The organism is Sporosarcina sp. resist (genome assembly GCF_014302295.1).
Classification (GTDB): Bacteria; Bacillota; Bacilli; order Bacillales_A; family Planococcaceae; genus Sporosarcina; species Sporosarcina psychrophila.
Window position 1 is genome coordinate 3,660,677 of the sequence record NZ_CP060287.1, and the last position, 57,671, is coordinate 3,718,347.

Here is a 57,671-nt window from a genome sequence, read left to right on the forward strand (position 1 = left end):
AGTACACTATATCGAAAAAGGCATCCCATTACACTATCCCTGTTTCTAAAGGATGTGTAAGGATGCCTTTTCTGGTCCGACAATCAGAATCATGCGAAGCCATTAAGTATCTCCAGCTCACGGTGAATTTCCATAAGCCTATGCTTGCTTTTCATTTTTTGCTTTGCATCATCTTCTTGCACAGCATCGAAAAGTGTTGCAAGTTCATAATCGAGTTCTAGGTTAAGTAGCTTCACATATTCTTTCTCTACATCGGCTTTGCGAATAACATGGACGACTTGTTTCATAGTTGACACCCCTTTTTCAGTATATAGTCCAAATTTTCCGTTAGTTATACTTAAAATATGCTACGACCAGAGTTCGCTCTAGTTATAAGCCTTGTTACTAAAGATTGTTCCCCTTTTTCTGTTATGATAAACGTGTAAATGTAATTGGGGGTAATGAAAATGGTTGGTCTTTTTTGGGAAAAAGATGATTTTGATGTATTTTCAATTGAAGGGCTAGAAAAGCGGATGGAAGCATTGCAAAATCGAATCCAACCCAAGTTTGGAACTCTAGGTATGCATTTTGCGGACCGCCTTTCAGCACATGGGACTGATGAGTTTTTTCCACATGTCGCAAAACACGCAAGACGGACAGTAAATCCACCAAATGACAGTTGGGTCGCCTTCGCACCTGCTAAACGGGGCTACAAAGCATTGCCTCACTTTCAGATTGGCTTATGGGGGTCACATTTATTCATTATTTTAGCGGTAATTTATGAGAATTCAGATAAAAAAGGGATTGCCGAGCGTCTAGATAGCAATTTGGATGTTTTAACTAGCCTCCCTGGTACTTATATCGTTTCTGGTGATCATATGAAACCCGAAGCCACAACTATCGAACAAGCGGGAGACGTTGGACTCGAACAACTTTTAGAGCGGTTACAAACTGTCAAAAAAGCGGAGTTCCTTGTCGGTCGGCATTTACCAAGTGAAGACGCCGTTAAACTTTCCACCGAAGAATTCATGGCATTTGCAGAAGAGACTTTTGACCAACTGCTACCTGTTTATGATGTAGTCATTAATAAACACTAAAAGCGTAAGCGCCTTGGTAGACCCAACAAGCGCTGGAAGGCCTTAAGAGAAAGGCGCTCTTTGCCTTTAACTTTAAGGCCTGATGCGACAGGGGAAGGCAGCTTAGGATCGCGACATCCTGTCGCAACAAGGAGGGATGCAGTTTCAATCCCTCCCCACTGCATGACCCACGTCGTGTGGGGCTAGGCGCTGGAGTCTAGATACTGCTCCAGGTGAAAACCTTATACTTCTTAGCTTTAGATAAAAGGAATGCTCCCGCTTAACGCGAGGGCATTCCTTTTATTATTTCTTCACCACTTGTATCTTTCGCCATTTGAACAACACGGTAACAGACGTAACCGCTCGCTTCCTCAAATTCCTTGCACAATGTTTTTTCTTCCGCCATGGAAGGAACCACTTTTTTGAATCCCCGATATGCCTCCATCAGTTTTTCTCCTGCAATTCCTGATTCATATGCTTTTTCAACCGCCTCATAAAATGCCGCTACTGCGATAATTTCTGTGGTCGACCAATCATGCCTAATTGGATAATTATAATCCATGCTAATTCGCTCCCTTTACTCTCTTTAGTTCCATCTTTTACGAATTGTTTCCGCCTCATTCACCATACGCTCAACTAATTCTGCAACGGATGGTACATCGTTAATAAGCCCAGCAACCTGACCCGCCCATCCATAACCATTATTGGCATCTCCATCATGAATAAAACGGCGATTCGCTTCGCCACTGATTAAATCTTTCATCGCTTCATAATCAGCATTTTTAGCTTCCATGTCAATTATTCTCTTCGTCCAACTTCCCGCTAATGCTCGAGCGGGTGCTCCTAGTGTTCTTTTAATAACAGTCGTATCGGTTTCACTACTTGCAAGAAGTAGATTGATATAAGCTTGAGATGCATGGACACACTCTCTCGTCGCAATGAATCTTGTTCCCATCTCAATCCCCTCGGCGCCTAATGCCTGAGCGGCCATCCAACCGCGACCATCCCCGATACCACCGGATGCAATAACTGGGATTGAAACAGCATCGACAACTTGTGGAACAAGTACCATCGTTCCGATATCGTCACGCCCAAGATGTCCCCCACCTTCTTGTCCAACAACCATAACTGCATCAGCTCCGAGTGATTCCGCTTTCTGAGCCTGCCTTTTTGCAGCAACTAGCACAAGCTTTTTAACGTTGGTATTTTGAAGTTGGGCAAAAAATGGCGCGGGATTCCCACCCGTTACCGACATTACTGTAACGCCTTCCTCCAGTGCAGCTTCCACCATATGGGCATATGGACGTCCATGTTGTCCAATCGCAAAGTTCACGCCGAACGGTTTATCAGTCAGCGTTTTAACTTTTTTAATTTCAACGCGCAGTGCATCTGCTGAATCCAAACTCATTGCCGTAATTTGTCCAAGTCCACCTGCTTCCGAGACGGCAGCAGCAAGTTGGGCATAAGCCAAGTAAGCGAGTCCCCCTTGAATGATTGGATAATTGATATCGAGCAGTTCCGTTATTTTTGTTTTCCATTCCATTTGAATGCCTCCCCCGTTACTCCACTGACACTCTTCTTCATCCCCATCTACTAAACCTGCAAACAAAAGGCAGAAAAAGCTAGGTCACACGGATCCACATACCTGTTTCATAGTCCGATTCAAACTAAAAAAAACCATCTACGAGGATATCTTGCTACCTCATAGACGGTCTTAATCACTGACTCTAGAAAATTATTTCGTAATCATATGAATTGGTTTACCCAAAGCGACTTCAGCCGCTTCCATTGAAATTTCACTCAATGTTGGGTGAGCATGAATTGTCATTGCAACATCTTCAAGTGTCATTCCTGCTTCGATTGCAAGAGCAAGTTCAGCGATCATATCTGATGCACTTTCACCCACAATTTGCGCTCCAAGTAGAAGCCCGTCTTCTTTACGTGATACAAGTTTGACGAAACCTTCAGAAGCATCAAGTGCAAGTGCACGTCCATTAGCTGCAAACGGGAATTTCCCTACTACTGTTTCATAACCTTCTTCTTTTGCCTGTTGCTCGTTCAAGCCAACAGCTGCAAGTTCAGGATCAGTGAAACAAACGGCAGGAATCGCCAAGTAGTCAACTTCAGACTTCTCGCCTGAAATTGCTTCTGCTGCAATTTTAGCTTCATAAGAAGCTTTGTGTGCAAGCTGAAGACCTGGAACGATATCACCGATTGCATAGATATTTGGAATGCTTGTACGGCATTGTTTGTCGACTTCGATAAGACCACGCTCAAGGAACTTGATGCCCATCTCTTCTAATCCGATTTCATCCGTATTTGGACGACGACCTACAGTAACAAGTACGTAATCAGCTTCGACTTTCTTCTCTTCTCCGCCTACTTCGTATGTAACTGTAACGCCAGTAGCTGTCTCTTCAACGCCTTTTGCAGACGCTTTAACAACAACTTCGACGCCTTTTTTCTTCAAGCCTTTTTTAACGATTTGTGTCATTTGTTTTTCAAAACCTGCAAGAATGTCATTGCCGCCTTCAATAATCGTTACTTCAGATCCAAGATTTGCATATGAAGATCCTAGCTCAGTACCGATATAACCGCCACCGATAACGACAAGTTTACCCGGTAATTCTGTAAGACTCAAAGCACCTGTTGAATTGATGACGCGTTTCGTAAATTTGAATGTCGGGATTTCAATCGGACGTGAACCCGTTGCAATGATTGCATTTTTGAATTTATATGTTTGCGCAGAACTTTCGTCCATCACACGTACTGTGTTGCTATCGACGAAATAAGCTTCACCTTGAACATAATCAACCTTGTTGCCTTTAAGAAGTCCTGCAACTCCGCCAGTCAACTTGCTGACTACGCTATCTTTGAACGCTTGCGCTTTAGTGAAATCTAGTTTCACTTCTGTTGCTGTAATTCCCATTGAATCGGAATTTTTTGCATTGGCATAACGATGTCCAACAGCAATTAGCGCTTTAGAAGGAATACATCCTACGTTCAAGCACACGCCACCAATATCGCCTTTTTCAACAACGATTACTTTTTGGCCCAATTGTGCCGCACGGATTGCTGCGACATATCCTCCCGGTCCAGAACCTACGACAAGTGTATCTACTTCGATTGGAAAGTCTCCTACTACCATTGTTTACGCCTCCATTAATAAAAGTTCCGGATTTGCGAGCAATCTCTTAAGGTGATTCAGCGCGTGTTGTGCAGTAGCGCCGTCGATCATCCGGTGATCGAATACCAATGACAATGCTAACATAGGTGCCGCTACAATTTCACCATTTTTCACAACTGGCTTTTCTGCGATACGACCAATTCCAAGAATTGCAACCTCAGGATGATTAATGATAGGTGTAAACCATTGTCCTCCTGCAGACCCAATATTCGTGATGGAACAAGAAGCACCCTTCATTTCAGCAGGTGATAATTTACCATCGCGTGCTTTTACGGCAAGGCTATTGATTTCATCAGAAATTGCGAAGATTGATTTACGGTCTGCATGCTTGATAACCGGAACAAGAAGTCCGCGGTCAGTGTCCGCAGCGATACCAATATTGTAATAATGCTTCTGAACAATTTCTTGTGTAGCATCATCGAGTGAGCTATTGAACGCTGGGAATTCACGCAATGTCGAAACAAGTGCTTTTACGACATAAGGCAAATACGTCAGTTTGATATCTTTTTCTGCAGCAATGTCTTTGAACTTTTTGCGATGTGCAACGAGTTCAGTAACATCCACTTCGTCAAGCAACGTAACATGCGGAGCAGTGTGTTTTGAATTGACCATCGCTTTTGCAATTGCTTTTCGGATTCCAGACATTTTTTCGCGTGTTTCAGGGAAATCGCCTTCAAGATGAACTGGAGCCGGAGCCGAAGTTTCTTGTGCAACGCTTTCAGCTTGACCATCTTGATCCGCCACTGCTGGAGTTGCCGCTTGTGTTTGTCCACCATTTTTGAATGACTCGATATCTTCTTTCAAGATGCGGCCGTTTTTGCCTGATCCTGCAACTTGCTGAATTTCGACACCTTGCTCACGCGCAAATTTACGCACGGAAGGCATTGCAATAATGCGGCGATTCGGATCGACGTCTGTTTGTGCTTGCACACTTGCAGTCGGGGCAGCTACTGTTGTAGTTGCTTCTTCCTTAGGCGCCTCTTCTTTTTCAATCGGTTGACTCGCTTCAGCTGTTGCTTGAACTTGTGCTTCAGTTTCTGCGTTGTCATCCTCTTCAGATTTCACATTTTCATAACCAGGTGCATCGAAGCGAATCAATACATCCCCTACGACTGAAACTGTTCCTTCGGAAACGAGTATTTCTTCAACAGTACCCGTAACCGGTGATGGAATTTCCACAACTGCTTTATCGTTTTGGATTTCAAGAAGTATGTCATCTTCATTGATCTTATCGCCTTTAGCGACGAACCATTTTACGACTTCACCTTCATGGATTCCTTCTCCGATATCTGGTAAACGGAATTCAAATGCCACGTGATTCACCCTTTCTTAATTGATACCTTTTTAGAACGTCAATACTTTTTTAGCTGTTTCAATAATATCTTTCGCATTCGGAAGCCAAGCATTTTCACCTTGCGCAAATGGATAAATAGTATCCGGTGCAGTTACGCGAAGAACAGGTGCTTCAAGGCTTAGAATTGCGCGTTCTGTAATTTCAGCTACGATATTCGCAGCGATTCCTGCTTGTTTCTGCGCTTCTTGTACAACGATTGCACGGTTTGTTTTTTCAACAGATGCAATGATTGTTTCGATATCCATTGGTTGAATTGTACGCAAGTCGATAACTTCTACAGAGAAGCCTTCTTTTTCAAGTTCTTCAGCCGCTTTCAAGCTTTCGTGAACCATTGCGCCGTACGTGATAATTGAAAGGTCTTTCCCTTCACGTTTCACATCCGCTTTCCCAAGTGGAATCGTGTACTCTTCTTCAGGAACTTCTTGTCTGAATGAACGGTACAGTTTCATATGTTCAAGGAAGATGACCGGATTGTCGTCGCGGATTGCAGAAATCAGTAACCCTTTCGCGTCATATGGAGTTGAAGGGATAACTACTTTCAAACCAGGCTGTGAAGCTACGAGACCTTCAAGGCTATCAGCGTGCATCTCAGGTGTTGCTACGCCGCCTCCGAATGGTGAGCGGATTGTAACAGGTGCATTAAAACGACCTGCACTACGGAAACTCATGCGCGCAAGTTGACCACTAACTGAGTCAATTACTTCATAAAGGAAACCAAAGAACTGAATTTCCATAACTGGACGGTAGCCTGTGAATGCCAACCCGATTGCTAGTCCACCAATACCAGATTCTGCAAGCGGTGTATCGAATACACGCACTTCGCCAAATTCTTTTTGCAAGCCTTCAGTTGCACGGAAGACTCCTCCGTTATTTCCAACGTCTTCACCGAAGACGAGGACGTTTTCATCATTTTTCAGCTCCGTACGTAGAGCATCAGTTATTGCTTGAATCATCGTCATTTGTGCCATCGGTTACTTCGACTCCTTCTCTGTGTAAATGGCTAGCTGTTCCTGCAAGTTGTATGGCAGGTCGCCTTTGTACATGATGTTGATAAAATCGCTTACTTTTTGTTTAGGAGCTGCATCAGCTATTTTGATTGCTTCTTTAATTTCTTCTTTAGCGCGTTCAATTACTACGTTTTCTTGTTCTTCATTCCAGATACCTTTTGCTTCTAGGTATGTACGGAAACGGATTAACGGATCGCGTTTTTCCCACTCGCTGTCTGTTTCTGAAGTACGGTAACGCGTAGGATCGTCTCCTGCCATAGTATGTGGCCCGTAGCGGTAGCAAAGCGCCTCGATTAGTGTTGGTCCATCGCCATTGATTGCGCGCTCGCGTGCGTCACGTGTAACCGCATACACCGCAAGAGGGTCCATACCGTCAACAAGAACACTTGGTATACCTGCTGCAATACCTTTTTGTGCAAGCGTTTTTGCAGCTGTTTGCATGTCACGTGGAGTCGAAATAGCAAATTGGTTATTCTGAATGATGAAGATTGCTGGAGAACGATATGCTCCTGCAAAGTTAATCCCTTCATAGAAGTCACCCTGCGATGTACCACCGTCACCTGTGTATGTCATAGCAACTGCTTTCGTTCCGCGTTTTTGGAAGCCAAGTGCAATGCCTGCTGCTTGAATATATTGTGCACCGATAATGATTTGTGGCGGGAATACGTTGACGCCTTCTGGAATATTACCACCTTGGAAATGGCCGCGTGACCATAAAAATGCCGTTGATAACGGTAATCCGTGGAATAACATTTGTGGAACGTCACGATAACCTGGAAGGATGAAATCCTCTTTCTCAAGTGCAAATTGTGAAGCAAGTTGTGAAGCTTCCTGCCCCGCTGTCGGTGCATAGAATCCTAGACGTCCTTGACGGTTCAACGAAATTGAACGTTGATCCAAAATACGTGTATATACCATACGAGTCATTAACTCAATGAGTTCTTCATCGGATAAATTCGGATCTGCATCCTTATTAACGATTTCGCCTTCTTCGTTCAAGATCTGGAACATTTCAAACTTTTCTTCAATCGCGTGAAGTGTTTCCACCGGATCGAACTGCTTGTCTTTTTTGGCAGCCATTTCGGCAACTCTCCTTTATAACTGTATTATGAACCATTAGTGTATTGATTGGTACAATCTATTCCCTTCACAGTATATCTAATCAGAACTGAATGGTCAAACATAGTAATCGCATGTACCTTTGCAGATAATAGCTATTAGAATTGATTGTCATTACCAAACTGTATTAGCACAATAAGACGTCTGTATTATAATAGAATACCATTTTCCCGCACTTTATATTTATAGAAAAAAGCATAGAATTAACTCTACTGCCTCACTACTGCTTATTCTTCTTTCTGTAAATTAGAGAAAGTGTCGTCCTTTAACACATTCACTTTGACCGTCGCATCATTAAAAGAGATAACTGCTGTATGGACTAACTCATTCTGTTCATTCACTTCGCCGACTTTATCCTTAAGTTCCTTTAGTTCAACTTCCTCAGCAACAAGCATTCCGTATAACTCCTCTTGAAGACTGGTAAGTTTTTTATATTCAACAACAAAGGCTGAATGGAGCTCATATCGGTTAGTTACAGCTTCTTTCAGTTCTTCTATACTTTTTTCAACAGTTCCATCTGTTTGTTCAATGATTGCATCGAGTTCGTCCACGGATTTGCTTGCTTTACTTATGGACTTTTCTTCTCCTTCTATATGAGTAAGTCGTTGTCCCAGCAATTCTTCAAGCTCAGCTACCTTTATTTTCAGCTCACCTAACTGTTGTTGCGTCAACTCCATCGTCTGATTGAATAATTCCTGTTCCGATTTTTCAAGCTCCGTCAATTCAGCTTGCGCATCCTTATATGCTTGTTCGGCATTATTCATCTTTGTTATAGTAGCTGACAGTTGCGTTTTAATCGTCGAGTCAGAACTACACCCTGAGAGCACCAAAGTTACCGCTAATATGTATCCAATGATAGATTTCTTCAAAATTGCCGACCTCCAATTTCCCTCTACACTATAACGTTTTATATTTCACTATTCAACTTCGCGTTCAATTTCTTCCACCCCTATTCACATTCGTTTATACTATTGAATAGAGTAAAACCGAAAGGAAGATTGCACGATGATTTTAATGGAACATATTGTTAGGGAAGGACACCCTGCTCTCCGCAAACGAGCCGAAGAATTAAGTTTCCCATTGTCCGATGTTGACCGGAAACTTTGCGAGGATTTGATGGGGTACGTTATAAATAGTCAAGATTCCGAACTGAGTGAAAAGTTCGACCTCCGCCCTGGAATCGGCCTAGCCGCACCACAATTGGATAAATCGAAAAGAATATTTGCACTCCATATTACAGATGATGTTCAACAAGCAATTAGTTTTATTGCTGTTAATCCAAAAATCGTCAGTCACTCTATCGAAAAAACCTATCTTCCTTCAGGTGAAGGCTGCCTGTCAGTAGATCGCGATGTAGAAGGATATGTACCTCGTTATGCACGGATTACAATTAAAGCCTATGATCCCGATGGCCATGAATTCAAAAAAAGATTGAAAGGACTTGCCGCTATTGCTTTTCAACACGAACTTGATCACTTGAATGGTGTCATGTTCTATGACCATATTGATAAAGAAGTACCTTTTAAGGATATTCCCGGTGCCACCCCACTTGTTCGCGATTGAAATGTTTTCTGTGTAAACAGAGCGAAGGCGCCTAACAGGGGAGTTGAACGGATTCTTTATATCCTACATGCTCCTAGAGTTTGTTCAGTTTGCAGTATGGTGCCAAGTGTGTGGTACCATCTACTGCCACAATTTGAAGGGCAGTAGCTGATACAACCCCCTCCCCCCCATGTTACTGGTGATTACTTGGATCTTTCGACTAAGCTTTTAAATAACGGATGGATCTTTCGGCTATGCCGAAAATCCCGCTTGACACAATGTTCTGAATATAGTATAATGATTTTGAGGAGTGATGTCGCCATGTACAAACGCCTAAAACGAAAATGGTTGAAACGGCTAAATGGCATACTCGGAAAAAAAACTATCGCTTAATTATGTTAAGTCCGCCATCAAATTGGTGGGCTTTTCTTTATTTTAAAGAGGTGTCATGCTAATATAAAGAGAATCAGTTCAAACGAACGTAAAAAGGAGAGCAAACGATGATTTATAAAATCTATTATCAAGATAACTTGCTTCAAATACCAGTCCGTGAAAATACGAAAAGCATGTACATCGAGGCGGACTCGGAAAGGTCAGTCCGTGCGAAGTTGAAAGATCGTGCTTTTAACATCGAATTTATCCAACTTCTTGAAGGTGTTCATCTTGAATACGAACAGGCTGCACCCTATTTCGAGCTTGAAGAGGTTTAAGTATGAAATCTATCAAAAACAATGAAACTGCCGTTTTCGCTTTAGGCGGACTAGGTGAAATCGGTAAAAACACATATGGTGTACAATTTCAAGACGAAATTATTCTAATTGATGCTGGTATTAAGTTCCCTGATGACGCATTACTCGGTATCGACTATGTCATTCCAGATTACACATACCTTGAACGTAATGTGGACAAGATTAAAGGCCTATTCATTACACATGGCCATGAGGATCATATTGGTGGTATTCCTTATCTTCTTCGTAAAATTAACGTGCCAGTATATGGCGGAAAACTTGCACTTGGACTTTTGCGTAACAAACTAGAAGAGCATGGTCTGTTACGGACTACGAAGTTGATCCCTTTTGGTGAAGATGACGTTTTCAAGTTCCGTAAGACAGCGGTATCATTTTTCCGGACCACACATAGTATTCCAGATGCATTCGGTGTTGTAGTTAAAACACCTTCCGGTAATATTGTTCACACGGGTGACTTCAAATTCGACTTCACACCAGTTGGAGAACCAGCAAACTTGACGAAGATGGCGAAAATCGGTAGCGAAGGCGTACTTTGTCTGTTATCAGATAGTACAAATGCTGAAATCCCTAACTTCACAATGTCTGAACGAAAAGTCGGCGACAGCTTGAATGAGATTTTCAGAAAAGTTGAAGGCCGTATTATATTTGCGACATTCGCATCAAATATTCATAGACTGCAACAAGTAATTGAGTCTGCCCAGGTATTGGGTCGTAAAATTGCGGTATTTGGCCGCAGTATGGACAATGCCATTACAATCGGTCGAGAACTTGGTTACATCGATGCACCGAAAGAATTATTTGTCGATACCCAATCATTGAATAAGCTGCCGGCCAACAAAGTATTAATTCTTTGTACAGGTAGTCAAGGTGAACCGATGGCTGCACTTTCTCGTATTGCAAACGGAACGCATAGACAAGTTCAAATCCATCCTGGCGATACGGTAATTTTCTCGTCTTCACCGATTCCAGGCAATACACTTAGCATCAATAAAGCTATTAATGCACTATTCCGTGCAGGTGCTGATGTGCTCCATGGTTCTTTAAATAATATCCATACTTCCGGTCACGGTTCGCAGGAAGAACAAAAATTGATGATTAGATTGATCAAACCAAAATTCTTCATGCCGATTCACGGTGAGTATAGAATGTTGAAAATCCATACTGATCTTGCTGTCTCTTGTGATGTTCCTCGAGAGAACACATTCATCATGGGGAATGGCGATGTACTCGCTCTTACACAAGATGAAGCGCACCTTGCTGGTCGGATTCCTTCTGGTGATGTCTATATTGACGGAAGCGGAATCGGGGATATCGGCAGCGTCGTTCTGCGTGATCGCAGAATTTTGTCTGAAGATGGTCTTGTAATTGTTGTAGCAACTGTAGATCTAAAACGCAATCGTGTCGTTTCAGGACCAGATATCATTTCTCGTGGATTCGTTTATATGCGTGAATCTGGTGCAATGATTCACGAAGCACAACAGATGTTATCCAAACAGATGCAGCGCAAGCTTGCAAGCTCGCCCTCAGATTTCGATGCACTGAAAAGTGAAATCATTGATGTTCTCGGACCGTATTTATACGATAAAACGAAACGTAAACCAATGGTGCTTCCTGTTATCATGGAAGTTTAACAAAGCTAAAAACCGTAAACGCCTATAAGCGTTTACGGTTTTTTTATTCATTAACACATCTGTTGATAAACCTAATAGTAACTAGTGAATAACATGATTACCTACTAGGCGCTACGTGTATAGTTGCATTTTCCGATTGCTTTGGATTGAATGACTTCTAAACAATTAACGGGATGTCTGACTGTGTAGGGATGCGACTTTGTCGCATCCCTACACAGTCTTTTCGGTAATCGTATGGTGGTCCTTCATTCGTCGCGCTCCAAATGGATAAGTACACGTATTGCTGAAGCTTTCTGGGACGAAAGAATAGCTTGTGCTTCTTAGCTGGATAAAAGCCGCCAAAGATGCAATTTTGGCGGCTGATACTTTCTATAAAGGTTCACATGATTACATGCATACTCTTTGCTACAAGTAAGTAAGGAACGCATTGTACAATGTAATAGAGTGCCCGAAATTGCATCTTCGGGCACTGACACTCTCCATAGAATATAATCTATTCTTTTCTTCCAAACGACTGCATTTTTTACTTGAACATTGTAGGTACGCGACAGGCAACTATTCCCAATAGTATTACTGAAAAGAGTGTGGTAGAAGTGACGAAGTCACTTCTACCACACTCGGACCCCTCAGTAAATCTATCATGAATAGTTAGTCGAAAGCGGGCCGAAAATAGTGCAGTGAAAATGAAGGTCTTCAAGCCCTACTCACCAGTATTTCATGCAAGTAAATGATTAATCAACAGACGTGATTCATTAATGCAGTGCTTTCTTTTCAAACTTATGGATTTCCTCATCCGATCCAATGACAATCAGGATATCTTCAAGTCGGATTTTTTCAATTGCTTGAGGAGATACAAGTATATGCTTACCTCGTTTGATGGCAACAATATTGACACCATATTTGGCCCTAATGTCCAAATCTATTAATGTTGATCCAACGAGTTTATCATTCGCCTTTATTTCCGCAATGGAATACTCATCTGACAGTTCAAGATAATCGAGTATATTATTCGATACCATATTGTTCGCAATTCTAATCCCCATATCGCGTTCAGGGTGTACTACCTGGTCTGCCCCAATTTTACGCAACACTTTTTCATGGGAATCATTTTGAGCTTTCACTGTTATTTTTTTCACACCAATTTCCTTCAACATAAGTGTTGTCAAAATACTTGCTTGGATATTTTCTCCAATTGCAACAACTACATGTTCGAAGTTGCGGATGCCTATTGACCTGAGAACAGACTCATCAGTCGTATCGGCCGCTACCGCTTGTGTAGCAATGTGAGCATACTCATCCACTCTTTCTGATGAAATATCGATAGCCATAACATCAGCATCGAGCTCAATTAGTTCTCTTACAATACTCCCACCAAAACGACCCAAGCCAATTACCGCAAATTCCTTTTTCATAGAGCACCCTCCCCTATCCACTTACTGGATTCGATTAGTGTATCACACTGAATTAGTACGCTCAAATATCCATCTATCGTCTAAAGGCGCCACGTCCTGTGGCGACGTCCTCACTAGTACATCCTGTCGCAATAAGGAAGAGATGCTGTTCAATCCCTCCCCACTGCATGACCAACATCGTGTGGGTCTTGGGCCTAGATGTAAAATCTCTATAATACAACTTATCTACAACAGTACGTGGTTTTACTATTTCCTAAACAATTAAAAATGCCCGATGTCGCGAATGCGCAATCGGGCTGATTCTTTACTCTTTTTTCATTTCATCTAGTACGCGGTTAACGCGCTTTTCAAGCATTTTCATGCCCCCGCCGCCTGCTTGGAAGTGACGTAACTGGCCGTCTTTATCAAACACATAATAAGCCGGAACATATTGGTTATCGAATTTATCCGTTAGTGTCGCTTCACTATCGACAAAAATCGGTTGAGTAATGTCGTGTTCAGCTGCTACTGATTTGATTTCAACTAGATCTAAATCGTCTTCAGAACGTGGCATATGAACTGCGATGACGTTTAAATCTTCTTTGTATTTGTCTCTAAATTCATTGACTTCAGGCATTGCTTCCTTACATAAGTGACAGCTAACAGACCAGAAATGGATTAGAGTTGGTTTTTCACCGACCAATTCCTCTTTTGTTCTTTCTCCATTCAACCATGCTGTTGCACCTGTAAGTTCAGGTAATTGATCACGTAGTTTCATGCTTTTTCCTCCTTCGTTTTTCAAAAAAATCCCCACTGCTAATATATGCACGGGGACTTCATTTGGTAAAAATTCAACTGTTACTTATAGTGTCTTCTGACCAGGTCTCCAGTTAGCCGGGCAAAGTCCGCCAGTTTGAAGAGCTTGAAGCACACGCAATGTTTCGTCAACATCACGGCCAATATTGTTGTGGAATACTGTTTGGTATTGAAGTTCACCTTCAGGGTTGATGATGAACAGGCCGCGTAGTGCGATACCTTCTTCTTCAATCAACACACCATAGTCGCGTGAAACTTGGTGGTTAGTATCTGCTGCTAGTGGATATTTCAACTGCTCTAAGCCATTATCTTTACGGTCTGTGTTGATCCACGCAAGGTGCGTGTGGATTGTATCCGTAGATAGACCGATAATTTCTGTATCCAAATCTTCGAATTCATCATAACGATCAGACATTGCTGTAATTTCCGTTGGACACACGAATGTGAAGTCCATTGGATAAAAGAATAATACTGTCCATTTATCGTTTTTCATATTTTCTTGAAGGCTTACTTTTCCAAAAGACTTATCTGCTAGTACCGCATCCAATGCGAAATCTGGTGCTTGCTTACCTACCATACGGTTAATCATTAAATAACCCCTCCACTAATTCTTTTGTGCCAGGACAACCGCCTGCACAATCCTTATCAAGACTAACAAAAAAATCGCCCTATTTCAAACGGAGCGCCTTGTCCAAACAGCGCCCTATTCAATATGTGGCAATTCCATGACGTATATACAGTCATTATGTTTACTCTTCCCCCAATTGAGGGAAAAGAGTTGTAAGTGTTATTTACAATTAGACGGTTTCGCAGGCCGTGCTAGGCAATATTCACAAGTTGGATCACTACAAGAGCTCTCACGCCATTCGTCGCACGATGGGCAAAATATGGAATCGTGTTCGTCATTATAATCTAATGGATCAAGGCAGATTTTGCAGTGATTGGGCAGTTCTACTATATTGCGGATCTTTCCATTTTTCATAAGAAAGATGCCTTCGATTTCTTTTTTATCTTCCAAAAGATTACCAATCGATTCCCAACTAAGTCCGAGGTCTTCCATTGTCCATTTACGGTCATCCGGGTCCAAATAAATTACTTTCTTTTTTCCCAATCAAAGCCCTCCTTTATTCGCTATATTGTACCATGAAAAGCCAAAATTTCAATTGATGAAGGATGAGTGAAAATGCAGTTAACAATTCCAATTAATAAACTGGATATTCATCATTCGCATATGTCATTTACTCTTCCTATAAGATATGACAGTATGGGAAAGGATGACCTTGCGCTAACACTTAAGGCAAATGACTACGCTTTTTTTCAGATAGACAAGTCTTTAAGTGAAGGTAGCGTTAACGAAGATGAAATCTCTGTTACTGGCAAAGAACTTAAACAGTATTTTCTACCCTATTTCGAAGACAAACTCTTTCCCACTTCGTTAGACGAAAATGGATTTCACAGATTTACAAAGTCTATCATGAAACGCTTTGAATACAAACTTAGAACTATAAATATGTCTTTCGTTATCCAAAGCGTCGATATAATACTCGGCCCTTTCGACATTGCTTTTTTAACTGTCAAAGTTCAATTAGATAACCAGGACCATGAACTAGCAGACGTTCTTGATTTCATGCATCATTTCAGAGCAGTCGAACCTCAGTTAGTAGAGGAACAAGGGATGGTAATTATCTGCCCCGAAAATGGAAATCACTTATCTATTCGACATCTACTTTTTGAATATCTATGTCCTTTTTTGGAAAAATTCATATTGCATGATGATAAGTCGAACGGCTATTCCGGCTCTCTGCCTTACTTTGAAGATGAGAGGATGTATACAACCGCTTTCCTTTTCTGCCAGCAAGATTCTCTCATCACAGATGATCAATTGTATCGAATGGGTGCTTTGGACGGTAGATTACCTAATGGCCAGCTATTCATATCCGCTAATAATCCAAACTATATCCAGCGTTCTCTGAATCAGTCACTTCATGATAGATGGGCCCCAAACACGTATACAGTTACAACTGAGCATGCATTTGTAACTGTTACAAACTGCCTTCCTGAGGATATGAGCAGGGAACTTTCACAATACATGGGTACTCATTATTATAACTTTCTTCTCCATTACTTTTATAAGATAATGTTACTTCGAATGTCTTTCGAATATAGTCAAATCGAATGGGAAAAAGATGAGGAGTATGTAAAATCACTGATTAAGTTCATCACGCTATTTTCAGCCGGCTATTATTCTCAGGAAGTAAGTACACGTTCGGAAGGAAAAGAGCTTTCGCAGATGTTCCGACAAGCATTCAATATCGATTGCCTTTACAAAGAAGTGAATACAACTTTGCACGAACTGTATAAAAGCCAAGAAAATCAGGCTTCCGACAAGATGAACATGCTTCTTTTCATTCTCACAATTTTCACCGTCATTTCTGGAATTTATGGTATGAATCTCGTTATCGAAGACTGGAAATCCCCTTCTGGCTGGAGGCAATTTTCCAGCTACACGTTTTTTGAATGGGTCTCACTTGTCACTGCACTGAGTGGAATTGGTCTTTCTGCTTATTTAGTTGTTACTACATTTGGCAAGATGATGATGAGTAAACTGCGCCGAAAGAAATCAAATTCTCGTATGTGATAATGACCGGACCCTCTTTTCTTATAAGGAGGCTAATCCGGTTTTATTTATTATCAATCCAAGATTGTTGATTAACCATTTTCTCACATGAATCATCTTTAAGAAAAGCATAAAAATTCACATTTGCACGTGTACATTTCCGGCTCTCTTCTGAAGAAATGATCACAATACCTTTACCGTGGGTTAAATGTGGCCGAAGATGAAATTTCGGGCACTCCATCGCTTTTAATAAAGTCTCTTTGCTTATTTTAGCAAAGATCATACAAGTAACAGTGTGACGCTATATAGAAAGTGACACTGTCTTACATTCGAAAAGGAAATGCTATAAAGAAGGAGTAAGCAGCCAAAATTGCATCTTTGGCTGCCCTTTGATGGATAAGTAACTGGTTATTTACTCGTTCCCAAAAACTTTAGCGCTTTATGTGAAGCCACTGAAAAAGTTCTTTTTTGATAGTAAGAACTAGTTGATTGTAGTGAAGAGTGGCGACTCCGGCGGGAACAGCCCGAGCTGAAGCCGTGCCCGCGGAAAGCGTCCGCTCGGAACGGAAATCAACGGGATTGAAGGATATCGTACTTTTTCAGTGCCCTCCATTGTGTTTATTTAAGTTTGTTTGGTTAACCAACACATGTATTATCAATCATGTCATTTATAGAAGCCAGATACTTCTGCTGAGTTATATTAAAGTAACCCTTGATTTTCGCTTGATATTTTGTATAATTAGAAGGGTTTTCAGTAAACTTCAAGTATAGTATTACTAAACTCCATTACGATTAGGGGGATGTCCATGGAGATTGGAAGCAGGATTAAAAGCCTACGCTTAAAAAAAGGGCTCACTCAGGAAGAACTTGGAGAACGGACTGATTTAACGAAAGGGCATATTTCACAGTTGGAACGAAATTTGAATTCCCCTTCGATTGAAACGCTTTTTGCATTATTAGAAGTGTTAGGAACGACACCTAAAGACTTTTTTGACGAACCCAAGAAAAATGTACAAGTTGTCTACTCGACTGATAATCAGACGATCTACAGCGATGATGAGATGAAATATAGTATTCGGTGGTTAGTGCCCAGATCAAATGAGAATGATATGGAACCTGTCCACATCACATTTCACGCACAGGGCGAATTTAAAAAATTCGAGCCATCTCTTGCAGAAACATTTATATATGTTTTGAAAGGAAAAGTCGCCGTGATCATTGGGAATACACAATACATCGCTTCAAAAGGAGATGCAGTCTACTATGATGCATCCGAGCATCACTGTTTATCAAATGCATCTAACGGAACGAGCGAAATACTGCTCGTCGCGACAGAATCTTACTTATAAAGAAAAGGAGTGTCAGCATGACGACTCAGCCAATTATTCGATTCGAAAATGTTACAAAAAAATATAACCATGATACAACTGTATTGAACAGTGTTTCCTTTGAAATGGAACGTGGAAAGTTTTACACATTACTTGGTCCATCAGGTTGCGGCAAAACGACAATTCTTCGTCTCATCGCAGGTTTTATCGAACCAACGGATGGGACAATTTTCTTCAATGGGAAAAAGATCAACAACGTACCTGCCAATGAACGACAAGTAAACACGGTTTTTCAAGATTATGCGTTGTTTCCGCATTTGAATGTTTTTGAAAATGTTGCATTTGGGCTACGTATTAAGAAAGTGAAACAAGTCGAAGTCAAACGTCGCGTTATTGAAGCACTGAAATTCGTCAACTTGGAAGGCTATGAAAATCGGGAAATCGCAGAAATGTCCGGTGGGCAACGTCAACGTGTCGCCATCGCACGTGCAATCATCAATGACCCAGAAGTTATATTACTCGACGAACCGCTATCAGCACTCGATTTGAAACTGCGTTCTGAAATGCAATACGAACTCCGGGAATTACAGCAACGATTAGGTAAAACGTTCGTATTCGTTACACATGACCAAGAAGAGGCACTCGCGATGTCTGATGAAATTTTCGTCTTGGATGCAGGAGAAATTCAACAATCAGGAACTCCACTTGATATTTATGATGAACCTATCAACCGGTTTGTCGCAGATTTCATTGGCGAATCCAATATCGTACCAGGAAAAATGATTGAAGATTTTGTAGTCCAATTTACCGGCAAAACATTTGAATGTGTAGACAAAGGGTTAAATCCAAATGAGAAAGTCGATATCGTCATTCGTCCGGAAGATTTGGAACTCACAACTGTCGATAAAGGGAAATTGAACGTGACAGTAGATACACAATTATTCCGCGGCGTTCACTATGAACTCTCTACTTACGATGCTGATGGCAATGAATGGCTTGTGCATTCAACTAAAAAAGCGGAAGTCGGCGTAACGGTCGGACTCGATTTTGATCCGGAAGACATTCATGTCATGCGCTTAAACGAATCTGAAGAGGAATTCGATGCAAGACTTGAGGCATACGGGGTAGCGGATAATGAACAATAAACCACTACGCCCGTTGTACACGATTCCGTATACAGCTTGGATTCTACTTTTTGTCATAGCGCCGATTGCACTTATCATTTACTATTCATTTTTTGACTTAGCTGGCCATTTCACTTTTGACAACTATATAAACTTTTTCTCTTCTGTCTATTTGAAACTGACTATCAGTTCATTCTGGTATGCGTTTCTCATTACATTGTTCACGTTACTGTTTGCCTATCCAACTGCTTATTTCCTGACGAAAACGAAGCATAAGCAACTTTGGCTTTTGCTCATTATTATTCCATCTTGGATTAATCTTCTTCTAAAAACATATGCTTTCATTGGCCTTTTCGGACTTTATGGTCCATTAAATGCATTGTTAGAAACGGTTGGTATTGGCAGTCAGCAAATTCTATTCACTGATTTTAGTTTCGTTTTCGTATCCGTTTATATTTTCATCCCGTTCATGATTTTACCGATTTTCAATTCACTTGATAAACTAAATCCGGCGCTTATCGACGCGTCACGTGATCTAGGTGCTAATTCATGGACGACATTCAGGCGTGTCATATGGCCTTTAACATTAAACGGTGTTAAATCGGGAATTCAAGTTGTTTTCATCCCTGCCCTATCGCTGTTCATGATTACTCGACTGATTGCAGGTAACAAAGTCATTACACTTGGAACCGCAATTGAACAACAGTTTCTTGTCACGCAAAACTGGGGAATGGGTTCAACCATCGCCGTATTCCTAATTTTATTTATGTTTATCATCATGTTGATTACGAGCAGTAGCGATAGGGGGACGACAATCAATGGAAAAGTTAAGTAAGCTTCCTAAAATCTATTTGGTAGTCGTATTCATTATTTTATATGCTCCGATTTTCTACTTGATTTTTTACTCGTTCAATTCAGGCGGCAACATGTCTAATTTTGAGTCGTTTACGCTTGAACACTACTCTGCAGTTTTTGAAGATACTCGGTTGATTGTCATTTTAATCAATACAATTGTCGTCGCGTTATTGTCTGCACTCGTTTCTACTGCAATCGGTGTGCTCGGTGCATTGTCTATTGTTTTCATGCGCAATAAAGCGATGCGCAATGCCGTGTTGTCACTCAATAACATCTTGATTGTCAGCCCGGACGTTATCATCGGTGCATCTTTCCTTATTTTATTCACAATGATTGGCGTCAAGCTTGGATTTGCTTCCGTACTTATTTCACATATCGCCTTCAGTATTCCGATCGTTGTCATTATGGTACTGCCTAAGCTACAGGAAATGAGTCCAACGCTAATCGATGCCGCACTCGATCTTGGGGCTTCAAAACGCGATGTCTTGACACGCGTTATTATTCCATTTATTAAACCGGGAATACTTGCAGGATTCTTCCTCGCATTGACGTATTCTCTCGATGATTTTGCCGTAACATTCTTCGTCACCGGAAACGGGTTCTCCACGCTGTCTGTTGAAATCTATTCAATGGCACGCGCTGGTATTACGTTGACAATCAATGCATTATCGGGACTTATTTTCTTAGTGACGGTTGTACTTGTTTTAGGCTATTACGCTGTTAGCCGCAAAACCAAAACACCGCTTTCGGGGGTGAAAAAATGAAAGATATTTTACGTGGTGCGGTAGTGATTATTATTATTTCCGCTATTTTACTACTCATCAATAGCAAGTTAAATGAAAGCGGAGGAAGTGCCAGCAAGGATTCCATTACTGTGTATAACTGGGGTGAATACATCGACCCCGATTTACTTAAACAGTTCGAGAAAGAAACAGGCATTAAGGTTACGTACGAAACGTTTGATTCAAATGAAGGAATGATGGGGAAAATTGAACAGGGTGGAACATCCTACGACATTACAATGCCTTCTGAATATATGATTGAAATGATGAAGGAAAAAGATTTACTGTTGCCACTCGACTACAGTAAGATTCCAAACATCAAAAATATCGATTCCTATTTTCTCGATTTACCTTTCGATCCTGACAATAAATATTCGCTACCCTACTTTTGGGGGACGGTCGGCATTGCATACAATTCTTCACTTTTAGAGGGACAGACATTTGAAGAATGGGATGATTTATGGAACCCCACTCTTACACAGCAAGTTATTCTTGTCGATAGCGCGCGTGAAACAATCGGAATGGGGCTAAACTCATTAGGCTATTCATTGAACTCTACCGATATGGACGAATTGCGTGAAGCGACAGATAAGTTAAAAACACTTAGCCCTAATATCAAAGCCGTCATCGGGGATGAAGTGACTCAACTGATGATTAATGGAGAAGCTGCTATCTCACTTACTTGGTCCGGCCAAGCCGCCGATATGATGTATGAGAACGAGGATATCGATTATATCGTCCCTGAAGAAGGCTCCAATCTTTGGTTCGATAATATGGTTATTCCCCGAACTTCACGTAATATCGATGGTGCACATGCGTTTATCAACTTCATGCTCGATGCCGAAGTTGCCGCACAAAATGCCGATTACGTCGGCTATTCCACACCAAATTTGGCAGCTCTCGACCTGATGGATGCTGAAGTGACAGAAGATGAACGTTTCTATCCCGATGAAGAAACACGTGATCATCTTGAAGTATATAGAAATCTTGGCCTTGAAATGCTGGGCCATTATAATGAATTGTTCCTGGAATTCAAAATGGATATGAAGTAAGAGGAAGGCAGTCTAAGTTCGCGACGCCCTGTCGCAACTAGGAGGGATGAAGTTCACAATCCCTCCTAGTTGCATGACCTACACCCTGCAGGCCCAGCGGCGTTCTTTTCCGCATAACTAGGCTAGCTTATGGCGGAAGGCATCCCCTAGCGCCGTAGCTAATTCAATGGGTTTCTTTATTTCAACCTATATAGATATGATAAAGACGCCCTTCATACACACGAAGGGCGTCTTTACTTTCTGTACAGAAGTCTCATTAAAAGCTATTCCCATGCGATTTATGGTATTATACTTTAGTGACACGAAACAGTTTGGAAAGTTGGGATAATTATGGCAGTCAAATCTAATAATTTTGCCTTATACGTTTTAATGTTCAATATGTTCATCGCCATGGCAGGCATCGGTCTTATAATCCCAATTATGCCTGAATACCTGGGCACGTTTGGCGTTGCTGGTCAAGCTCTTGGTTTTCTAGTTGCCATGTTCTCATTTTCACAATTTATCTTTTCTCCGATTGCCGGCGATCTATCTGATAAGCACGGACGGAAAAAGCTGATTATTATAGGATTGATTATTTTTGGTCTATCGCAACTTGCATTCGGAACCTCAACCCAATTATGGATGCTGTATGCCTCACGATTCTTTTCTGGCCTTGGCTCTGCATTCCTCATACCGCCTATGATGGCATTTGTTGCTGATATCACAACATACGAACAGCGAGGCAGAGGAATGGGCCTTCTCGGTGCTTCCATGTCGCTAGGATTCATGATTGGACCTGCAATCGGCGGATTCCTTGCAAAAGTTAGCTTACAATTCCCTTTTTACATCGCGACAGCAGCAGCCTTAACGGCAGCGGTTATTTCCATTTTTGCTTTACCAAATCCGGCGCCTCGTAGTGCAGACAATCCTGGAATTGAAAAAAAGAGGGAAAATCTTGTCATGCAGATGAAGCGCTCAACTACAACCCCTTACTTCGTCATGCTAATTGTCATGTTTGTCTTTTCATTCGGTTTGGCTAATTTCCAATCTACAATTTCACTTTATGTAGACCATAAATACGGCTATACACCTGCCCAAATCGCCGTCATCATTACAGTTGGAGGATTTGTCGGAGTCATCGCTCAGACATTTGTCATCAACAAACTGTTCAATCGATTTGGGGAAATGCGCGTCATTCAAGTCAATCTTATCATCGCGGCTTTTGCAATGATTGGCATTGTATTCGTCAATTCTTTCTTTATGATTCTTTTCGTAGCAACGATTTTCTTCACTGCTACATCTCTCCTTCGACCTGCCGTTAACACACTTATTTCGAAGCTGGCGGGCGAAGAACAAGGTTTTGCAGCTGGTATGATGACTGCATACATGTCTCTAGGTAACATGGTTGGACCTGCACTTGCGGGTATCCTGTTTGATATCAATATTATTTACCCATATATTATCGGTACAGTCATCCTACTGGTCTGTTTTGTCATTGCATCCTATTGGGCAAAACGAAACGGAGATTTACTTACAGGTCTATAAACATATGAAAGAAGCCCCATCACACTTGAAAGATTCCAGTGTGATGGGGCTTCTTCATGTAACAATAACCGTCCTTTACGTTATAACCGCCATGCAGCTTGTTATGCTCGCCATGGATGCAGTTATGACCGCCATGAGACTTGTTATGACCGGCATGACTTAGATTATGACCGCCACCGGTAAAAATCTTTGCAGATAACAGCCTCTACAGGTTTGGAATCTTTCAAATCATCGTTTCTTCTTCGCCTTCAATAATTCAGCAATACTCTCCCCTGCTGTCGATGTCTCCTTGACAACTGGTTCGCGTACTAGACGTTTCTTCGTAAGCCCTTTGAACATACCGAAACGACGCAACGTAATATCGATAAAGAACAAAATCATCGCTACTAAGATTAGCCATTCTGCAATCCGTATCTTTTCACCACTTTTAAAGGGGTGATCACGGAATGCCTCTGTCGGTTCTTCTAACACTTTTCCGCCTGTCCGTTCGGCAATTTTAGTCATCAGTGCTGCGTTCGGTACTGCCGGTTTATATTCATCGCTATACGGTACTGAAAGGCCAGCTTCGAACAATCCACCTTTATCATCCGATACACCGAAAAATACAAGACCCGGTTTGGCATCTACAGTTACCCGTACTTTACCGGGAGCAAGTGGCTCTGAGGTGAATGGTACTTCTTGTCCTGCTTCATCCACGACGGCTATGTCGAGGAATGCCGCCTTACGAGAACTATCTGTTACCGTATAGGTGCCACCTCGTTCATGGGTGATGATGTAAGGGACTTCTTCATATGACGGCAGCAATCGTGCCACTGCAGTATTCCAAAACTCTGGGTAACCGTCCCATCTTGCTAAATCACCCGTCCACTTCCCTGTTGAGTCAGATGTGAATGCAACAGTCCTTCCGAGTCCATACATCCATTCAGCAATGACTGGGTCTTCTTTATGGCTAATCCCTGCAATCGTAGCTGTAGTTTTCGCAGTCGTTGCAATATAGGCATTCATTTGCGGAACCCCTTCTCTAAACAAAGACGACCATTCAGGAACACCGCCTAGCGTCATATAAAATGGATTATCCTCGATATATGTTCGCGTCATCATCGACGTTTCTCGGGCCAGTATTGCCGGTACTGTCGACTCATCGACGACATCGTAAAACCGTCCGCCACCATTCTCCGCAAGATCTTCTAAAAGCGACCAGTCGGCATCTGAACCGATAGCAACCGTCGACATCGTAATGTTATTTTTTCTACCTTCCGCAATCACTTCTTCGTAATCCGAAGGCATCGGTGATTGGCCATCTGTCATCAAAATAATATGTTTTCTTTGTAGCTTCAAATCCGCAAGATCATCATAGGCTTTTTGCATGCCCGGAAAAATATCCGTCCCCCCGCCTGCCGGAACGGAAAGGATTTGTTCGACTGCGTCCTTCTTATCTTCTAGCTTACCGATTGGAATGACTTCCCATACTTGATCATCAAATGCAGTAAAACCAAACGTGTCATCATCACGGAGAAGCTCTACCGATCGGGCAGCTGCTTCTCTTGCCAAGATGATTTTCGAACCGGACATACTTCCCGATCTGTCCATAACAATCATTAGCCCGAGCGAAGGAAGCGATTCTTTTCCTTTCACTTCCATCTCAACTGGAAGAAGCCGTTCAATCGGAGACTTGAAGTATCCGCCAAGCCCGAAACTTTCGTCCCCTCCGACCATCATGAAACCTGTACCAAAGTTTTTCACAGCCTGTTCAATGACCGTCATCTTATCCTCACCAACGACGTGCCCTGGCACATTATCAAAAATGATAGCACCGTAGCCTAAATAACCCGACAGCGTTTCTGGTAATTGTTCCGCATCAACAACATCTACGCTCATCACGTTTTTATCCAGCAGTGCTGGGATTGCTGATGGATTACGGCTCGTCTGAACAACGAGCACACTCGGGGAACGTTCCATCATTGTGACGGACAGCATTCGGTTGTTTTCTAAAAAGCTGTCATCCGATACAAGGAGTTTAGCTTCGTATTTCAGCAACCCGCCTCCAGTTGCCGATGTCCGAAATGAAAAAGTGTTCTTACCTGGCTCAAGTTTCACCGGCTCTTTGATGATTTCCTTATCATTTTGATAAATGAGCAGTTCACCAGTAGTTCGAGTAGATGATTCCACTTCAACTTGTAGCAACTGCTTCTCGCCTTCGTAAGCAGTCAGAGGCGTATCAAAAATCGAGATCGAAGCGTCCGCACTTCCTGGTCGTTCAAGTAAAACAGTGTCAATGATCATACGGCCTTCACTATATTTAGGCAATAATTCTTCAACCTTGCCCACTGTTTCCAAACCATCAGACAGTAATACGATCCGTGTCGCACTATCATTTTTAGCCACTGCTGCAGCAAGGTCAATCGCTTTCGCAATATCGGTTGCATCTCTTGATTCCATCTGCCCAATTATCGGAAGCTCTACGTCTGCATCTGTCAACTGTGAATCTGTTCGGAACGTCTCTGCGAATGAATACATACCCACTGACTGATTCACTTGACGGCCTTTCAGACTTTCTGCAATCCATTTATCCGCTGAATTTCCGGCACTTTCAATTGAAACAGAGCGGTCTACAACAAACAATATTTGTTCTTTATCAGCTCGCAGCGTTATAAAAGGAGTTGCCAGTGCAAAGATGAGAGCAGCAATCGCAGTACATCTTAGAACAAATAGAATGGTTCCTTTTCCAATAAGCCGCATGCCCGATGATTTCCATGTATACCCCATATAAAGCGCAATTGGAATGAACAATAAAAGCCATACAGGCTGATCAATTCGGATATCCACGTCTTCTTTGCACCTCCCATTCAATAAGTAGAAGAAGCAAAAGTGGCACGAGGAATAGCCAGCCAATCCTATTTTTCCCTTCTTCATTCCCTTTCACATTTTCAGAATGCCCGATTTGGTACGATGAACCCTGTACAAGCTCTTTTTCAGATTTCTCAAGCAGAACAGCAAACATCTTTTCTACTCCTCCGTCTAATGCTTTATAAATACCTGGACGTGTTGGCGCGATGAAACTCGAACCATCCGTAATTGTTGTGACATATTCATCATCTATCGTGTAGATTTCCAGTCCATTCTCTGTTCTACCCGAAAGAACCGCTTTGCGCTCATTCGGTACAAATAACCCTAAAGAATCCGTTTCAGAACGCAACAATTCAACTGTACTCCAAACAAATAGTGGGAAGGACGGATGAAGTGGCCAATCAGTCAGCTCAATATCTGCAAGTATGACAATGTCGCCGCGCTTCGATTTTTGGATGAACGGCTTATCGCCCACAGTCGCGATTGTCGTATACGATTTAAACGACGGATACAAGGCACTTACGTAGACGTCACTAATATTTGCAACCGTAAACAATGGATCTGAGGTGTTTTGTACAGCGCCTGCAACTGGTTCAGTGGATTTATCGTTCCTTCCGACAATTATCACCGGCTTCGTTCCTTTTTTCAGGAATGAAACATCATTTGTCACGATAATGGACTCTTCCTGCGCAGCAAGCATTTCAGTCGTGGAACCGGTCGTAACGGTTAATCCGACAGCTTCAAATGCTCTCTTGACCAACTCATGCAAGTGCCCGTCGACAACAGCCTCCCCCGTCTCATTACCTAACAATATGTAGGCCGTATTATCGACTTCATAATCGTCCTCTACAACGATTTCGGCACGTAATAATTTACTTTCGGGTAATTCCTTGAACGATAAAAGTACTTCTTCCTCGCCTTCAATAGAAAAAGTTTCAGCTATCAATAAGTTACCGGTTAGTAGATCTTTAATATGTACGGCTCCGATTTGAGTATCATCTGAATCATTGGTAATTCTTATAATAGCTTCCGTTCCTTCAGGTGTCTTGACCGCTCCGAATTTATCGATGGAGACATTGATTTTAGGATTTTCATCCCCATGAATCGTCCACGTGATGGCACTTTCTCCTTCAGAAAAAGTTGCTTGATCTAGCGAATCCGTATAAATATGAATAGCAGCACCTGTTGTAGTGATTGACTTTGCAAACTCAATGGCCCGTTCCATATATTCATGTTCATATGTAACGGTTAATTTATCGATAGCGGTCATGATTGCTTCGCCGTCTGTTTCCTCCCGTATGACGACAATGGGCTCTTTCCCAGTCGTCATAATTGTGATTGGTTCTCCCGGACGACTCGCGACTAGTTCCTTCATTGCTTCCTGATTTCGCGCAAATAGTGAAGTTCCTTCATTGCTAGCTAGCATAGTCGCAGACGTGTCCACAATAAGAATAGTATGACCACCGACCGCCTCTTCTTTAGTAAGATAAGGCCCTAGTAAAATAAATACTATTAGCAGAAGTGCCGCCATTTGCAGATAAAACAAGGCATTCCGCTGCAAGTTTTTCAAGTAAGGAGACACCCTTGTTTCCCGCATCGATTGTTCCCAGAACAATGTCGATGATATCGTTGTCGTTTCGTAGCGTTTTCGGAAAAAGTAATAGAGAAGGACGGCCAAAGGAAAAACCACCGTCCAACCATTCACTAACTTATCAAATCCCACTTAGCCGCCTCCATCTATCGCACCCATCCTGCATGGCGCATTTTTTTAGTTACGGTTTCCATGACCCCTTCAGCAACTTCTGCACGAATAAGTTGAATACCGAATTTGCGGGCAAGCGCTATCATTTGTGCTTCATGTACCGATTTCTTTTCCAGGTAATCTTGAACCGTACGCCTCGTCATAGTCACTTCGATGCCGTCACCACTCTCGATGTCGACAAATCGAATATCCCCCTCGTAATTTGGAGCTTCTTCCACTTTCGAATGAATCGTTACAACACGTACGTCACCGCAAATTCCTGGCAGACGGCGGAAAAGATGTTCCCACTTTTCGACCTCTTCAAGTCCATCTGTCAGGATGAACAACACCGTTACTGCTTTTGGAATAGACGCAAGTGCTCGGTCCGTGAAATTTTCTGTTGATCCCGGATCCTCAATCGCTGAAATGAATTTCGTCACTGAAGCACGATGCGCAGCGCCTTTCTTTCTAAAAAAGGTATCCTGCTCATCAGTCCACGTGGAAAACGATAGTGTATCTCCACTTTTAAGCGCTAATTGCCCGAGCGCAATTGCCAGCTGACGGGCATAATTCCACTTTCCATCTGCCCCCATTGACTTCGTCGGATCGAGTAAAATATGGATACGCATCTCTTGTTCATCAAGAAACTGCTTAATGTAAGGCTTGTCCGTTCGTGCATAGACATTCCAGTCGATATGGCGCAAATCATCACCGGGATGGTATTCCCTGAAATCAGAGAAATCAAGGGAAGAACCGGTCTTCCTTGAACGATGCGTCCCTTTATGATGTCCTAGACGGCCCGACCGAGAAACAATTGACAATGCACCAAGCCTTTTCGCTAACCCATTAGGAAACAGTTCACCGTTCATTGCACCGATGCTCCTTGACGTACTTCTTCAAGCAATTTAACGATCAGTCCGTCAACGTCAACGCCCTCTGCTTCCCCTTCATAATTGATGAGAATACGATGACGTAACGCAGGTTTAGCAACTGTTTTAATATCCGCAATGGATACATGATAACGACCTGACACAAGCGCACGCGCTTTGGCGAGTCTAATAATTGACTGAAGTCCCCTTGGTCCGCTTCCGTACTGAACATATTTTGCCCAGTCATCGGTTGAACCGTTGTTGTTGTTGTTGTGGGTTGCTGAAACCAAATCGACCGCGTAATTAATCATTTCATCCGCAATAACAACTTCTTTGACCATTTCTTGCGCCATTACGATTTCTTCCGCATCCATTACTTTTTGAATTTCGATAAGTCGCGGTCCCGTTGTACGCAGAATAATTTCCTTCAGTTCTGATTTCGCTGGATACGGTAAAATTATTTTACAAAGAAAACGGTCCATCTGTGCTTCCGGCAATGGATAAGTTCCTTCCATCTCAATCGGATTCTGCGTTGCAAGAACGAAAAACGGACGTGCCATTTGTCTCGTCTCTCCAAGTACCGTCACCGTTTTTTCACCCATCGCTTCAAGCAAGGCACTTTGTGTTTTCGGAGTAGCTCGGTTAATTTCATCCGCCAATACCATCTGGCTAAAAATCGGACCTTCTTTAAAAGCGAAGCGCTGCATTCCTTCTTCATTTCGTTCCAAAATGCTTGTCCCCGTTATATCGGCCGGCATTAAATCAGGCGTAAATTGAATCCGTGAAAATGACAAATCGAGCACTTCTGAAATCGTTCTAATTAGCATTGTCTTCCCAAGTCCGGGCAACCCTTCCAATAGTGCGTGCCCATCTGCCAAAATCGAATAGATAGAAAACTCGACCGCTTCCTGTTGTCCGACGATGAATTTACCGATTTCCTCTTTAACTAATCCTAGTTTCCCACTCATTTCTTCAAACTGCTCTGGTGTAAATGGCATACGTACACTCCCATTCTGTCTTCATTCGATTGAGGAAAAGTAATCAGAGAGGATGTGCTGCAAATCTGGCGGCAACTTCATCTTATCCGTACTCTTCAGGTAAGAATCTTTATAATCTCCAACAACTTCTTTATAAGGTCGAATTGTTCCTTTTTCAACTGGACCTTCTGTTTCTCGCTCCTCGATGAAACTCCCTTCACCAAGGTCCCCTCCAACAACGGACGAATTCCCTTTTTCCCCTACACGGTCATTCGGGATTGAAAGAAGACTCCTTCCTCCCGAACCTTGGCCAGCACCGGTTCCTCCTTGGCCCTGTCCTTGACCTTGGCCTTGGCCTTGGCCTTGACCTTGACCTTGGCCTTGACCTTGACCTTGACCTTGACCTTGACCTTGACCTTGACCTTGACCTTGGCCTTGACCTTGATCTTGACCTTGACCTTGACCTTGACCTTGACCTTGACCTTGGCCTTGACCTTGACCTTCCCCTTCGCCCTCGCCTTCACTTTCACTTTCGCCTTGACCTTCCCCTTGGCCTTCACCTTCTGATGTCCCAGTTTTAGTATCACTCCCTGTTGCTGAAGAGCTACTCCCTGAGCTTGCAAGGGCGGGTAATGCAGGTGCTTTACCGATTTCATTCAACGCACTATGTGCTTCACCTGCATTTTGCGCAAGTTTATCCGTAAGTTCCATAAGCTCACTAAGTTCTTTTTCTTCCGCCTCGCTTAACGATTCGGTTGGATCACCAGATGTCTTAGCTAACTCTTTTTTGTCTGCTAGACGCTGTTCTTTTAATCGTAATTCCTTCTGTTTCTTAACAAGTTCTTTCAACGCTTCTTCCGACGTTTCCGCTTCCAAAAGCTTTTCAGCGAGTTCCTGCAATTCCTTTTTCACTTCGGGTAATTCTTCTTTTTTAATCAATTCCTGCACATCTTTTTGCATCTCTTCAATAATCTTTTTTTCCTGTTCAATCGCTCCCGCTTCTAACTGCGCTTCAGAGGGAAACGTGATTAATAGGGCAAGACAAGCAGATATAATAATGAATCCACCTAGCATCTTTGGATTTACATACCGTTTCTCCCTTTTTTTAAATTGCTCAAAAGCAACCGCCACTTTCGACTCGGCTGCAATGATAATAACAGGAGCAAGATGAGTTTCATTGACCTTGATATCCATCGCTGTTATAAGAAGATTATCTGGCATAAATTCATCAAGCTGCCTTACCGCTTCAGCGTTGTTATATCTTTTGTAGATAATGAAAACGATTGTCGCAATGAGTAGCAATACTGCACCGATAAGCGCGATACGTCCATAATAAGGAAGGACAAATAGTCGAGAAGCGACAACTAAAAGGACCGCGAAAAGGGCGGCAGCAAACATTCCAGTCTGCACCGTATAGATGGCTTTTTCAAAACTTAGCCGGTACAGAGTAGCCAGCACATATTTCTTTAATACTGATTTCTTTTCCATTCGCCCACCTCCCTATTATTTTGAACGTTTCATATTAACACGCAATTTCTTTACTGAAATAAATAGTGAAATAACCGTTAGTGACAAATAGAAAATAAGATAGCCTATCCAAATCGGAAATTTCACTTGCGTCATTTCCGAAATACTATCCCCCATTCCTGTCGAAAGGAATGATGCGAAGAGGATTGCAGGATTAATTGACGCCAGAATATGCCCAAGCATTGAAGTTGGCGGCGTACCTGTTCCCATGTGATTGAACTCTATCATTTGCATAACAATCAAGAATATGAACCCAGTGACGACCGATAGAAACAGCATTGTTCCATACGTTGCAATCATCGAAACAATCGTCCGGCGAATAAGCGTGGAGAACATAACACCTACACTGCCGATTGCAAGAAGCGTTACAAATAAGAAAAAGAACACTTTAACAAAGTCCAATGGAGAGATACCGCCGAATAGGAATACTAAACTATAGACCGGTAATCCCGCCACAATGAGCAGCAACAGGAATGCGATTGATGACGACAACTTTCCTGAAATAATTTGAAATGAACTTTGTGATGTCGTCAATAAAATTGACAGCGTTTGTTTTTCCCTTTCCGAACTAATTGCTCCAGCCGTCAAACCCGGAGTGATGAATAACACAAGTCCTAGTTGGATAAATGCTAACAACCCAAACAAGATGAAACTTTCACTAGGTCTGAAATAAGACGTCCCTGACATCGTCATTGTCGCAAAGATGAAACCAAAAACAAAAATACACATTGCTATCAAGTAGAATAGGATACCAACGAAACTTTTTGGTGAGCGGAACCTTAGTTTCAATTCTTTAAAGAGAACCGGATTATTGAAATTCATCTTCATATTAATCGGCTCCTTTCGTAATTTCCATGAACACATCCTCCAGATTGGTCACGTGCTCCATGAATGAAAGGATTGGAACATTATTCGTGATCGCTTGCTTCAACAATTGGACCTGGTCTTCTTCCGTCCCTTTATATGAAAATCTGACGCCATCATTAGCATCCAACTGTTCGATATTTGACACGTACGGATCTTCTTCGAAAAATGCGATTGTGCTATCGAGCGATCCAGCCAAACGGACTGTAATAACTCTTTCTCCGCGCAGCTTATCTTGAATTTCGGCAACAGAGCCGTGTGCGATGAGACGACCATTATCAATTACCCCAATTTCATCACACATTTCCGCCAGTTCAGGCAAAATATGTGATGAAATTAAAATCGTCTTGCCCATCTTTTTCAATGTTTTTAGAATGTCTCTCATCTCAACACGTGCACGCGGATCCAGTCCAGATGCAGGTTCGTCAAGAATAAGCACTTTAGGATCATGGATAAGACTGCGCGCCAAGCAAAGCCGCTGCTTCATCCCCCGCGACAAAAGATCTACGTACGCATGACGCTTATGTGACAGGTTGACGAGTTCCAACAATTGCGGAATAAGCTTTTGCCGCTCCGCTTCAGGAATGCCATAGCTCGCACCGTAAAAGTCCAGGTACTCGTCCGCCTTTAGCTGATCGTAGACACCAAAAAAGTCAGGCATATAGCCAATCATTTTACGAACTGCCTCCGGATTCTTCCGGATATTCACTCCGTCGATGAAAACGTCCCCCGCAGTCGGTTGTAATAAGGTCGCAAGAATGAGGAATGTCGTCGATTTCCCAGCGCCGTTCGCACCAACAAACCCAAAAACTGTTCCTTCACTCAACGTCAAATTCAAATTATCAAGCGCTTTGAATTGGCCGTACTTCTTTGTAAGTCCTTTTATCTCTATCATTGCGACACCTCCCCATTCAGCTTCAGCATAGGAGCACGGCCTTGATTACCATTCTTTTCATCATGAAAAATGATTCGGACAACAATTTTTCCATCAGGCGTTATATAGTTGTTTACATTTTCCGTCTTCACCAATTTCCCAGACTCTGACTGCTCGTATTGACCCGATCGCACATTTAATATGCTGACATCATATAGTTTTTTTTGTATTTTCGATAGTTCCAGCGATGTCCATTTCATGTTCTTTCCGATTAACCCTGCTGGTAATTGCCATGTTTGATTGTACACGGCCTCATTAAAGTAATATTCATCCGTACCATATCCCTGTGAATCAGGCTGAAACTGTCCATCCTCTGACAGCATCGACATCTCCATCATCTCTGGTTCAACTGTAAACACATCAGTCAACGTCACGTCTACCATTGCTGTTTGAACGAGCATCGTCAATGCTGACACTGAAGGTTTTACTTTAAGAAGTTCAATAGGAACAATCTGTGTATCTGTATAACCAATTACGGCTGGACTCGAAGTCTTGTTCATATAATCACCGGCAAATGAGAGAACGCTATCTTTCCTCATCTTCGTTAAATCATCCATATTGACTGGTGTAGGATTCATATACGAATTGAACATCGATTTTCTCGGAAGCAACGTAGAGGTTTTTAGCGTTTCATCCACTTGGGCAGTTTCCCCCGGTCCAAGATCACCGATTGGAATCAGTTTTGTTCCCGACCAAATCGATACATCCTTCAATGCAAACGGAAATCCATTTGTCACTGAACCCGTCAATTTTTTATCCGTTACATTTAATTGGATTTCGTAATTCCCTTGCTTTTCGATCCTGGTTTCTCCGTACACTGTCCCTACATTCCAATAGCCAATATTTCGAAGATGCATTGTCGTACCTGCTGCGTCCTTTTCAACAATTGCTTGTTTATGGATAGTCGCTTGAGAAGACCTGAAAGGATCATTATTTGGCAACGAAGCACCAAGCGTTGTTTCAACAGGTGCAGTAAATGTAAAGTTCCCAGCTTTATTGGTTAGGATTGACTCCACATAATACCCTGTCAAACTACCATCCTGTTCAACATTTAATATTGCGGAATGTTGAATTTGTGCTCTTCCAATTCGATCTTTCGCTCCGTATGCAAATATGGCAATGGACGCCAGTATCGCAATGGATGGAATAATCCACCACGCATATTCTCGTTTGTCTTTCCGTTTAAGGATAAAGTAAAGCACTGGTATAATAAGAATAATATAAAATATAATTATTCCAAAAATTAATGGCGTAGATACTTTGAATGAAGGAAACAATTCATTGGTGCTAGCTACCGTATGGACAATTGCATTATTCGGACTGTCATAAGGATTCTGTCCCCATTGATTTGAATGTCCCGTCGCATCGAATAATGTCCCCCAGAACGCCGGCATTCCAACCATTTTAGCAATTGGGTCATCGCCGACTGAAAAAGCCGTTTGGACGATTTGCCCCTGGCCCAACTTGGAATAGGCAACGAGGACATTTCCTTCATCTTCAAGTAGAGACGATGCACCCGGATTTAATGCTGTTAAATAGGAAGGGATTGTGCCTTCAAATCCTTTTGTTCCCGCCCACTTATTCAAAACTTCAGGATTCGCTTTAGAACTTGCTTTCAACGTCAAAGGCAAATGATCTGAAAAGACACCCGTCTCCGCTTTCACGTTATCAGAACCTCCGATTACTAAGATGCCTCCTGAACGAACCCATCCTATCAACGCATTCTGTTTCTTTTCAGATAAATCGGCAAGCGGATACTCATCGATGATGATAAAATCAGCCGCTCCCCATCCTGCCGCTTCTTCCGGGAAATTTGGTTCACCCATTTTCGACGCACTAATGATTTGGCTAGTAGAAGCATTCAAAATTCGGCTAGTTTTCAAAGCGCCAAGACGATCCGGATTATCCGTAAACGTTACGATGAATTTCGAATCATCGTAAAACATGGTCGTCGTTAATGTTTGTGCTCCTTTATGTACAACTTCTTTCCCTTTTTCCCATCCGCCCTCGTATAGGTAAATTGTTTTCGTGTTCGACATTCCCCCATACATATTGTTCATATCAGTCATACTCGGGATGACAAGCGAAATCGTTTTGGTCTCCCCTGCACCGATATCAACAGGGATAGCTTCCCCACTTCCTGTCGTAAAGTAACTCGGAACGTCGATTACAAGATCCCCGCTAAATGCAGTTCCACTGTTCTCAATCACAATTACTACTGGAGCACCTTTTCCTTCCTTTGCTTTACCGTCGATGCCTGCCGAAACACTCACTTTCAGATTTGGAGCTGCAAGAGCATTGACAGCTGGAATGAAGACAATCATTCCAACAAACAAAACCAACACTACCCCGAACTTTTTCCACATACTAATTTCCTCCTGTCATGCTGAATAGAAATCTATCAGTAGACTAATTGTTCTCATCTATTAGTACGAACGAGACAACCTAAAGTTCCTTTATTTCTCAATAATTGTAATCTTTTTGTAATCTTTCAGCATGACTTTGGACAATTTGTGTAAATGCATCCACTTGTTTTAGTGCAAACGAAGATTCATAGCCGATTAACCATGTATCTCGGGTCAACTCAAATTCTTCTTCATTGTTCAAAAGCGGCATTTTATTGACATCTTCATCACCGGTCAACGTAATTGACGGTAATATCGCATAACCAATCCCATTTAACGCCAGTTGCTTACAAGTCTCAATCTGATCGACTGTAATTTGACGCCCCGGATTTTGGTCGAAATGACGCTGCCACCAACGCTGAATTTCCATATGGTAATTCGAGTCACTCTTGAATTGAATAAATGGACGAGTCGTATCTTTCAATTCTTCGATTGACGTAATTTCACGGTCTACTAAATAGAGATGGTCTCGGAATAAATACGTTTTTTTACTCTTCCAATCTACCTGGCCCCGAACAATTCCAACATGAGCTTCTCCTTCATATAGTGCTTTGACAATTTCTGAACTCCATCCCGTTATCAGCGATATTTTGGCATCTGGATACATTTCAACATACTCTTTCAATACTTGAGGCAACCACGTCTGCCCTACGATGGATGCACATGCAATTTTCAATGTGCCGTGCACTTTGTCCGCCATCGATGCAATCATTTCAAACGTTTCTTCACGTTTTATAATCGCTTCACGTGCATAGCCGATGATCAATTCTCCCGCTGGCGTCGGCTCAAGACCTTTCTGCGAGCGGATGAACAATAACGTTCCCCATTCCTTTTCAATTGATTGTAGCCGCTGAGAAAGTGCCGGTTGCGATAAAAAAAGTCGCTCTGCAGCTTTTCGCATATTCCCTTCTTCTGCTAATGCTTTAATGATTTCAAGTTCTGTCGTTGTCATTCAAATACCCCTTTCCACGTGGAATTTTTAATATAAAGAGCAAGCTGATAACAGCAAAAATGGCTACAGTAATATACACCCATTGCAACGAGCCATCGAGCGCATTTTGTAACAGCTGTACTTTTGTTGCAGGTATCGTTTTTCTCATTTCATCCGTCAGAAGTAAATTGACATCATCTAAACTATAATTCAAATCATCCTTTTTGAACCGGGCCATTAACATGCCATTTAAAATCGCGCCAAATAATGCCGCCCCTACCGTATTCCCGAAATTCCGCATGAACATATTGGCAGCCGTCGCTGATCCTCGCTTCTCTCTTGGAACCGCCCCTTGGATTGTGACGGTGAACGATGTACTTGTCAGTCCCATGCCAACGCCCACAAAAAAGCTTGCAATCGCAGCCCACCAAGGTCCTGACCCAGCGTCCATCATGACAAATAAGGTTGTTCCAAATATGAGTGATAACCCACCTGCAAAAGATACATGAAACGTACCGTAGCGGATTAACAAATGACCTGCAACAGAGGATGCAATCGGCCATCCGATAGACATTGCTGTCAGGGTGAATCCAGCAATTATCGCCGGCTGTTCCATAACACCTGTAACGAATGTCGGCAAATAAGAGGAAACTCCAATCAATATGACCCCTGTCGTTAACGAAACAAGATTCGCATACAATATAACGGGGGTTTTCCACAATGCAAATGGCATTACTGGATCTATTGCTTGTCGTTCGACCCTAACAAATAACGCTAACGACCCGAGTCCTACAATAACTAGGGTGATACTGTAAAACGACAAGCGACCGAATGCCTGACCACCTTCAACAAGCCAGTATAAAATAGTGGATAACGATAACGTAAGTAGGAAGGCACCTTTATAATCAATCGAAACCTTTTTCTCCCGCTTTGGTTCATGTAGAAACAGATAGATACCGACCATTGCAAGTATTCCAAGCGGCACATTCACCCAGAAAACAAACTTCCAATTCATATAGTGAACAATCAGCCCACCAATAACGGGACCTGATACAGCTGAAATTCCCCATACACTAGATAAATACCCTTGGACTTTCGCCCGTTCTTCCGTCGTATATATATCGCCTACAATCGTAGTAGCAATCGGCATTACGGCACCCGCACCGAGGCCTTGAAGTAACCTAAATACAATTAACTGCTCCATCGAAACTGCAAAACCACATAATATAGACCCAATAAGAAATATCGTCAATCCAATAAACAAAATTGGTTTTCGGCCAAATAAGTCCGCCAATTTCCCATAAATGAGTACAGTAACTGTACTCATCAGTAAATAAGAAGAAAAAATCCAACTATATCTTGAAAAACCACCAAGGTCCGAAGCAATTGAGGGCATTGCTGTAGTCACAATCGTCGCTTCCACCGCACCAACAAACATTGCCAACATGACAGAAATGAGCACAAGTGGGCGATTCGTAATTTTATTATTTTTCACAGTCTAGATTCTCCTTTAAACAGAAAAGGGCCCCATTTAGGAGCCCACAATTTAACCAAAACAATTATTCAACCGAGTAAATATATCTTTTAAATTGTTTCATTATTACTCTTCGTGTTAATATGCCTGCAAATGTGCCGTCTTCTTCCGTCACACAAAGAAATGTATGGTCAATTAATAAATCGAGCCCTTTTTGGAATCGATCCGTCGTTTTTATGGATGGCAAATCAGTTTGCATAATTTCATCAACTTTTAAATCGTCAAGACGTTCATATTCAATACGTTCAAGTCCCAAAATAGAATCAGTAATCATCCCCATACTGAGCAACCCTTTTAAACGATATTTCGCATCAAGGACCGGTATAGCTGAATAACCTGTTTTTGTTAGTACAAGGAGGGCGTGCTCTGCATTATTTCCAACCTGAACATGCGCAACTTTTTCAGACGAAATGATAAAATCCGCTATCGGTGTGAAAAGAAAATCCCTATTGTTTATAGAAATCATGTAAATCTACTCCTTCTGTAGCTATGCTTTTCACCTTAAAACTACATATCTATCATATCATAAGAAGGACTTTCTATCCTTGAAAATGAAAAAGAAAACCCCTTCTGTTAAGAAGAGGCAGCGTAATAAAAAATGACAATTCCAATGAAAAATACAGCTACAAGGACAATCCAAATAATCGGATTCAATGTAAATGGGTGCTCTTCAATCGGACCCGAAATCTGATCATCCTGTCCATCAACAACAACGGTCACCTTGTTCCATTTCTTTACGGCGATAAAGCTGATTATACAAATGACCAAAACAACGATAATAAATGGAACTGTCCATACATCCAAACTTATCTCTCCTTTTGAGAGTAGGATGTGCAAAACGACAACATTTATCCTTAAAACGGGGATTTATTAAGCCATTGTCCGCCGTCGAGCGTCACAATTTCTCCATTCATGTAGGACGCCTTATCTGACATAATGAATGCCGCCAGTTCTGCAATCTCTTCCGGCTTCCCAAGACGACCCAAAGGAATCGATTCAAGTGTGCGCTTAGCTGCTTCATTAGACTCCCATAACTTTTCTGCGCCGCCTGTACGTTCAATCGGACCCGGCGCAATACCATTCACACGGATTCCATATTGACTTCCCCATTCAACTGCTAAAGTTCGAGTTAACGACATAACACCTGCTTTAGCTGCCGCGGAATGAATGACACCCGCGCCTGCATCCCATGCATACGTTGCAAGCATATTCAATATCGATCCTTTTTGACCTTTCTCAATCCAGTACTTTCCAACTGCGCTGGAGCAATAAAATGTGCCATTTAGTACAATATCGATAACAGACTTCCAGCCGTTTGGTGATAAATCTTCTGCTTTAACGATGAAATTTCCAGCCGCATTATTTACTAATCCATCAATTCGGCCAAACTTTTCATCCGTGAAAGCGACTAACGCTGCAACTGATTCAACATTCCTCACATCCATCTGGAATGGATGTGCATGATCCCCAATTTCTTCTTGAGCCACATTTAACCTATCTATATCTCTACCCGTAATTACGACTTGTGCACCTTCATCGGCAAATTTCTTCGCCATGTATTTCCCCATCCCATTCGATCCACCTGTTACAATTATGACTTTTCCCTCAAACACAACAATTCCCCCTCTTATAATGAATGAATATTCACTCATAATTGTAACATGTTATCAAGTTCGTTACGAGAACAAAAGTAACCTCACAACGAAAAACGGACACCGAACTTTTTCAGTTGTCCGTTTATACGATTATTTAATAACACATGTTTTAATTAACCAAAGTAAACCCAAATATGACTACTTACTATTCACTAGACGTTCTATGTACAGATACCATCGGATCGCTTTGGACTGAACAGCTACTATACAATTTCCCGGGATTTCTTGCTGTGTAAAGTCTTTGCTAAAATAAGTATAGAAGGCTTTATTAAAGGAGATATTCCTTTACTTTTCCAAAGTGTATAGTCGGCACTAAACAAATGGATTGTTCTTCTAACACCGCTTTGTCGCTTGGTGATGGCCTCACGCAATAAGCCCGCCAGAAGATCACTGTCGGTCTTATTGCTTCGGCTCACACTTGTCGCTCCTTCGCTAGACTTGTCTTTTATAGGTACGCAGTGGATAGATCGTCGTAACAGGATGACCAAGGAGGAATGAATAGCAATTCCTCCTCAAAGAATGTGGTGTGATCATTTCGTCCAAAGCGAGCCGGAAATGTACATGTGTGTAAACTTGTATGCATTTCCTACAGGCGCTTCATATAATAAAATGGTTAATCAAGAGACTTGACTTCATAAATACTTTTCTACAATTTCCTCTACAGGAACTGCCTTACTGTACAAAAAGCCTTGCGCCTTCTGGCATTTAGCTTCAAGTAGAATCATAGCTTGTAAATCCTTCTCTACACCTTCAGCAATTACTTCCATCCCAAGACTGTGGGCTAGATTAATAATTGTCTTCGCTATTGCTTTGTTTTTCACATCAAATTCAATATCTTTTATAAATGAACGATCGATTTTAATGATATCGATTGGATATTGCTTCAAATAACTAAGTGATGAATAACCCGTTCCAAAATCATCGACGGAGATGAAAATTCCGATTTTCTTTAGTTCATTTAATGTTGCTAAAGTTTCATCTATTATCGTCAATGCTCCCTCCGTAATTTCCACTTCAAGGGAAGACGGTAAGATGTCGTAGTAAGAAATCTTCTCTTTCAATTTATCGACAAAGTTTTCCATTCTAAATTGCTTTGGCGATATATTCACAGCTATCCTAACAGCTTTGAACTGCTTATCCTGCCACTCTTTCAACTGTTTACATACTTGGTTTAATACCCAATCACCAATTCCATGTATAAGCCCTGAATCTTCAGCAATGGGGATGAATTGCGCCGGTGATACAAACCCAAATTTTCCATTATTCCATCTAAGAAGCGCTTCGAAACTACTAATATGCCCGGTTTTCAAATCGACTTGCGGTTGATAGTGAATCGTCAATTCATTTAACTCAATCGCCCTGCGTAAATGCGATTCCATCAGTGCTTCATCCGGGAAGGTAGAATTCATCGCTTCTTGATAGAAACGATAATGCGAGCGGCCACGATCTTTCACAAAGGTTAGCGCTTGTTCCGACTTCCTTAGTAGATTCTCAAGTGTTTTTCCATCTTCAGGATAAACAGCAATTCCGATGGATGCAGAAATGAAATACTCCTGATGATTATGATAAAATGGTTTTCCAAAATCATTCAATAACTGTTGTGCAAACTTCTCTGTCTTCAGCACAGAATGATTTTGCAATGAGACGATAAATTCATCGCTGCCATTACGATACAACCTGGCGGATGCAGGACAGATTATTTTTAATCGTTCCGCAACCATTTTTAATATTTCGTCCGCACCATTATGGCCAAGTGATTCATTTATTAATTTGAATCGATCAAGTCCTAAATGAACGAAAGACAGTCTTGTTTCTCTTTGCAAGGCGTTTAGAGAATCCTCCGTAAAGTGTTCTTTCATCGCCTGACGATTCCACAAACCCGTCAAATGATCATGATAAGACAGGAATAGAAGTTTTTCATTATTTTTCTGATGAATAGATGTATCCCGTACAATTAGTTGAACTTCTTCTACCTCTCCATCAATCAAGACGGGAATTGCCTTCAAATACGCGGGTAATAAATATCCTTTTTTATGAAAAATAGTTGAATCTTCCATCTCAATGGATTCCCCTGCAAGTGCCCGGGACAAGAAGAGCTTAAATGCTTTTATGTTATCCTCCCCGGAAAGATTCAAAATTGAACGGCCAGAGAGTTCTTTGAATCGATAGCCGAAACCTAAATGAACGGCTCGATTCGCGTAAATAATTTTAAAGTTTTGATCGATGGTTATGATTGGGTCAAGATTATGTTCAATGACGGAATTATATTTATGTTGTAACTCCGACTGCGACTTCCTTACAGTTACGGTATCTAGCCGTTCACGCAATTCAATGATGATAATTTCTCGTTCAAACTCTTCGGTATGACGTTGAAAATCCAATTCGAATAATACGCCTGCCCCACCTCGTATCGATTGGATTTCAGTTGTAAAATCAGATTGATTTTGTAATTTCCGCATCCTGCGCTTAATGGGAATCCATAAATCACCAAAAAAACAAGCAGCCGATTGTTCGATTTCAGTCGAAAAGTATTTTGTCGCCAATGAGTTAGCGTAAAGCACATCAAATTTACCTTGCTCATTTTTCTCAACAAATATGGTCATCTTAAAGGAGTGGTTCAAAATATATGATTCTACAATTTTTTCTAAACGGTCTTTAATCTTAACGTTTCTCATGTGTGCCTCCGTTTGTTATGCATTTATCCAAACTTTTATCGATTAATCCAGGTAAATATGAATCAATCGCCCGAGTACTTTATAGTTAATCATAAATAGATTGTACTTATATCGAAAAAGTATGTATCGAATAAATAAATATAATTATTATATCAGCATAATGCATCTTCGGAAGAATCAGTGTTTTCACTACCTTTTAGATCTGAAGTTGTACAATTCTTTCATTCTTGGTATTATATGAAATATATGTAACCATTCAATCTGCCAATGAAGGAGGCCAATTTTGAAAAACAAGCATTCCATCCGTCAATTGGCAATTGCCATCTACACGGTAAATCGACATGCCAAAACAGCTCCTGACAATAGACAACTTTACGCCTTAAAAAAGATGGCGATAGACAAGTTGCTTAGTTCGGGCATTGCCGAAAAAATCGGATTGCATTTTGTCGACAATCCAAAATTCAGCAAGCAACACTCCACGGTCCTCGTCCGATGTGACGAATTCCTCTTTCATACAATCCCAGAAAAAGAAGACTTTAATACTCTTCCACACCTCGGACAACAAGATCCAGCTTCTCGCAACCCTCAAGAACGGATGAGCTTGAAAACTGCGCGCGAGCTTCTCTCTAAATATGTGGGGCCCACCCACCCGATAATACCCGAGAAGAAAAAAACACTACCAAAAAAGTCTATTCATAGCATTCAGGATTCACAAAACTTCCGTTCATCTTATTTGGATGGTAAATAGAAAAGCGCAAGCGCCTTGGTAGACCCGACAAGCGCTGGAGGGCCTTAAGATAAAGGCGCACTTTGCCTTTAACTTAAGGACTGAAGCGACTCGAGGGGCTAGGCGCTGGAGTCTAGACAATAAGAAAGTCGCTCGAGTACCGCTGCTCTTGGTGAAAAACTTATACTTTCTTATTTTTTAAAAACGGGCTATTCCTGCTGGCTACCAGCGGGAATAGCCCGTTTTTTCTTCTATTACTTAATTTGCTCCGCGATTACTTTTTCAAAATCAACGAGAAGGATCATTCCGTTATCACGCTTGATAACTCCCGAAACAGGTACTTTATTTCCCGTATACATATCGGAAGCAGGTTCAATATCCGTAAAATTGATACGCTGGATTTGGGTAACAGCCGTCACATCTAAGACCACTGTTGTCCCGTCGAATTCAGCGACGATATATTTGGATTCATCACTATTATTATTAGTTGCATTTCCTGTTACTTTCTTCAAATCGATGACAGGAAGTACTTCTCCTCGTAATTGTATGATTCCCTCAATATACGGGTGTGAATGCGGTAATACAGTAACCGGAACGGGTTGAATAATTTCACGTACATGCTGAATGCCAAGTCCAAAATTACTATTTCCTACTTGAAACTCTACAAATTCAAAGACTTCATATGTTACTACATCCGATTTGATTGTATTCACCTACTCAGCTCCTAGATGTTAATAATAGTATATAGATATCCCATTGAATCCACTTCGGCTACCCTTCGTAAGGTGCCTTCGCTCGGTTTACTTAGTATTCACCTGGTCAACATATATAGCACTTAATTAATTTAATTGAACACTTACTTCTATTTTCGGCTTATTTCTATAATTATTTAGCTTTATTAATAACTTTTATATAGGACTTGTGTCCCTTGGTCGCTAAATCCTTTTTCAACAAGTTTCTTATACATTTCACTTGCAAGTTGCAGACCTGGAAGTGATAGATTCATCGCTTCAGCTTCTGCCAGCGCGATGTTTATATCTTTCATGAAATGCTTAACATAAAATCCAGGTTCAAAATCCCCGTCTAACATTCGCGGTGCCAAATTCGACAATGACCATGAGCCTGCCGCACCTGTCGATATAGACTTCAGCACAGTTTCAGGATCCAACCCTGCTTTTTCAGCATAGACCAGCGCTTCGCAAACCCCAATCATATTCGTCGCGATGGCAATTTGATTGCACATTTTTGCATGCTGCCCGGAGCCTGCCTGACCCTGATAAACAATTTGTTTTCCAAAAACCGCTAAAACCGGTGTAATGGCATTGAATACTTCTTCTTCCCCGCCACACATAATTGACAACGTCCCATTCTTCGCGCCAATGTCTCCCCCAGAAACGGGTGCGTCAATTGTCGCCATCTGCAACTTAGCACCAGCATTCGCAATACGTATCGCCAGTGCTGGGCTAGAAGTCGTCATATCAATGAGAATCTGACCTGCCTTACCAGTTGAGAAAATACCACCCTCTCCAAAGTAAACTTCTTCGACATCCCCCGGATAACCTAGCATCGTGAAAACTAATTCCGCATCCTTCACCGCTGCAGCAACTGTATCCATCCAAACAGCACCTGCATCTATTAGAGACCTTGCCTTTTCTTTTGTGCGTGTATATATGGCCACTTCATAATTACTGTCTAAAAGATGGTTAACGACGCTTACACCCATAACACCTGTCCCAAGAAATGCGATCTTTTTGACTTCCATTTCAATTCCCCCTTTATCAAATGCACATCGGCGTACTTAAATTGCCTTCATCCGGCAGGGCTTAGCCCCAGCTGAATGAGGTTGAAAATCGTATTATCTTTTATCCTACCAAAGTATTTGTATTTTTCCATCATTCATTTCTATTTTTGATCAAAAAAAGGAGGACGGAACCCCGTGATAGGGATCCGCCCTCAAAAGGGGGAAATGAGAATGTTGCTGTGTTCTATCTTAATTTCCCCTCTTTTCTTGATTATTAAACATTGTTCGCAAAATATTTTCCCTTGTTTTTTTGAGCAATTCTATAAGTGGCTTCCTTCTTCAAAGATAGTAATAGGAGCAATACCCTATTACTTCGTTATCAGCCTTTTTTTAGCCCTGCGTATTGATCCATGAGATTATCAAGCCTTCTGCTGAATTCTATCGTTTCAGCAGCAGTCAGTCCTTTTTCAGTCGCTGCTTTCATCATCTCTTCGCGTAATAATTCAATTTCTTCTTCTAAAGTCCACTCCAAGATAATCCCTCCATGGATTAACACATAGCTAACTTTTATTATACAGGAATACTCTCATAATAAGTGGTTTAACTTACGACATATTCCGACAACTTCAAATGGTCAGCAATAGAAAAGACTTTACGTTATACTAATTTTAAGGCACACTATAAAAGATTCAATAAACTAAGTTCTATATCTGTTGTAATAAAGAATCCCATTGAATTGGCTACGGCAACAGGCTATCGCTTGTAAGGCGCCTTCACTCAGTTTATATAGGTATTCATTTATTCAACTTATATATAATGAAACATTACGGCGTCTCAGACGTCAAATTTAACCAAGGAGGGGTTTACGATGAAAAGCAGATGGAGTCTTTTATACGCAGCAATCGCGACCACTTTATTACTTACCGCTTGTGGTACAAGTACCGACAAGGAACCAGAAAGTACAAATGGATCAGCGGATGTGGTTGAAAACGTAGACAAAGAAACAGTCACTGAAGGCAAGGAACCGGATACAGAAGTTGATGAGGTTGATGAGGTTCAAGAGGACATAATGAAAAATGCAGACCTGAAGGAAAGCGATGAACAAAGTTACGCTATTTCTGTACTGCCTGACTTTTCATTATCAAGCGAAGAACCCGGTAAGGACAGCCTAATTTCAGCAGACAATGAAGCAGTGTTTATGCGCATCGAGACGGTAGCTAAGGAAGACGGCACATATTACTACTTAGCCGAAAACATGATTGCTGTACTTGAAGCATCAGGGGATGGTAGCGCGCCAATTGAAGTACTAGATGAGAAGTCAATCCCTACAGCTGAAGGCATTGAAAATGCAAAAGTTCTGGCCATAAAAGCTGAAACTGCATCTATTATGGGAATTATTTTCGAACGTGACAATATGGTGGTTAAACTTACAATCTACGATTCTCCAAAAGAAGAATATTTCGAGCAATTCCTTCGTATGGCTGAAACAATAGTTCCTAAATAATGGACGACTATCAAGAGTCAAATGGATAACCATCCGTTTGGCTCTTTTTAATTGTAACAAAAGCGTTCGAGTCTCAGCGGAGGGGAATCGCCTTTCAAAGGCAATTCATAGGTAAAGAATTATATATATTCCTATGCACTAAAAAAACGCAGCACCCGTTAGACGAGTTACTGCGTTTCACGATAAGTTCTTTACCGAAAGACCTAATTTCCGCACTAATTCAATTGCCTGGTCTTGTTCTTCAGTGGAAAGGGAGGACATGATAGATTCGATATTATTCGCATGCTCCGGGAAGATAGATGTCATTAAATTGACGCCGTCCTGAGTAATCGACATATATGTCACCCGCTTATCTTCTTCACAAAAGACGCGTTCCAACAACCCTCTTTTTTCAAGCTTATCGACAACGTAAGTCATCGAACCACTTCGAAGTAAGATTTTCTGCCCAATCTTCTGGATGGGCTGTCTCCCCCTGTGGTGAAGCAATTCAAGAACGGCGAATTCAGTTGGATTAAGCCCATGCTTTTCACTCGTTTTATGCGCTTCCTCCAAAATCACCTTACTCGCCCTTGAAAGAACAATAAATAATTTCAGTGCCCGTTCTGTATCTTTTGTCATAATGCAGTGCCCCTTCTATAATTACGCTCAATAGTCGCCCTCATTATAACGGCAAACACATCTTCATGTCAAAAAACCAAGAAGACGTTTCGTACCTTTACTTACAGAGAGAGCACTCTTTTTTCAGCTGTATCTTTCATCGTGGCATGCCCCAATGCCGATGGAAATGTTACGATGAAGGTTGTTCCAATGCCGACTTCACTCTCAACTATAACCGTTCCACCATGTTCTTCTATGTTTTTCAAAACAAATGGTAATCCGAGTCCCGACCCGTCTGACTTGGTGGTGAAGAATGGCAAAAAGACTTGCTTTAATTGACGTTTATCCATTCCTTTACCGGTATCTGAAACCCCCAAAATAACTTTTCCAGGGCTGTCCAAATTTACAAAAATTGAAAGATTCCCTCCAGGAGTCATTGCTTCCATTGCATTTTTGAACAGATTGAGAAGAACTTGTTTAATTTTATCAGAATCACCGACAATCAATGAATCTTTAAGTATATTTTCTTTTTGTGTAATAGTGATTCCATCCATCAAGGCTTTCGGATAGACAACCTGAATCATATCTGCAACCAGCACCCCCAAGGAGAATGTCGTTTTTTCATTCAATCCAGGCTTTGATAGGATAAGCATTTCGCTTAATATAGCCTCCATCCTATCGATTTCTTCATCAATAACGGAAAGGTATTTCATCGTATCCGCAGTTGCGGAAATCTTAAGTAATTGGACAAACCCTTTCAAAGTAGTCATGGGATTTCTAATTTCATGCGCTATACTTGCTGCCAGTTCACCAATCGTCGATAATGAGTTTGAATGGGCCAAACGCTTTTCCATGGCCATTTCTTCTGTTCGATCATTCATTCTTACCAAGTACGTTTGTGACTCGCTATCGTATAGTGTTGTTATCTGATAGTAATTAACATCATTCACATTTCTTATATACTTGGTTGTTATTTCAGCAAATCCATACAGATTTACGTCTTTAAAATAATTAAATATTAACTCAGAGTTGTCCGGAAACAATTTAACGATTGCTCCCACTGTTTTGCCAATAAAATAGTCTTTCGGCAAGTTAAAAAAGGAAGTATGCAAATCATTGACATCGTAGATTATCCCATCACGATCAATAACAACCATGAAGCTATCTGAATTACGAAAAGCGTGTATATAGGTTTTATCCGACTTGTCCACAATACTTTGTGGAACATCAAATAGTGCAATCACCTGTTGAACATCATCAAAATACTCAAGATGCATCTTAACAATTTCTACTCTGTTTCCAAACAGCCGAATATGCACTTCGAACGTTTTATTCTCAGTTTCCCCAAGATTACTAAAGACATTGTCCCAATGATTAACAGTAGGATTAATGAAAAATTCTTTAATATTTTCTTCTCCATCATTGACAAATTCTTCGCAAAATGAATTATTTACATGTAAAAGACTGCCGTCAAGATCAAAAACGGCACCGGGTCTGATTGTATCATCCAGTAGAAAAGTGATATGCTTCATTACCTTTATATTTTTATATTTCAAGTGTATTCCTCCACATCCCATTTTTAAACAATATGAAAAATAACACTGATTCATGCAGAAAGATTAAATTCATACAATAATAAGCTTATTCAAATTATTCCATATTTACGGTGTGATAGGAATGGTCCTTTTTACCTAAATAAGATGAATGCTTGACTTGATAATAACGTTAGAGAGAAAAGGGGTAGAGCTATGAACATTGTACTATCAACATTAAACGCAAAATATATCCATACAAATTTAGCCATTCGCTGCTTAAAAACTTATGCAATGCCAGAGTACAGTCCGGTCATTGCAGAGTACACAATTAAAGATCCGACCATGAATATTGTATCAGATTTATATCAAAAAATGCCGAATGTTGTCGGTTTTAGTTTATATATTTGGAACATTGAAGAAACAATAAAAGTGATGCGTATGCTAAAAAAAGTAAAACCTGACGTGAAAATTATCGCCGGTGGCCCCGAAGTAACATACGATTACGATTACTGGTTAGAACGTGTACCCGAAATTGATGTCATTGTGATCGGAGAAGGAGAACGAACATTTAAACATCTACTTGACGTCTATGCGGGGAAGGAAGACATAGCGGCTGTCCAAGGGATTGCCTATAGAGAAAGGGAACAACTGAAGATTACGGCGCCTGGGCCAAAACTAGATTTACGGGAACTTCCTTCCCCTTTCCAATTTGCAGAGGACATACCCGAGCTGGGCAAAAGAGTGACCTATATTGAAACAAGCCGCGGCTGTCCTTTTTCCTGTCAATTCTGTCTATCCTCTATCGAAGTAGGCGTCCGCTATTTCAACCGGGATGCCATTAAGGAGGATATCCGGTATTTGATGGCCAACGGTGCAAAAACAATCAAGTTTGTCGATCGCACATTCAATATTAGCAGAAGCTATGCGATGGAAATGTTCCAATTCTTGATTGATGAACATGTATCAGGCACTGTGTTCCAGTTTGAAATAACGGGAGATATTATGCGTCCTGAAGTCATCCAATTTCTAAATGATAATGCGCCAGCAGGACTATTCAGATTTGAAATTGGAGTTCAATCAACAAACGATTTAACAAATGAATTAGTCCAGCGCCGCCAAAATTTCGAAAAACTTTCCCGTACCGTAATGATGGTGAAAGAAGGTGGCAAGATTGACCAACATTTGGACTTGATTGCTGGCCTACCCGAAGAAGATTATAATTCTTTCCGAAAAACATTCAATGAGGTTTTTGCAATGAGGCCAGAAGAGATGCAGCTAGGCTTCCTTAAGTTACTCCGTGGAACTGGCTTACGTATACAAGCCGAACAATATGGTTATCAGTTTATCGACGAAGCACCTTATGAAATATTTTCAAATAACGTATTGACGTTTGATGATATCCTGCGAATCAAACAGACCGAGGATGTTCTAGAAAAGTATTGGAACGACAACCGATTACCGCGAACGGTGGAATATCTTGTATCAGAAGTCTTTGAAACGCCATTCGATTTCTTCCAACAATTCGGCTCCTACTGGGAGAATCAAGGTTGGTCCAGAATCGGACATCAGTTGGAAGACTTATTCATACGCTTGAATGACTTCCTAACGAAAGATGGACGTGCCGATATGGATATCACACGCAGTCTACTAAAAATTGATTACCTTGCACACCATAAGTTCCAACCGCGCAAAGTTTGGTGGATTGAGGATATGCCAGTTGAAGAACGCTCTACTATCGAACAGGCATTGCTCGAAAACCCAACTTTATTAGGAGAACGTTTCAGTTCTTTACGTTTGAATAACCGAAATATCCGGAAGCAAACGTTCATCACACCGATTGCTGTTCAACCTGAAGATGTAGAAATCGGTATTGTACAAAAGGCTGCTGGCTATCTTATCACCGTCTTCAGACATGATGATACCCCGTTCTTTATGTTCCTAGAACAATCAGGAAAAGCGTAAGGCGCCTTCTAGACGCGACAGGCATAAGCGAGCCAGCGACGTGGCGCTCTTTGCCACATAGCTGGATTGCTTATGACCCGAGCGGCTGGCGCCTGGAGCTAGACAACAAGGAAAAGCGGAAGGCGCCTGTTAAGACGCGACAGGCATAAGTCGAGCCAGCGACGTGGCGCTCTTTGCCACATAGCTGGATTGCTTATAACCCGAGCGGCTGGCGCCTGGAGCTAGATACTATTCTAAGTCAAAAAAATATACTTTCTTATCTTTTGTAAAAGGCTGTCCCAATTTAAACTTGGGACAGCCTTTTTATTAACCAATAATAACCCTTTCTTTCGGGTAATGATATTTCAATTTCTTTGTTTTTCCTCCTAATGTAAAGAGGAACGAAATAAGCCCGACCCGTCCAATGAACATTAGTAACATAATAATCACTTTCCCAGTTACAGAAAGATCCGATGTGATACCAAGTGACATACCACATGTCCCGAAAGCTGATGTTATTTCAAACAGCAGTGCAATGACCGGCACACCAGGTTCTGTAATAAGTAGAATAAGGAGTGCGGTCATAACCATCACCAACGCCAAAATAATGACAGCATAAGAACGGAACACATCTATCAGTTTTATTTGCCTTTTAAAGACATTAATGACTTGATTACCGCGAGCAAAGTTTATAAGAAACAGCACTGCAATCGCGAATGTCGTCGTCCGAATTCCGCCGCCTACCGAACTTGGCGATGCACCTATAAACATCAGCGAACTGATGAAAATGTCCGTCGCTTCGCTAAATTTCGTCACATCATACGTTGTTAGTCCTCCTGATCTGGATGACACTGAATGGAATAACGCCGTAAATAGTTTCTCATGCCATGCCATCCCTTTGAACGAATGCATAGATTCCAAAATGAAAATCATAACTGCCCCGAAAACAAGTAAAAATCCAAATGTCGCTGTCGTTATTTTTGTGAATAAAGAAAAACGAAAATGAGGCACTTTTTTTGAAAAATAACTTTTCACTTCGATAAGAACCGGAAAACCAATGGCACCGAGAATAATTAGAATCATCGTTAATGTCTGAACGAAGTAATCATTGAAATACTGCGCGAGTGAAGTTTCTGCAATAGTAAAGCCCGCGTTCGTTGTCGCAGATACAGACATGAACATCCCGTTAAGAAGTGCTTCGCTAAATGTATCATAAAACCGCATAATATAAGCTGTAAATATAAGCCCACCGATAATTTCAATTAATAATATTATTTTAATGATTTCCTTGATTAGATGAACAAGCCCTGCAAGGTTATATTGATTATGTTCGACCATGATTAGTTGCCTTTCTCGCAAACCAATTCGCTTCTTAACGAGGAGCCAAAAAAATGTCCCTATCGACATAATTCCAATTCCACCAATTTGCAAAACAAGCATAAGCATACAAATACCAAAAACCGAATAAGTACTTCCGATGCTGATGGGCGCCAGTCCAGTAACACTTACGGCACTTACGGCTGTAAACAAGCTGTCAATGAAACTTATCTTTACTCCAGGCAAGTATACTCCAGGCAAATTCATCAGTAGTAATGAAAAGGCGATGGCCAGAAAATAATAAAACACTATAACTTGTGCAGGTGTGAACCTGCGTAAATTCTCACGATTGAATTTCAACCAGTTCACCGTTCCTTTCACCAATAATATGGTGTCGTACCTATTTTAGAGAAGTCGCATGAAAAAGGAAAGGACGAATTTGATAAAAATAGAAAAGCAGCCATGCAATCACATGGCTGCTTTTCATATTATGCTTTCTTTTTGTTATTTCTAACCCCAGCCAAGTAGCCACTTAGCGCTATTCCAACAAGAACAATCCAGAATGTCACTTGCCATAAAGTTGAATGTGGGAAGCTTTCATCGAGGATTCCCAAGCCTGGATGTGACAGTGTAAGCACAGCCAATTTGACACCGACCCATCCAACAATAAGAAATGCTGCTGTTTCCAAGGTAGGAAACTTTTGCAAAAGAACAACGAATTGACGTGCAGCAAATCGCATGATCACTAAGCCAATAATACCACCCAATAACATGACGATGAATTGTCCACCGTTAATGCCACCTATATCGAAGTTACCAAGCTTAGGCAACGTTACAGCAAGTGCAACCGCCGCCAACATCGAATCGAGCGCAAATGCGATATCCGCAAGTTCGACTTTCACAACAGTCATCCAAAAACCAGACTGCTTACGTTTTTTAGCATCAGGATCTGTATCCTCACCTTTTCGCTGATCCATAATATTCTTAATGGAAATGAACAATAAGTAGATTGCTCCGAGCGCTTGAATTTGCCAAATATTCACTAGGAACGTGATCATGAACAAAGCTGCAAAGCGGAAGACAAACGCTCCTAATAAACCGTAAAAAAGTGCTTTCCTTTGCTGTTCACGCGGTAAATGCTTGACCATGACCGCCATAACAACGGCATTATCTGCTGCCAGTAATCCTTCTAGCACGATAAGTACAACGAGTACCCATGCGTATTCCAATAATATTGCTTCCAAATCGATTCCCCCTATTTTTTTGCAAAATAAAAGAGACCCTCACCTAATAAAAGGCAAAGGTCTCGCTAAGTCGGAATTTTAGTTTTGCAAAAATCCAGCTATCATAACCGATGGCAAAAGCCATGTATTGACGACTATGAAATAGGTTTCCCTATAGCTACTCCCCCTTGACATAAAGTCAAAAGTTATTAAGTTCGGGTTCTTTTGTTTGATTATACCATAGTTGGTCAAAAAGTAAATATTATTACCCGATTTTTATATGATAATCGCTATTTTTCTTATTCTTTTCATAAAATGCTGTCATGGATGGAATCGAGGCTAGGAAATCAGCACAGTGTATGCCGCTTCCTTGCAGTAGCTCCTCTGCAACTGTCGTATCGAATATGGCATCCCACATCATATAATCCAGTGTTTCCGCCTCAACGCCTAGTCTACGCTGTAAGCGGATTGAGGCAAGGCCTCTTTCTGCAAGAAGCCGCGGCAATCTTCCCTTAGGCTTTTTGCCTGTCAATTCAACGACCATTGCGCAGTAAATCTCTTCAATCGGGTGCGGTGTAGGATCCGTTAAATGAACCGTTTTACCAGTAGCTCCTATGTGATTAGATAAATACACTGAAGCCTCGATTATATAATCAATCGGCACAACATTTATGCATGCCTGCGTTTTCCCCACGTAAGGAATAATTGGCATCCATCGCAATTTATCGATCATATTCATAAAGAAATATGGCCCGTCAAACTTAATTGTCTCCCCAGTTTTCGAGTGGCCTCGTACAATTCCAGGTCGGATAATAGTCACGGCTGCATCCTTCTTCAGTTCTTCCACAAGTAGTTCCGCTTCAAATTTGGTTTCTTCATAATGATTTTTAAAAGAAGTCGGACGAATCAGCTCAGTTTCAAGCAACTTACCCTCTCGTTTTCCTGCAACATACGCTGTACTAAAATACACGATCCGCTCAATAGAAGGATGAGTACGGACAAATTCAATAACTTGTCTCGTCCCCTCAACATTTACCTTCCAAGCAATTTCAGCTTTTACCGCGAGATCATATATGGCGGCGAGATGCCACACAGCTAACTTTTCCTCGTGCAAATCTTTAATCGTCTGCTGCGCCATCCCAAGTCCTGGTTGCGTAATATCCCCGACCAGAATTTCAAACGGAAAAGTAACATTCATTTCTCTCATAATAGATGTAGCTTTTTCCCTTGCGAGACCAGCTTGGCTAGATTGAACGACTACGTAAACCTTCCTCACTTCTCCAACACGTACCAATTCTTTTATCAATTGCGTAGCTATAAATCCAGGAAAGCCGGTAAAGAAATGAGTTCGCATATAATCCCCCCCTTATTTTGTAGTATAACATTTGAATTAGACTGTTAGAAGAATATTCTGTTTACTGCCCGACTGGTTCCCTTAGAATAGTTATGATTGCACGTCTGTTGATTAACCATTTTCTTGCATAAAGAGCAGGTAAGAAATGCTTGAAGAACACCGTTTCACCGGATCATTTCCAGTCCGCTTTTGGCGAACTATTCATGACAACTTTACCGAGGGGCAAGTGTGGGTAGAAATGACTTCGTCATTCCTACCCACACTCTTTTCAGTAATCCTGTTACGACTAGTTGCCTGTGGCGTTCCTACAACGTTCAAGTGAAAAATACAGCTGTTTTAGAAAAAAAGAATAGATGACTTTTATAAGGTTATAAGTGCCCGAAGATACAATTTCGGGCACTCTTGCACGTTGTACAATGTGTTCTTGCTTACTTTGAGTAAAGTGTACGCGTCATATCATGCGATGAACTTTAAGAAAGTGACTCTTCCTTAACTAAAAAAGACAAGACTATGGAGAAGACTTCAGCCGCCAAAATTGCATCTTTGGCGGCTATTATCCAGATAAGCAGCCCCGCTATTTTTTCGTCCCGAAAAGCTTTAGCACTTTGTGTACGTATCCATTTGGATAGCGACGGATGAATAAGCACCATACGATTACCGAAAAAATGTGTAGTGATGCGACGAAGTCGCATTCCTACACATAAAGACATCTCTGTAATCGTATAGAGGTCGTTCAATCCAAGCTATCCAAATATACTGTACACGAAGCGCCTGCTGTTTGATTAAGTTATTTACTGGTTGTTTTTGGTTAATCAACACATGTGTTATGATTGTTAACTTTGAGTTTATTACCGTCATGAAAAACTCAACAATTAAAAGAACCTCCCAATAAAGGGAGGCTCTACGGTTATTTACTTTCGACTGCACGTTTTCTCGTTTGTCGATCAAATAAGCTATAAATGATTGGTACAATATACAACGTGAACAAGGTCGAACTAAGTAATCCACCGATAACTGCAATTCCCATCGGCTGATTCATCTCGGTTCCTTCACCAATACCCAGCGCAAGAGGTAATAAGCCAAGAATAGTCGTCAGTGCAGTCATTAGGATCGGACGTAAACGATCCCTGGCCGAGGCAATAATAGCATCATATGAGCTGAGTCCCGCTTCTTTTCGCTGATTAATATAATCAACCAGGACAATCCCGTTGTTGACCACGATACCAACGAGGACGAGAATCCCGATTATTGCTGTGACACTGATTGGCGTACTTGTCAGGAAGAGGCCTAGCCCTACTCCAATGATCATAAGGGGCACAGAGAACATAATGACAAATGGGTATTTAAATGATTCGAACTGTGCCGCCATGACAATGTAGACAAGTACAACGGCTAGTAGTATCGCCATGACCATATCATCAATCGCACTTTCGAATAACTCTCTGTCACCGCCAAATGTTAGGTCAATTTCTTCCGGCAACTTAAGCCTATCAATTGTATCATTCACTTTAGCCGTCATATCACCAAGTGATTGAGACGATTCATACTTCATAGTAAATGTTACCGAGTGTGCTTGATCGACTCGTTGGATAGAAACGGGTCCTTCCGCAATTTCAATTTTAGCAACTTCCCCAAGTCTCACAAATGTACCTGTTGGAGTACGGAGTTCCAATTTTTTCAACTGGTCCATACTGTTACGGAACTTCTTATCGTATTTCACATAGACACCGAACACTTCGTCGTTTTTTCCGATAATCTGTGTGGCTAATGAACCACGAGTCACACTGTTTACTGTTTGTGCAATTTGATAAGGCGCCAGTCCATTGTTAGATGCTTTTTGGCGGTCCACTTCAATTTGGATTTCTTGAACAGTATTTTGAAGATTATTTGTCACTTCCGTTACGGAATCAAGTTCGACCAGTTCATTGTTCAAGTTTGTAACTGCTTCGTTCAGACGTTCTTCGTCTGTATCCTTCAATGAGAATGTCAACGTATTCGGACTTGAACCCGCTGCTGTCTGCATCACGAAGCCTATTTTGGCAGCGTCACCTACAGTTTTCAATACTTTGGGTTGCACATCATCTACGAATTTAAAGATCGAGCGTTCCCTTTCCGCAAGCGGTACAAGTTTGACGGATATTTCTGCAATATTAGCTTTAGATGTACCTTGCGCGATATCCTGTTGCGTTCCACCAACAAGACTAACGTATACTTCCACATCATGCTCATCTTTCAATTGCGCTTCAATTCGTTTTACTACTTCATCTGTCGCATCTGAAGATGAACCGTTTGGTAACTTCACTGTAATGCTGACAAATCCCTCATCAGTCGCTGGCAAGAATTCGGTTCCGACCTTAGTTAAAGCAAAACTACTTAACACCAGCACAATTAGTGTAGTTAACAGGACAACAGAACGATGTTTCAGTGCCCACTTCACCGATCTTTCAAAGTTATTCAATCCTTTTGAGCGGCGTCTCCTAGCTACTATATTTTTCGTCGGTTTCTTTAGCATACGGCTCGCCATCATGGGTACAACCGTCAATGCAACAACGAGTGATGCGAATAAACTAAAGGAAATTGTCAAGGCAAATTCCGTGAAAATCTGCCCGATTAATCCGCTGATGAAAATAACTGGGACAAAAACGGCAAGCGTTGTTAACGTTGACGCAATAATGGCACCGCCAATTTCCTTCGAACCTTCAGAGGCTGCAATTTGCGGATCCTTCCCCATAGCAAGATGTCGTTCAATATTTTCAATGACGACAATCGAGTTATCAACTAGCATCCCTATACCAAGCGCAAGCGCACCAAGAGTCATAATATTAAGCGAGAAATCAGCAAAATACATGAGAACAAATGTCACAATGACCGAATATGGAATGGCAATACCAATAATAATTGGACTTTTTATGCCACGCAGGAAGAAGAACAATACAAGCATTGCGAAAATACCGCCTAAAATAAGCGACTGTCCAATATTTCCTATGGCGAGTTTTACATAATCCCCTTGGTCAAATAAAATATCTGACTCGACACCTTTGAATTCTTCTTTTTCCAACAGATTGTCAAGAGCCTCTTTGAAGGCGGTCGACACATCCGCTGTATTTGCACCAGATTCTTGCAACACGGACATCAGAACAGCCTGCTGGTCATTTGCACGCGTTTCTGTGGCAGACTCTGCTTCGACAAGTGCAACATCCGCCACATCTGCAATTGTTACTGTAGCGCCATTTAACGGATTCGCACCAATCGCGATACTCCGAATGTCGGATATGGTCGTTAATGTACTGACAATACGGGTTGTGAGTTGCTTGCCATCCACCGTTTTAATTGGTTCACCAGGCATAGACACATTGTTTGCTTGAATCATCTTGACGATATCGGCTTGTTCAAGGCCATTCGCTACGAGTTTGTTCTGATCCATAATGATTTGTACTTCTTCTATCAATTGACCCGAAACGGAAACACTTGCTACGCCTTTCGTCCGGCGTAATTCAGTTTCTAGCTGATCCGCAATTTTCCGGATATCTGTATCATCCGCAGTTGCACGCAGTGACAATTGAATAACCGGGAACTGGGACGGATCAAATTTCATAAAACGTGGTTTTGTGGCACCTTCTGGGACTGGAATTTGATCTAC

50 protein-coding genes (1 of these 50 cut by a window edge) are annotated in these 57,671 nt (G+C 41.5%); 14 read left to right on the plus strand and 36 right to left on the minus strand.

The window, feature by feature from the left end; translation table 11 throughout:
* Positions 1 to 89: 89 nt before the first annotated feature.
* On the minus strand, positions 90 to 287 hold the full coding sequence (locus tag H7992_RS17925) for a hypothetical protein (protein ID WP_067211583.1): 198 nt from the start codon (positions 285 to 287) through the stop codon (positions 90 to 92).
* A gap of 159 nt (positions 288 to 446) precedes the next feature.
* On the opposite strand from H7992_RS17925, the gene H7992_RS17930 reads away from it, so the two are divergent.
* Positions 447 to 1,076: a YktB family protein gene (locus tag H7992_RS17930; protein ID WP_187045466.1), complete on the plus strand. Its 630-nt coding sequence runs from the start codon at positions 447 to 449 to the stop codon at positions 1,074 to 1,076.
* A gap of 259 nt (positions 1,077 to 1,335) precedes the next feature.
* Here the strand turns inward: H7992_RS17930 and H7992_RS17935 are convergent, their stop codons facing one another.
* From H7992_RS17935 to H7992_RS17965, 7 genes are all read right to left on the minus strand, one after another.
* Positions 1,336 to 1,617, minus strand: coding sequence for a UPF0223 family protein (locus H7992_RS17935; RefSeq protein ID WP_067211588.1), 282 nt, complete (start codon positions 1,615 to 1,617; stop codon positions 1,336 to 1,338).
* 24 nt (positions 1,618 to 1,641) lie between these two features.
* Entirely contained in the window at positions 1,642 to 2,598 is a 957-nt protein-coding gene (locus tag H7992_RS17940) for an NAD(P)H-dependent flavin oxidoreductase (protein ID WP_067211590.1), read from the minus strand.
* 192 nt (positions 2,599 to 2,790) lie between these two features.
* The gene (gene lpdA, locus H7992_RS17945; RefSeq protein WP_067211592.1) at positions 2,791 to 4,203 is read right to left on the minus strand and encodes a dihydrolipoyl dehydrogenase; all 1,413 of its coding nucleotides are present in this window, start codon (positions 4,201 to 4,203) and stop codon (positions 2,791 to 2,793) included.
* Positions 4,204 to 4,206: 3 nt separating this feature from the next.
* Positions 4,207 to 5,556 carry a dihydrolipoamide acetyltransferase family protein gene (locus H7992_RS17950; protein WP_187045467.1) on the minus strand — a complete coding sequence of 450 codons (1,350 nt, stop codon included), beginning with the start codon at positions 5,554 to 5,556 and terminating at the stop codon, positions 4,207 to 4,209.
* 30 nt (positions 5,557 to 5,586) lie between these two features.
* Positions 5,587 to 6,564, minus strand: a complete 978-nt coding sequence (locus H7992_RS17955; protein WP_187045468.1) for an alpha-ketoacid dehydrogenase subunit beta — start codon at positions 6,562 to 6,564, stop codon at positions 5,587 to 5,589.
* Positions 6,565 to 6,567: 3 nt separating this feature from the next.
* A complete protein-coding gene (pdhA, locus tag H7992_RS17960) occupies positions 6,568 to 7,683 on the minus strand; it encodes a pyruvate dehydrogenase (acetyl-transferring) E1 component subunit alpha (RefSeq protein WP_067211600.1) in 1,116 nt (371 codons plus the stop codon).
* A 266-nt stretch (positions 7,684 to 7,949) separates the two neighbouring features.
* On the minus strand, positions 7,950 to 8,591 hold the full coding sequence (locus H7992_RS17965; RefSeq protein ID WP_067211603.1) for a YkyA family protein: 642 nt from the start codon (positions 8,589 to 8,591) through the stop codon (positions 7,950 to 7,952).
* Between the two features lie 136 nt (positions 8,592 to 8,727).
* Here H7992_RS17965 and def point away from each other — a divergent pair, with 136 nt between their 5' ends.
* The 3 genes from def to rnjA all read left to right on the plus strand — a co-directional run bounded on the left by def (position 8,728) and on the right by rnjA (position 11,644).
* Entirely contained in the window at positions 8,728 to 9,285 is a 558-nt protein-coding gene (def, locus tag H7992_RS17970) for a peptide deformylase (RefSeq protein WP_067211605.1), read from the plus strand.
* Between the two features lie 479 nt (positions 9,286 to 9,764).
* Positions 9,765 to 9,974, plus strand: coding sequence for a DNA-dependent RNA polymerase subunit epsilon (locus tag H7992_RS17975; protein ID WP_067211608.1), 210 nt, complete (start codon positions 9,765 to 9,767; stop codon positions 9,972 to 9,974).
* 2 nt (positions 9,975 to 9,976) lie between these two features.
* Positions 9,977 to 11,644, plus strand: coding sequence for a ribonuclease J1 (gene rnjA, locus H7992_RS17980; RefSeq protein WP_187045469.1), 1,668 nt, complete (start codon positions 9,977 to 9,979; stop codon positions 11,642 to 11,644).
* 752 nt (positions 11,645 to 12,396) lie between these two features.
* On the opposite strand, the gene H7992_RS17985 is transcribed toward rnjA, so the two are convergent.
* The 4 genes from H7992_RS17985 to H7992_RS18000 form a co-directional block, all read right to left on the minus strand.
* On the minus strand, positions 12,397 to 13,056 hold the full coding sequence (locus tag H7992_RS17985; protein WP_067211613.1) for a potassium channel family protein: 660 nt from the start codon (positions 13,054 to 13,056) through the stop codon (positions 12,397 to 12,399).
* Between the two features lie 304 nt (positions 13,057 to 13,360).
* Positions 13,361 to 13,813 carry a TlpA family protein disulfide reductase gene (locus H7992_RS17990; RefSeq protein WP_187045470.1) on the minus strand — a complete coding sequence of 151 codons (453 nt, stop codon included), beginning with the start codon at positions 13,811 to 13,813 and terminating at the stop codon, positions 13,361 to 13,363.
* Between the two features lie 84 nt (positions 13,814 to 13,897).
* Entirely contained in the window at positions 13,898 to 14,440 is a 543-nt protein-coding gene (locus H7992_RS17995) for a peroxiredoxin (RefSeq protein ID WP_067211617.1), read from the minus strand.
* A gap of 198 nt (positions 14,441 to 14,638) precedes the next feature.
* Complete coding sequence (locus H7992_RS18000; RefSeq protein ID WP_067211620.1) at positions 14,639 to 14,962, minus strand: hypothetical protein; 324 nt, start codon at positions 14,960 to 14,962, stop codon at positions 14,639 to 14,641.
* 72 nt (positions 14,963 to 15,034) lie between these two features.
* On the opposite strand from H7992_RS18000, the gene H7992_RS18005 reads away from it, so the two are divergent.
* The 7 genes from H7992_RS18005 to H7992_RS18035 all read left to right on the plus strand — a co-directional run bounded on the left by H7992_RS18005 (position 15,035) and on the right by H7992_RS18035 (position 23,133).
* Complete coding sequence (locus H7992_RS18005; RefSeq protein ID WP_187045471.1) at positions 15,035 to 16,489, plus strand: hypothetical protein; 1,455 nt, start codon at positions 15,035 to 15,037, stop codon at positions 16,487 to 16,489.
* Between the two features lie 785 nt (positions 16,490 to 17,274).
* On the plus strand, positions 17,275 to 17,817 hold the full coding sequence (locus H7992_RS18010; RefSeq protein WP_187045472.1) for a helix-turn-helix domain-containing protein: 543 nt from the start codon (positions 17,275 to 17,277) through the stop codon (positions 17,815 to 17,817).
* Positions 17,818 to 17,834: 17 nt separating this feature from the next.
* The gene (locus tag H7992_RS18015) at positions 17,835 to 18,941 is read left to right on the plus strand and encodes an ABC transporter ATP-binding protein (protein WP_067211626.1); all 1,107 of its coding nucleotides are present in this window, start codon (positions 17,835 to 17,837) and stop codon (positions 18,939 to 18,941) included.
* Positions 18,931 to 19,755, plus strand: a complete 825-nt coding sequence (locus tag H7992_RS18020) for an ABC transporter permease (RefSeq protein WP_187045473.1) — start codon at positions 18,931 to 18,933, stop codon at positions 19,753 to 19,755. The genes H7992_RS18015 and H7992_RS18020 overlap by 11 nt, the downstream gene beginning before the upstream one ends.
* Positions 19,739 to 20,539 carry an ABC transporter permease gene (locus H7992_RS18025; protein ID WP_067211630.1) on the plus strand — a complete coding sequence of 267 codons (801 nt, stop codon included), beginning with the start codon at positions 19,739 to 19,741 and terminating at the stop codon, positions 20,537 to 20,539. The genes H7992_RS18020 and H7992_RS18025 overlap by 17 nt, the downstream gene beginning before the upstream one ends.
* Positions 20,536 to 21,609: an ABC transporter substrate-binding protein gene (locus H7992_RS18030; protein WP_067211632.1), complete on the plus strand. Its 1,074-nt coding sequence runs from the start codon at positions 20,536 to 20,538 to the stop codon at positions 21,607 to 21,609. Before H7992_RS18025 ends, H7992_RS18030 begins: the two co-directional genes overlap by 4 nt.
* 330 nt (positions 21,610 to 21,939) lie before the next feature.
* Positions 21,940 to 23,133 (plus strand): MFS transporter, encoded by a 1,194-nt coding sequence (locus H7992_RS18035; RefSeq protein WP_187045474.1) that lies wholly within the window; start codon positions 21,940 to 21,942, stop codon positions 23,131 to 23,133.
* 228 nt (positions 23,134 to 23,361) lie between these two features.
* On the opposite strand, the gene H7992_RS18040 is transcribed toward H7992_RS18035, so the two are convergent.
* The 14 genes from H7992_RS18040 to H7992_RS18105 all read right to left on the minus strand — a co-directional run bounded on the left by H7992_RS18040 (position 23,362) and on the right by H7992_RS18105 (position 42,092).
* Positions 23,362 to 25,959 (minus strand): VWA domain-containing protein, encoded by a 2,598-nt coding sequence (locus H7992_RS18040; RefSeq protein WP_187045475.1) that lies wholly within the window; start codon positions 25,957 to 25,959, stop codon positions 23,362 to 23,364.
* The gene (locus H7992_RS18045; RefSeq protein WP_187045476.1) at positions 25,943 to 27,703 is read right to left on the minus strand and encodes a vWA domain-containing protein; all 1,761 of its coding nucleotides are present in this window, start codon (positions 27,701 to 27,703) and stop codon (positions 25,943 to 25,945) included. Before H7992_RS18045 ends, H7992_RS18040 begins: the two co-directional genes overlap by 17 nt.
* 14 nt (positions 27,704 to 27,717) lie before the next feature.
* The gene (locus H7992_RS18050) at positions 27,718 to 28,590 is read right to left on the minus strand and encodes a DUF58 domain-containing protein (RefSeq protein WP_187045477.1); all 873 of its coding nucleotides are present in this window, start codon (positions 28,588 to 28,590) and stop codon (positions 27,718 to 27,720) included.
* Entirely contained in the window at positions 28,587 to 29,588 is a 1,002-nt protein-coding gene (locus tag H7992_RS18055; protein ID WP_187045478.1) for an AAA family ATPase, read from the minus strand. The genes H7992_RS18050 and H7992_RS18055 overlap by 4 nt, the downstream gene beginning before the upstream one ends.
* A 21-nt stretch (positions 29,589 to 29,609) precedes the next feature.
* Positions 29,610 to 31,055: a hypothetical protein gene (locus H7992_RS18060; protein ID WP_187045479.1), complete on the minus strand. Its 1,446-nt coding sequence runs from the start codon at positions 31,053 to 31,055 to the stop codon at positions 29,610 to 29,612.
* A gap of 15 nt (positions 31,056 to 31,070) precedes the next feature.
* A complete protein-coding gene (locus H7992_RS18065) occupies positions 31,071 to 31,922 on the minus strand; it encodes an ABC transporter permease (RefSeq protein ID WP_067211648.1) in 852 nt (283 codons plus the stop codon).
* Position 31,923: 1 nt separating this feature from the next.
* A complete protein-coding gene (locus tag H7992_RS18070) occupies positions 31,924 to 32,853 on the minus strand; it encodes an ABC transporter ATP-binding protein (protein WP_067211650.1) in 930 nt (309 codons plus the stop codon).
* Positions 32,850 to 35,258 carry a hypothetical protein gene (locus tag H7992_RS18075; protein ID WP_187045480.1) on the minus strand — a complete coding sequence of 803 codons (2,409 nt, stop codon included), beginning with the start codon at positions 35,256 to 35,258 and terminating at the stop codon, positions 32,850 to 32,852. The genes H7992_RS18070 and H7992_RS18075 overlap by 4 nt, the downstream gene beginning before the upstream one ends.
* 97 nt (positions 35,259 to 35,355) lie before the next feature.
* Complete coding sequence (locus H7992_RS18080; RefSeq protein ID WP_067211655.1) at positions 35,356 to 36,249, minus strand: transcriptional regulator CcpC; 894 nt, start codon at positions 36,247 to 36,249, stop codon at positions 35,356 to 35,358.
* Positions 36,230 to 37,675 carry an MDR family MFS transporter gene (locus H7992_RS18085; RefSeq protein ID WP_082786834.1) on the minus strand — a complete coding sequence of 482 codons (1,446 nt, stop codon included), beginning with the start codon at positions 37,673 to 37,675 and terminating at the stop codon, positions 36,230 to 36,232. Before H7992_RS18085 ends, H7992_RS18080 begins: the two co-directional genes overlap by 20 nt.
* Before the next feature lie 112 nt (positions 37,676 to 37,787).
* Entirely contained in the window at positions 37,788 to 38,228 is a 441-nt protein-coding gene (cbpB, locus tag H7992_RS18090; protein ID WP_187045481.1) for a cyclic-di-AMP-binding protein CbpB, read from the minus strand.
* A gap of 107 nt (positions 38,229 to 38,335) precedes the next feature.
* Positions 38,336 to 38,566, minus strand: a complete 231-nt coding sequence (locus H7992_RS18095; RefSeq protein WP_067211663.1) for a hypothetical protein — start codon at positions 38,564 to 38,566, stop codon at positions 38,336 to 38,338.
* 50 nt (positions 38,567 to 38,616) lie between these two features.
* Positions 38,617 to 39,330, minus strand: coding sequence for a 2,4-dienoyl-CoA reductase (fadH, locus tag H7992_RS18100; RefSeq protein WP_370570008.1), 714 nt, complete (start codon positions 39,328 to 39,330; stop codon positions 38,617 to 38,619).
* 719 nt (positions 39,331 to 40,049) lie between these two features.
* A complete protein-coding gene (locus H7992_RS18105) occupies positions 40,050 to 42,092 on the minus strand; it encodes a GGDEF domain-containing phosphodiesterase (RefSeq protein ID WP_067211668.1) in 2,043 nt (680 codons plus the stop codon).
* A gap of 283 nt (positions 42,093 to 42,375) precedes the next feature.
* Here H7992_RS18105 and H7992_RS18110 point away from each other — a divergent pair, with 283 nt between their 5' ends.
* On the plus strand, positions 42,376 to 42,840 hold the full coding sequence (locus H7992_RS18110; protein ID WP_082786653.1) for a YkyB family protein: 465 nt from the start codon (positions 42,376 to 42,378) through the stop codon (positions 42,838 to 42,840).
* Positions 42,841 to 43,073: 233 nt separating this feature from the next.
* Here the strand turns inward: H7992_RS18110 and H7992_RS18115 are convergent, their stop codons facing one another.
* The 3 genes from H7992_RS18115 to H7992_RS18125 all read right to left on the minus strand — a co-directional run bounded on the left by H7992_RS18115 (position 43,074) and on the right by H7992_RS18125 (position 45,092).
* Positions 43,074 to 43,532, minus strand: coding sequence for a chemotaxis protein CheW (locus H7992_RS18115; protein ID WP_067211674.1), 459 nt, complete (start codon positions 43,530 to 43,532; stop codon positions 43,074 to 43,076).
* Positions 43,533 to 43,717: 185 nt separating this feature from the next.
* Positions 43,718 to 44,581: an NAD(P)-dependent oxidoreductase gene (locus H7992_RS18120; RefSeq protein WP_187045482.1), complete on the minus strand. Its 864-nt coding sequence runs from the start codon at positions 44,579 to 44,581 to the stop codon at positions 43,718 to 43,720.
* A gap of 358 nt (positions 44,582 to 44,939) precedes the next feature.
* Positions 44,940 to 45,092 (minus strand): aspartyl-phosphate phosphatase Spo0E family protein, encoded by a 153-nt coding sequence (locus tag H7992_RS18125; RefSeq protein ID WP_082786654.1) that lies wholly within the window; start codon positions 45,090 to 45,092, stop codon positions 44,940 to 44,942.
* Between the two features lie 336 nt (positions 45,093 to 45,428).
* On the opposite strand from H7992_RS18125, the gene H7992_RS18130 reads away from it, so the two are divergent.
* Positions 45,429 to 46,064, plus strand: coding sequence for a hypothetical protein (locus H7992_RS18130; RefSeq protein WP_187045483.1), 636 nt, complete (start codon positions 45,429 to 45,431; stop codon positions 46,062 to 46,064).
* 177 nt (positions 46,065 to 46,241) lie between these two features.
* On the opposite strand, the gene H7992_RS18135 is transcribed toward H7992_RS18130, so the two are convergent.
* Together H7992_RS18135 and H7992_RS18140 are read right to left on the minus strand one after the other, a co-directional pair.
* Positions 46,242 to 46,685, minus strand: a complete 444-nt coding sequence (locus tag H7992_RS18135) for a MarR family winged helix-turn-helix transcriptional regulator (protein ID WP_067211682.1) — start codon at positions 46,683 to 46,685, stop codon at positions 46,242 to 46,244.
* A 98-nt stretch (positions 46,686 to 46,783) separates the two neighbouring features.
* A complete protein-coding gene (locus H7992_RS18140) occupies positions 46,784 to 48,217 on the minus strand; it encodes an ATP-binding protein (protein ID WP_067211685.1) in 1,434 nt (477 codons plus the stop codon).
* Positions 48,218 to 48,409: 192 nt separating this feature from the next.
* Here H7992_RS18140 and H7992_RS18145 point away from each other — a divergent pair, with 192 nt between their 5' ends.
* Entirely contained in the window at positions 48,410 to 50,158 is a 1,749-nt protein-coding gene (locus tag H7992_RS18145; RefSeq protein WP_187045485.1) for a B12-binding domain-containing radical SAM protein, read from the plus strand.
* A 306-nt stretch (positions 50,159 to 50,464) separates the two neighbouring features.
* On the opposite strand, the gene H7992_RS18150 is transcribed toward H7992_RS18145, so the two are convergent.
* The 5 genes from H7992_RS18150 to H7992_RS18170 all read right to left on the minus strand — a co-directional run.
* Positions 50,465 to 51,814, minus strand: a complete 1,350-nt coding sequence (locus tag H7992_RS18150) for a TrkH family potassium uptake protein (RefSeq protein ID WP_067214027.1) — start codon at positions 51,812 to 51,814, stop codon at positions 50,465 to 50,467.
* A 128-nt stretch (positions 51,815 to 51,942) separates the two neighbouring features.
* Complete coding sequence (locus H7992_RS18155) at positions 51,943 to 52,698, minus strand: TerC family protein (protein WP_187045486.1); 756 nt, start codon at positions 52,696 to 52,698, stop codon at positions 51,943 to 51,945.
* Between the two features lie 244 nt (positions 52,699 to 52,942).
* Positions 52,943 to 54,031 carry an SDR family oxidoreductase gene (locus H7992_RS18160; RefSeq protein ID WP_187045487.1) on the minus strand — a complete coding sequence of 363 codons (1,089 nt, stop codon included), beginning with the start codon at positions 54,029 to 54,031 and terminating at the stop codon, positions 52,943 to 52,945.
* Positions 54,032 to 54,501: 470 nt separating this feature from the next.
* A complete protein-coding gene (locus tag H7992_RS18165; RefSeq protein WP_187045488.1) occupies positions 54,502 to 54,768 on the minus strand; it encodes a hypothetical protein in 267 nt (88 codons plus the stop codon).
* 170 nt (positions 54,769 to 54,938) lie between these two features.
* Positions 54,939 to 57,671, minus strand: the 3' portion of a protein-coding gene (locus tag H7992_RS18170; protein WP_187045489.1) for an efflux RND transporter permease subunit. It continues 333 nt past the right edge of the window; only the last 2,733 of its 3,066 coding nucleotides appear in the window; its start codon lies beyond the right edge, outside the window; it ends in the stop codon at positions 54,939 to 54,941.

Excerpts from the sequence above, each read along its gene's own strand:
- cbpB (WP_187045481.1), bottom strand. The coding sequence starts at position 38,228 with ATGATTTCTATAAACAATAGGGATTTTCTTTTCACACCGATAGCGGAT.
- H7992_RS18070 (WP_067211650.1), bottom strand. The coding sequence starts at position 32,853 with ATGATAGAGATAAAAGGACTTACAAAGAAGTACGGCCAATTCAAAGCG.
- H7992_RS18005 (WP_187045471.1), top strand. The coding sequence starts at position 15,035 with ATGCAGTTAACAATTCCAATTAATAAACTGGATATTCATCATTCGCAT.
- H7992_RS17940 (WP_067211590.1), bottom strand. The coding sequence starts at position 2,598 with ATGGAATGGAAAACAAAAATAACGGAACTGCTCGATATCAATTATCCA.
- H7992_RS18085 (WP_082786834.1), bottom strand. The coding sequence starts at position 37,675 with ATGTTGGCAATGTTTGTTGGTGCGGTGGAAGCGACGATTGTGACTACA.
- lpdA (WP_067211592.1), bottom strand. The coding sequence starts at position 4,203 with ATGGTAGTAGGAGACTTTCCAATCGAAGTAGATACACTTGTCGTAGGT.
- H7992_RS18050 (WP_187045477.1), bottom strand. The coding sequence starts at position 28,590 with ATGAACGGTGAACTGTTTCCTAATGGGTTAGCGAAAAGGCTTGGTGCA.
- rnjA (WP_187045469.1), top strand. The coding sequence starts at position 9,977 with ATGAAATCTATCAAAAACAATGAAACTGCCGTTTTCGCTTTAGGCGGA.
- H7992_RS17925 (WP_067211583.1), bottom strand. The coding sequence starts at position 287 with ATGAAACAAGTCGTCCATGTTATTCGCAAAGCCGATGTAGAGAAAGAA.
- def (WP_067211605.1), top strand. The coding sequence starts at position 8,728 with ATGATTTTAATGGAACATATTGTTAGGGAAGGACACCCTGCTCTCCGC.
- H7992_RS18010 (WP_187045472.1), top strand. The coding sequence starts at position 17,275 with ATGGAGATTGGAAGCAGGATTAAAAGCCTACGCTTAAAAAAAGGGCTC.
- H7992_RS18035 (WP_187045474.1), top strand. The coding sequence starts at position 21,940 with ATGGCAGTCAAATCTAATAATTTTGCCTTATACGTTTTAATGTTCAAT.
- H7992_RS17930 (WP_187045466.1), top strand. The coding sequence starts at position 447 with ATGGTTGGTCTTTTTTGGGAAAAAGATGATTTTGATGTATTTTCAATT.
- H7992_RS18015 (WP_067211626.1), top strand. The coding sequence starts at position 17,835 with ATGACGACTCAGCCAATTATTCGATTCGAAAATGTTACAAAAAAATAT.
- H7992_RS18065 (WP_067211648.1), bottom strand. The coding sequence starts at position 31,922 with ATGAAGATGAATTTCAATAATCCGGTTCTCTTTAAAGAATTGAAACTA.
- H7992_RS18130 (WP_187045483.1), top strand. The coding sequence starts at position 45,429 with ATGAAAAGCAGATGGAGTCTTTTATACGCAGCAATCGCGACCACTTTA.
- fadH (WP_370570008.1), bottom strand. The coding sequence starts at position 39,330 with ATGGGGAAATACATGGCGAAGAAATTTGCCGATGAAGGTGCACAAGTC.
- H7992_RS17990 (WP_187045470.1), bottom strand. The coding sequence starts at position 13,813 with ATGAAACTACGTGATCAATTACCTGAACTTACAGGTGCAACAGCATGG.
- H7992_RS18055 (WP_187045478.1), bottom strand. The coding sequence starts at position 29,588 with ATGCCATTTACACCAGAGCAGTTTGAAGAAATGAGTGGGAAACTAGGA.
- H7992_RS18160 (WP_187045487.1), bottom strand. The coding sequence starts at position 54,031 with ATGCGAACTCATTTCTTTACCGGCTTTCCTGGATTTATAGCTACGCAA.
- H7992_RS18145 (WP_187045485.1), top strand. The coding sequence starts at position 48,410 with ATGAACATTGTACTATCAACATTAAACGCAAAATATATCCATACAAAT.
- H7992_RS17955 (WP_187045468.1), bottom strand. The coding sequence starts at position 6,564 with ATGGCACAAATGACGATGATTCAAGCAATAACTGATGCTCTACGTACG.
- pdhA (WP_067211600.1), bottom strand. The coding sequence starts at position 7,683 with ATGGCTGCCAAAAAAGACAAGCAGTTCGATCCGGTGGAAACACTTCAC.
- H7992_RS18020 (WP_187045473.1), top strand. The coding sequence starts at position 18,931 with ATGAACAATAAACCACTACGCCCGTTGTACACGATTCCGTATACAGCT.
- H7992_RS17995 (WP_067211617.1), bottom strand. The coding sequence starts at position 14,440 with ATGATTAACCGTATGGTAGGTAAGCAAGCACCAGATTTCGCATTGGAT.
- H7992_RS18075 (WP_187045480.1), bottom strand. The coding sequence starts at position 35,258 with ATGTGGAAAAAGTTCGGGGTAGTGTTGGTTTTGTTTGTTGGAATGATT.
- H7992_RS18120 (WP_187045482.1), bottom strand. The coding sequence starts at position 44,581 with ATGGAAGTCAAAAAGATCGCATTTCTTGGGACAGGTGTTATGGGTGTA.
- H7992_RS17975 (WP_067211608.1), top strand. The coding sequence starts at position 9,765 with ATGATTTATAAAATCTATTATCAAGATAACTTGCTTCAAATACCAGTC.
- H7992_RS18030 (WP_067211632.1), top strand. The coding sequence starts at position 20,536 with ATGAAAGATATTTTACGTGGTGCGGTAGTGATTATTATTATTTCCGCT.
- H7992_RS17985 (WP_067211613.1), bottom strand. The coding sequence starts at position 13,056 with ATGAAAAAGGAATTTGCGGTAATTGGCTTGGGTCGTTTTGGTGGGAGT.
- H7992_RS17935 (WP_067211588.1), bottom strand. The coding sequence starts at position 1,617 with ATGGATTATAATTATCCAATTAGGCATGATTGGTCGACCACAGAAATT.
- H7992_RS18060 (WP_187045479.1), bottom strand. The coding sequence starts at position 31,055 with ATGGAAAAGAAATCAGTATTAAAGAAATATGTGCTGGCTACTCTGTAC.
- H7992_RS18105 (WP_067211668.1), bottom strand. The coding sequence starts at position 42,092 with ATGAGAAACGTTAAGATTAAAGACCGTTTAGAAAAAATTGTAGAATCA.
- H7992_RS18080 (WP_067211655.1), bottom strand. The coding sequence starts at position 36,249 with ATGACAACGACAGAACTTGAAATCATTAAAGCATTAGCAGAAGAAGGG.
- H7992_RS18025 (WP_067211630.1), top strand. The coding sequence starts at position 19,739 with ATGGAAAAGTTAAGTAAGCTTCCTAAAATCTATTTGGTAGTCGTATTC.